The organism is Gracilinema caldarium, assembly GCF_029265695.1.
In the GTDB taxonomy this organism is placed as follows: Bacteria; Spirochaetota; Spirochaetia; order Treponematales; family Breznakiellaceae; genus Gracilinema; species Gracilinema caldarium_A.
The window spans coordinates 57,216-114,886 of sequence record NZ_JAJUHW010000002.1 but is presented as its reverse complement, the minus strand read 5'-3'; the positions used below and the strand labels follow the sequence as shown (position 1 = coordinate 114,886).

The 57,671-nt window shown below is 47.2% G+C and carries 49 protein-coding genes, 1 tRNA gene and 1 riboswitch (2 of these 51 cut by a window edge); of the genes, 12 read left to right on the top strand and 38 right to left on the bottom strand.

From position 1 onward, the window contains the following. Positions 1-182, top strand: partial view of an ATP-dependent helicase gene (locus Q7P68_RS01470; RefSeq protein WP_304221901.1) — the final stretch only. 1,822 nt of this gene lie to the left of the window's left edge; 182 of the gene's 2,004 nt are visible here — the last part of the coding sequence; its start codon lies beyond the left edge, outside the window; its stop codon occupies positions 180-182. A 71-nt stretch (positions 183-253) separates the two neighbouring features. Here Q7P68_RS01470 and Q7P68_RS01465 read toward each other — a convergent pair whose 3' ends face one another. Further along, positions 254-1,642, bottom strand: a complete 1,389-nt coding sequence (locus tag Q7P68_RS01465; protein WP_304221898.1) for a ribonuclease H-like domain-containing protein — start codon at positions 1,640-1,642, stop codon at positions 254-256. Further along, positions 1,626-3,977, bottom strand: coding sequence for a DEAD/DEAH box helicase (locus Q7P68_RS01460; RefSeq protein WP_304221895.1), 2,352 nt, complete (start codon positions 3,975-3,977; stop codon positions 1,626-1,628). Before Q7P68_RS01460 ends, Q7P68_RS01465 begins: the two co-directional genes overlap by 17 nt. 94 nt (positions 3,978-4,071) lie before the next feature. On the opposite strand from Q7P68_RS01460, the gene Q7P68_RS01455 reads away from it, so the two are divergent. Continuing rightward, positions 4,072-5,346, top strand: coding sequence for a glucose-1-phosphate adenylyltransferase (locus tag Q7P68_RS01455; RefSeq protein WP_304221892.1), 1,275 nt, complete (start codon positions 4,072-4,074; stop codon positions 5,344-5,346). A 128-nt stretch (positions 5,347-5,474) separates the two neighbouring features. Here Q7P68_RS01455 and Q7P68_RS01450 read toward each other — a convergent pair whose 3' ends face one another. The 14 genes from Q7P68_RS01450 to Q7P68_RS01385 all read right to left on the bottom strand — a co-directional run bounded on the left by Q7P68_RS01450 (position 5,475) and on the right by Q7P68_RS01385 (position 20,557). After that, a complete protein-coding gene (locus tag Q7P68_RS01450; RefSeq protein ID WP_304221890.1) occupies positions 5,475-5,960 on the bottom strand; it encodes a glutathione peroxidase in 486 nt (161 codons plus the stop codon). A 16-nt stretch (positions 5,961-5,976) separates the two neighbouring features. After that, positions 5,977-7,467 (bottom strand): aminotransferase class V-fold PLP-dependent enzyme, encoded by a 1,491-nt coding sequence (locus tag Q7P68_RS01445; RefSeq protein ID WP_304221888.1) that lies wholly within the window; start codon positions 7,465-7,467, stop codon positions 5,977-5,979. Next, positions 7,467-8,174 carry a fumarylacetoacetate hydrolase family protein gene (locus Q7P68_RS01440; protein WP_304221886.1) on the bottom strand — a complete coding sequence of 236 codons (708 nt, stop codon included), beginning with the start codon at positions 8,172-8,174 and terminating at the stop codon, positions 7,467-7,469. The genes Q7P68_RS01445 and Q7P68_RS01440 overlap by 1 nt, the downstream gene beginning before the upstream one ends. A gap of 14 nt (positions 8,175-8,188) precedes the next feature. Further along, positions 8,189-10,759, bottom strand: coding sequence for an ATP-dependent Clp protease ATP-binding subunit (locus Q7P68_RS01435; RefSeq protein WP_304221883.1), 2,571 nt, complete (start codon positions 10,757-10,759; stop codon positions 8,189-8,191). A gap of 1 nt (position 10,760) precedes the next feature. Further along, positions 10,761-11,858, bottom strand: a complete 1,098-nt coding sequence (locus tag Q7P68_RS01430) for a hypothetical protein (protein WP_304221880.1) — start codon at positions 11,856-11,858, stop codon at positions 10,761-10,763. Then, a complete protein-coding gene (locus Q7P68_RS01425; protein WP_304221878.1) occupies positions 11,851-12,384 on the bottom strand; it encodes a UvrB/UvrC motif-containing protein in 534 nt (177 codons plus the stop codon). The genes Q7P68_RS01430 and Q7P68_RS01425 overlap by 8 nt, the downstream gene beginning before the upstream one ends. 10 nt (positions 12,385-12,394) lie before the next feature. After that, complete coding sequence (locus tag Q7P68_RS01420) at positions 12,395-13,663, bottom strand: ABC transporter permease (RefSeq protein ID WP_304221875.1); 1,269 nt, start codon at positions 13,661-13,663, stop codon at positions 12,395-12,397. Further along, entirely contained in the window at positions 13,660-14,385 is a 726-nt protein-coding gene (locus tag Q7P68_RS01415) for an ABC transporter ATP-binding protein (RefSeq protein WP_304221872.1), read from the bottom strand. The genes Q7P68_RS01420 and Q7P68_RS01415 overlap by 4 nt, the downstream gene beginning before the upstream one ends. Continuing rightward, the gene (locus Q7P68_RS01410; RefSeq protein ID WP_304221870.1) at positions 14,375-15,688 is read right to left on the bottom strand and encodes an ABC transporter permease; all 1,314 of its coding nucleotides are present in this window, start codon (positions 15,686-15,688) and stop codon (positions 14,375-14,377) included. Before Q7P68_RS01410 ends, Q7P68_RS01415 begins: the two co-directional genes overlap by 11 nt. Positions 15,689-15,740: 52 nt before the next feature. Continuing rightward, positions 15,741-16,769 carry an RHS repeat domain-containing protein gene (locus tag Q7P68_RS01405; protein WP_304221867.1) on the bottom strand — a complete coding sequence of 343 codons (1,029 nt, stop codon included), beginning with the start codon at positions 16,767-16,769 and terminating at the stop codon, positions 15,741-15,743. Positions 16,770-16,776: 7 nt separating this feature from the next. After that, positions 16,777-17,667: a signal recognition particle-docking protein FtsY gene (ftsY, locus tag Q7P68_RS01400; RefSeq protein WP_304221864.1), complete on the bottom strand. Its 891-nt coding sequence runs from the start codon at positions 17,665-17,667 to the stop codon at positions 16,777-16,779. A gap of 18 nt (positions 17,668-17,685) precedes the next feature. Further along, positions 17,686-19,182, bottom strand: coding sequence for a hypothetical protein (locus tag Q7P68_RS01395; protein WP_304221861.1), 1,497 nt, complete (start codon positions 19,180-19,182; stop codon positions 17,686-17,688). Beyond that, positions 19,148-20,267 (bottom strand): peptide chain release factor 2 gene (gene prfB, locus Q7P68_RS01390; RefSeq protein ID WP_304221859.1). Its coding sequence is split into 2 segments (ribosomal slippage): positions 19,148-20,194 and positions 20,196-20,267, totalling 1,119 coding nucleotides; the frame shifts between segments, so codons are not numbered across the junction. Before prfB ends, Q7P68_RS01395 begins: the two co-directional genes overlap by 35 nt. A gap of 11 nt (positions 20,268-20,278) precedes the next feature. Then, on the bottom strand, positions 20,279-20,557 hold the full coding sequence (locus Q7P68_RS01385) for a CRISPR-associated endonuclease Cas2 (RefSeq protein ID WP_304221857.1): 279 nt from the start codon (positions 20,555-20,557) through the stop codon (positions 20,279-20,281). Between the two features lie 105 nt (positions 20,558-20,662). On the opposite strand from Q7P68_RS01385, the gene Q7P68_RS01380 reads away from it, so the two are divergent. After that, on the top strand, positions 20,663-21,907 hold the full coding sequence (locus tag Q7P68_RS01380) for a tetratricopeptide repeat protein (protein ID WP_304221854.1): 1,245 nt from the start codon (positions 20,663-20,665) through the stop codon (positions 21,905-21,907). A gap of 2 nt (positions 21,908-21,909) precedes the next feature. Here the strand turns inward: Q7P68_RS01380 and Q7P68_RS01375 are convergent, their stop codons facing one another. The 7 genes from Q7P68_RS01375 to uvrA form a co-directional block, all read right to left on the bottom strand. After that, on the bottom strand, positions 21,910-23,883 hold the full coding sequence (locus Q7P68_RS01375; protein ID WP_304221851.1) for a tetratricopeptide repeat protein: 1,974 nt from the start codon (positions 23,881-23,883) through the stop codon (positions 21,910-21,912). Continuing rightward, on the bottom strand, positions 23,880-24,662 hold the full coding sequence (locus tag Q7P68_RS01370; protein ID WP_304221849.1) for a hemolysin family protein: 783 nt from the start codon (positions 24,660-24,662) through the stop codon (positions 23,880-23,882). Before Q7P68_RS01370 ends, Q7P68_RS01375 begins: the two co-directional genes overlap by 4 nt. Then, entirely contained in the window at positions 24,659-25,117 is a 459-nt protein-coding gene (ybeY, locus tag Q7P68_RS01365) for an rRNA maturation RNase YbeY (protein ID WP_304221845.1), read from the bottom strand. Before ybeY ends, Q7P68_RS01370 begins: the two co-directional genes overlap by 4 nt. After that, a complete protein-coding gene (locus Q7P68_RS01360) occupies positions 25,104-27,305 on the bottom strand; it encodes an HD family phosphohydrolase (RefSeq protein WP_304221843.1) in 2,202 nt (733 codons plus the stop codon). The genes ybeY and Q7P68_RS01360 overlap by 14 nt, the downstream gene beginning before the upstream one ends. Then, positions 27,292-28,266, bottom strand: a complete 975-nt coding sequence (locus Q7P68_RS01355) for a PhoH family protein (RefSeq protein WP_304221841.1) — start codon at positions 28,264-28,266, stop codon at positions 27,292-27,294. Before Q7P68_RS01355 ends, Q7P68_RS01360 begins: the two co-directional genes overlap by 14 nt. A 90-nt stretch (positions 28,267-28,356) precedes the next feature. Continuing rightward, complete coding sequence (locus Q7P68_RS01350; protein ID WP_304221837.1) at positions 28,357-31,683, bottom strand: LPS-assembly protein LptD; 3,327 nt, start codon at positions 31,681-31,683, stop codon at positions 28,357-28,359. Then, a complete protein-coding gene (uvrA, locus tag Q7P68_RS01345; protein WP_304221835.1) occupies positions 31,680-34,517 on the bottom strand; it encodes an excinuclease ABC subunit UvrA in 2,838 nt (945 codons plus the stop codon). Before uvrA ends, Q7P68_RS01350 begins: the two co-directional genes overlap by 4 nt. Positions 34,518-34,627: 110 nt before the next feature. Between uvrA and Q7P68_RS01340 the strand changes: the two genes are divergently transcribed. Further along, positions 34,628-34,701, top strand: a tRNA-Val gene (locus tag Q7P68_RS01340). A 104-nt stretch (positions 34,702-34,805) separates the two neighbouring features. Then, positions 34,806-35,465 carry a hypothetical protein gene (locus Q7P68_RS01335; RefSeq protein WP_304221832.1) on the top strand — a complete coding sequence of 220 codons (660 nt, stop codon included), beginning with the start codon at positions 34,806-34,808 and terminating at the stop codon, positions 35,463-35,465. A gap of 4 nt (positions 35,466-35,469) precedes the next feature. Here the strand turns inward: Q7P68_RS01335 and Q7P68_RS01330 are convergent, their stop codons facing one another. The 5 genes from Q7P68_RS01330 to Q7P68_RS01310 all read right to left on the bottom strand — a co-directional run bounded on the left by Q7P68_RS01330 (position 35,470) and on the right by Q7P68_RS01310 (position 40,643). After that, positions 35,470-37,764, bottom strand: a complete 2,295-nt coding sequence (locus Q7P68_RS01330) for a polysaccharide deacetylase family protein (protein WP_304221829.1) — start codon at positions 37,762-37,764, stop codon at positions 35,470-35,472. Further along, positions 37,757-37,951: a hypothetical protein gene (locus Q7P68_RS01325; RefSeq protein ID WP_304221828.1), complete on the bottom strand. Its 195-nt coding sequence runs from the start codon at positions 37,949-37,951 to the stop codon at positions 37,757-37,759. The genes Q7P68_RS01330 and Q7P68_RS01325 overlap by 8 nt, the downstream gene beginning before the upstream one ends. Positions 37,952-37,967: 16 nt before the next feature. After that, on the bottom strand, positions 37,968-39,269 hold the full coding sequence (locus Q7P68_RS01320) for a PhoH family protein (RefSeq protein WP_304221825.1): 1,302 nt from the start codon (positions 39,267-39,269) through the stop codon (positions 37,968-37,970). Between the two features lie 57 nt (positions 39,270-39,326). Next, on the bottom strand, positions 39,327-39,470 hold the full coding sequence (locus tag Q7P68_RS01315; RefSeq protein WP_304221823.1) for a hypothetical protein: 144 nt from the start codon (positions 39,468-39,470) through the stop codon (positions 39,327-39,329). A gap of 72 nt (positions 39,471-39,542) precedes the next feature. Then, positions 39,543-40,643: a M23 family metallopeptidase gene (locus Q7P68_RS01310; RefSeq protein ID WP_304221821.1), complete on the bottom strand. Its 1,101-nt coding sequence runs from the start codon at positions 40,641-40,643 to the stop codon at positions 39,543-39,545. A 49-nt stretch (positions 40,644-40,692) separates the two neighbouring features. Here Q7P68_RS01310 and lepB point away from each other — a divergent pair, with 49 nt between their 5' ends. The 3 genes from lepB to Q7P68_RS01295 are packed head-to-tail and all read left to right on the top strand — an operon-like array spanning position 40,693 to position 44,812. Then, on the top strand, positions 40,693-41,097 hold the full coding sequence (gene lepB, locus Q7P68_RS01305; protein ID WP_304221818.1) for a signal peptidase I: 405 nt from the start codon (positions 40,693-40,695) through the stop codon (positions 41,095-41,097). After that, complete coding sequence (locus Q7P68_RS01300; protein ID WP_304221816.1) at positions 41,097-42,962, top strand: penicillin-binding protein; 1,866 nt, start codon at positions 41,097-41,099, stop codon at positions 42,960-42,962. The genes lepB and Q7P68_RS01300 overlap by 1 nt, the downstream gene beginning before the upstream one ends. Positions 42,963-42,964: 2 nt before the next feature. Continuing rightward, positions 42,965-44,812: a motility associated factor glycosyltransferase family protein gene (locus tag Q7P68_RS01295; protein ID WP_304221814.1), complete on the top strand. Its 1,848-nt coding sequence runs from the start codon at positions 42,965-42,967 to the stop codon at positions 44,810-44,812. A gap of 105 nt (positions 44,813-44,917) precedes the next feature. On the opposite strand, the gene Q7P68_RS01290 is transcribed toward Q7P68_RS01295, so the two are convergent. Both Q7P68_RS01290 and Q7P68_RS01285 read right to left on the bottom strand, forming a co-directional pair. Beyond that, a complete protein-coding gene (locus Q7P68_RS01290; protein WP_304221811.1) occupies positions 44,918-46,129 on the bottom strand; it encodes a pyridoxal phosphate-dependent aminotransferase in 1,212 nt (403 codons plus the stop codon). Further along, the gene (locus Q7P68_RS01285) at positions 46,122-46,961 is read right to left on the bottom strand and encodes a hypothetical protein (RefSeq protein WP_304221809.1); all 840 of its coding nucleotides are present in this window, start codon (positions 46,959-46,961) and stop codon (positions 46,122-46,124) included. Before Q7P68_RS01285 ends, Q7P68_RS01290 begins: the two co-directional genes overlap by 8 nt. A 70-nt stretch (positions 46,962-47,031) precedes the next feature. Here Q7P68_RS01285 and Q7P68_RS01280 point away from each other — a divergent pair, with 70 nt between their 5' ends. Both Q7P68_RS01280 and Q7P68_RS01275 read left to right on the top strand, forming a co-directional pair. After that, positions 47,032-48,183 (top strand): HD-GYP domain-containing protein, encoded by a 1,152-nt coding sequence (locus Q7P68_RS01280; protein ID WP_304221807.1) that lies wholly within the window; start codon positions 47,032-47,034, stop codon positions 48,181-48,183. Between the two features lies 1 nt (position 48,184). Then, on the top strand, positions 48,185-49,501 hold the full coding sequence (locus Q7P68_RS01275; RefSeq protein WP_304221804.1) for a hemolysin family protein: 1,317 nt from the start codon (positions 48,185-48,187) through the stop codon (positions 49,499-49,501). Positions 49,502-49,520: 19 nt separating this feature from the next. On the opposite strand, the gene Q7P68_RS01270 is transcribed toward Q7P68_RS01275, so the two are convergent. Both Q7P68_RS01270 and Q7P68_RS01265 read right to left on the bottom strand, forming a co-directional pair. Continuing rightward, entirely contained in the window at positions 49,521-49,934 is a 414-nt protein-coding gene (locus Q7P68_RS01270; RefSeq protein ID WP_304221801.1) for a threonine/serine exporter family protein, read from the bottom strand. Positions 49,935-49,937: 3 nt separating this feature from the next. Beyond that, entirely contained in the window at positions 49,938-50,699 is a 762-nt protein-coding gene (locus Q7P68_RS01265; RefSeq protein ID WP_304221798.1) for a threonine/serine exporter family protein, read from the bottom strand. A gap of 82 nt (positions 50,700-50,781) precedes the next feature. On the opposite strand from Q7P68_RS01265, the gene Q7P68_RS01260 reads away from it, so the two are divergent. Both Q7P68_RS01260 and dat read left to right on the top strand, forming a co-directional pair. Beyond that, positions 50,782-51,894, top strand: coding sequence for a pyridoxal-phosphate-dependent aminotransferase family protein (locus Q7P68_RS01260; RefSeq protein WP_304221795.1), 1,113 nt, complete (start codon positions 50,782-50,784; stop codon positions 51,892-51,894). 10 nt (positions 51,895-51,904) lie between these two features. After that, positions 51,905-52,792, top strand: coding sequence for a D-amino-acid transaminase (gene dat, locus Q7P68_RS01255; RefSeq protein WP_304221792.1), 888 nt, complete (start codon positions 51,905-51,907; stop codon positions 52,790-52,792). Here the strand turns inward: dat and Q7P68_RS01250 are convergent. The 6 genes from Q7P68_RS01250 to Q7P68_RS01225 form a co-directional block, all read right to left on the bottom strand. Continuing rightward, the gene (locus Q7P68_RS01250; protein ID WP_304221789.1) at positions 52,755-53,564 is read right to left on the bottom strand and encodes an ABC transporter ATP-binding protein; all 810 of its coding nucleotides are present in this window, start codon (positions 53,562-53,564) and stop codon (positions 52,755-52,757) included. The genes dat and Q7P68_RS01250 overlap by 38 nt on opposite strands. Next, the gene (locus Q7P68_RS01245) at positions 53,557-54,576 is read right to left on the bottom strand and encodes a FecCD family ABC transporter permease (protein WP_304221786.1); all 1,020 of its coding nucleotides are present in this window, start codon (positions 54,574-54,576) and stop codon (positions 53,557-53,559) included. The genes Q7P68_RS01250 and Q7P68_RS01245 overlap by 8 nt, the downstream gene beginning before the upstream one ends. A 2-nt stretch (positions 54,577-54,578) precedes the next feature. Next, positions 54,579-55,457, bottom strand: coding sequence for an ABC transporter substrate-binding protein (locus Q7P68_RS01240; RefSeq protein WP_304221783.1), 879 nt, complete (start codon positions 55,455-55,457; stop codon positions 54,579-54,581). 49 nt (positions 55,458-55,506) lie between these two features. Beyond that, positions 55,507-55,716, bottom strand: a riboswitch (cobalamin riboswitch). Between the two features lie 20 nt (positions 55,717-55,736). Beyond that, positions 55,737-56,489, bottom strand: coding sequence for a tRNA pseudouridine(38-40) synthase TruA (gene truA, locus Q7P68_RS01235; protein WP_304221970.1), 753 nt, complete (start codon positions 56,487-56,489; stop codon positions 55,737-55,739). Beyond that, positions 56,482-57,336 (bottom strand): DUF2225 domain-containing protein, encoded by an 855-nt coding sequence (locus Q7P68_RS01230; RefSeq protein ID WP_304221780.1) that lies wholly within the window; start codon positions 57,334-57,336, stop codon positions 56,482-56,484. The genes truA and Q7P68_RS01230 overlap by 8 nt, the downstream gene beginning before the upstream one ends. Continuing rightward, positions 57,329-57,671: the 3' portion of a holo-ACP synthase gene (locus Q7P68_RS01225; protein WP_304221778.1), read on the bottom strand. 62 nt of this gene lie beyond the right edge of the window; 343 of the gene's 405 nt are visible here — the last part of the coding sequence; the start codon falls outside the window, past its right edge — the gene reads right to left on this strand; its stop codon occupies positions 57,329-57,331. Before Q7P68_RS01225 ends, Q7P68_RS01230 begins: the two co-directional genes overlap by 8 nt.

Sequence of the window (57,671 nt, the reverse complement as noted above, 5' to 3'; positions counted from 1 at the left end):
AGCTCTTTATCACAAGCTGCCGCAAACGCCGCAGAATGCAAAGCTTGGCCGAGTGCAGCCCTTCGCCTTTTCTCCAGGAGATTCCCCAGCACCTGGTTGAATACCACGAAGGGGAAGCGGCCATAGAAACCGCCGACGAAGCGGCGAACTACTTTGCCCAGATAAAAAGCAAATTTGCCTGATAGACAAAACGGGCCACCATTGGATGAGCCCGCTGCGCTTCATTTAGCGGTGACTTTCAGATGTGGCTTTTCTATCCCTGTCTGCCTATTTTTTTAGGACACCCATTCTGCTGTTTTGCAAGGAGCCGGTTCAGGCGTTCTTCCAGTTTCATATTGATGAATGGAGAAGCGGCTTTGGCGCCGCTTCTGAGCCGTTCTGCGCTCAGCTCCACAAACAAGGCAGCGGCCCTGCGGGTCCGGATTATGGCAGCTTCATAGTCCCGGGCTTTCCACTCGTAATAGCTTGCGAGCTGTATGTTTGCCCGCAGCCGCCAGAGGAGTACAGCCCCTCTGGGAACCATAGCGCTTTCAGAAACAGAATCTGCAGCATCGGCGGTCTCTTCCATGAGGCTGCGGTAGCGCTCCCATTCGCCTGAACGGCGAGCAATGCGAGCAAGCTCGTAGCGGGCACGAAGGGATCCCCGCAGGGCCGCTTCCTGTAAGAGGATCCTCCGTGTTTCTTCTTCTGGCCAGAGGAGCGCAAGCCTATCCAAATGAAAGGCCCTCTCTTCGATAGCCCCCACAGGATCAGACCCAATGCGGAGTACCATACCGAAAAGAGAAGAGAGGCCTACAATATCAAGCACATTATGGTCACAGACTCCGTACAGTTTTTCCAGGGCAGACCCGTGGGGTCCTTCACGCAGGAAGTCAAACCATATTTGAGGTGCCAAGGCTCCCGGAATATCCCCTTCCCGCCTTCTGTTCAGAACCTGAGTTTCCAGTGTACCCAGAGAACAGGATGGCAGAAGACCAGACCAGAGGAGCCGGGAAATATACAAAAGATCAATATGCCTCTGGTCTCTTAATAGCCGGCCCTGCATAGCAAATCGGTTGCGGAGTATCTGGATGTCAAAGGCTTTGCCATTGTAGGAAACGAGTACCCTATCCTCCATGCCTGTTAATTCCGCATGGACATATTCTAAAAATATCGGTTCCCCCGGGTAGTCCAAAAGGAGGTATTGACGAACTTCGAGACCCTGTTCGGTCAAGATCCCAAAGGCGGCCAGAAATGCTACCGTACCTGCCCCTCCAGAAAGCCCCGTGGTTTCCAGGTCAAAGAAAAGAAGGTCCTGTAAAGTTAGATCCTCTGACGAGGACTCCCCGCCGCGAAAGAGGATGCTGAGAAAAGACGGCGACAGTTCGGAGAGACGGCCCTTTCCTTCATAACAGGAAAGGAAAGAACAAAGCACGCTGTCTTCTTCCCACCGTACTAAACGGCGTCGGAACAGTACCAGGGGATCCAGAACAGTCCAGGGCGGCGGGAAAAAAGAAGCAGGAGACCTGGAAGTATCCGATTCAGGAAGTATACGCGGAACGGGGACAGAAAAGGCGGAACTTTCACGGGAATGGCAAGGGAGCCCCGGCCCTACGCTTCCGGCCCTGATGCGCTCAAGCCGGGACTTAAGATTTCCCGCCATCGCCAAGCACCTGATGCAAAAAGTCCCGTACTGCCCCTTTATCCCCATCGGGGCCTACACAGCTGGGGCAGCCCTTTTCACAAGAACAAAGCTCTACAGCCTCTGCCACCCAACGCAGAAGATCAGGGATATGAGAAGCGAGGGCTTCTGCGAGCCCGGTTCCTCCGGGGTAATGGTCAAAAATAAAAAGGGCGGGCACCATAAAATGCGGATCCCGGACCCGTTCGGAAACACCTAAATCACGGGGATCGCAGAGAACAAAAACGGGGGCAATACGCTTAATGAGGGAGCCAACGCCCGATAGTATCCGTCCCGTCGCTTCTTCGTCCCGTCCCTCGAGGGCTTTGCCGGCCTCTGTTCCCGCTTCAAACAGCAAGGCAAGGGACCGGGTCTGCAGTTCTTCCTCAGGCAGTTCAATCGTCCCGTAACCGATATTTTCATGGGTATGGAAGCGTATTTTTTTAAATTTCGCCGCCTGGGATCGGACAAGCACATCCCCTAAAACCAGACGGCACAGATTTCCCGGCACTTCCCGCTTTTCATCTTCCATGAGAACCTTTATATCAGTTTTAACCAGCGCATCGGTATAATAATTCACATCCGCCTCTTCCACAAGGCATTTCCGGTTCTGGATATCCAGCTTTTTAACCACATATTGGCGGCTCCGGTGAATGTATACTGCATTGTCAAAAATCAATTCCTTGGCGCTAGGCCGGTCCATTTCGCCAATCACCGCATTGCGGCCCTGGGTCGTGTCGATAATAGCCACATTGTCCGCCGTAGCGGAACGGAGACTGATGCTTTCCGCCGGGTAAGACCGATCGGCCCAGTACCAACGGCCTCCAACAGAGCGGAGAATCCCCTCCTCTTCCAAATAGGTAAGTACATCTACAACAGCGGAACCAAAGGGGTCTTTTCCCGCTGCAAGATTCTCTTGGGTAAAGGGCAATTCAAAGGCAGCACATTTTACATGGTCCGTAATCACATAGGGATTATTTGGATCAATATGAGCCTCTTCAGCGGAACTTCTAAAAAACCAGTCTGGATGTTTAATAATATATTGGTCCAAAGGCGAAGAGGAGGCTATAAAAACCGCCAGGGAAGTACCGCCTCTGCGGCCAGAGCGGCCAATCTGCTGCCAAAAGGAATTGAAAGATCCGGGAAAACCTGCCACAACAGCCGCATCAAGGCCGCCAATATCAATACCAAGCTCAAGCGCATTGGTGGAAACAACACCTTGAATAGTCCCATCCCTGAGGCCCTTTTCTATTTCCCGCCGTTCATTGGGTAAGAGTCCTCCCCGGTATGGTTCCACTTTGATATGGTGATTATCCGTATAGATATTTGCCAAGTCTTCCCTGATGTACGAAGCGGCCACCTCTGTTTTAAGCCGCGAGTGGGCAAACAGTATGGTTTTAATTCCCGCCTTGAGGAGCGCTACGGTCCAGCGGCGGCTTTCGGTAACCACACTGCGCCTGATCCCTTGCACCGCATCTACCAATGGCGGATTATACAGGATTATCCTCTTTTCTCCCCGGGGAGCTCCGTTTTTATCCACCAGAGCTACCGGCATGCCGATGAGGCTTTCGGCTAATTCCCTGGGATTGCCGATAGTGGCAGAGCATAGGATCACAACCGGATGAGCACCGTAAAAAGCGGCAATCCGGAAAAGCCGCCTCAGCACATTGGCCACATGGCTGCCGAAAACACCCCGGTAGGTATGGGCCTCATCGATCACCACATAGGTGAGGCGGGAAAAAAACTTAATCCACTTGGGGTGATTTGGCAGAATACCCGCATGGAGCATATCCGGATTTGAAACGATAATCCGCCCCGTATCCCGGGCTGCGAGCCTTAATGAATCGGGGGTATCGCCGTCGTAGGTACACACCTTGATGGGGAGCTTACCCGCTTTGCCGTCTACCAGTTCGTTCAGTTCCGCCTGCTGGTCCTGGGATAGGGCCTTGGTCGGAAAGAGGTATAGTGCCCGTGCATGTTCATCCTCCAACAGGGCCTGTAAAGCAGGCAAATTATAGCAGAGGGTTTTCCCCGATGCGGTAGGAGTCACCACCACTGTATGTTCACCCTTGCGCACACAATTCCACACCTCCGCCTGGTGGGTATACAGTTCGCGGATACCCCGGCCTTCCAGTGCGGACTTCAGCCGGGGATCCACTTCTTTTGGCAGAGGCACCGTAACAGCAGGTGCGGCGGGGATCCTTTTTTCAAGAACAATATGGTCCGCAAATGCAGGATTAGTGAGCAATATATCCAAAGCGTTAGCTTGAGCGTTAGCTTGAGCGTTCGCATGATTGGGAGCGTGATCGTGATTCATAAAAGAATTATAGCAAGAAAGTATCGACAGATGGAATATCTCACCTTATACTAGGAGAAAAGGACGGTGCAAATAAAACTTCAGGAGGAGCATCATGTCTCAGGTACTTTCCATTGTACTAGGTGGAGGGAAAGGAACGCGGTTATTCCCACTCACCCAATCACGGGCAAAACCAGCCGTTCCCTTTGGCGGAAAATACAGGCTGGTGGATATTCCTATTTCTAACTGCATCAACTCGAATCTCAGGAAAATCTATATTCTGACCCAATTCAACTCAGCATCCCTCCATATGCATGTTGCCCATACCTATTCATTTGACTCCTTTTCCCGGGGTTTTGTAGAGATTCTCGCTGCTGAACAAACCTTTGAACATTCCGGCTGGTACGAAGGGACTGCCGATGCGGTCCGCAAAAACTTTATCCATTTTAGAACCCAGAATCCAAGCCATTACCTGATTCTTTCGGGGGATCAGCTGTACCGGATGGATCTGCAGGAACTCCTGAAACAGCATAAGGATTCGGGAGCTGAGGTTACCATTGCCTGTACCGCGGTTACCCGGGAAGATGCGAGCCAGCTCGGTATCCTGAAGGCTAATAAGAAAAACGAAATCACCGAATTTTTGGAAAAACCGGGACCGGTAAAAGATATTAGCGATTTTAAGATTCCTTCTGAATTGCTTCAGGACCGCAGAACAAAGGGTAAAGATTACCTGGCGTCCATGGGCATTTATGTGTTCGACGCCCAAGCTATGGAAGCAAGCCTGGATAACGATTACACCGATTTCGGTAAAGAAATCATTCCCTCCCTTATTGGGAAAAAGAAGGTTAACGCATATATTTACGACGGTTACTGGGAAGATATCGGAACCATTAAAAACTTCTACGAAGCAAACCTGGATCTTACCAGTCTAAAGCCGAAGTTCGATTTCTACGATGAAAAGGCGCCTATTTATACCCATATGCGGAATCTGCCGCCCTCCAAAATGAACTTCAGTAATATGAACCAGTCCATAGCGGCAGAAGGGTGTATCATTACCAACGCGTCGATTTCCAATTCTATCGTCGGTATCCGCACTATCATAGAATCTGGAGCCAGCCTGAATGGGGTGGTTTGTATGGGCGCCGACTTTTACGAATCAGAGGAGCAGAAGCGTCAGAATGCTGAAGCACGGCTCCCCGATGTAGGAATTGGAAAGGGCACCATCGTAAAGGGAGCCATTATAGACAAAAACGCCCGGATCGGCGAAGGGTGCCGTATCGGTATAGATGATCTTAACAGGACTGACGGAGATTACGGCCATTACCATATCGTGGATGGCATTATCGTTATTCCGAAGAACGCTGTCCTGTATCCAGGAACGGTAATTTAAGTCAGACAGAAGGCCTAAGAGATTTTTAATTGCTTTTGTCTCCGGAGGGGGCTGTCTAAAAAACTAAGACAGCCCTTATGTTTGGAAAGTTTATTAACATTTCTGGGTCGAAAGCAAAAGTTCTTCTTTCATTTTGCTAAAAAGGCTTCTATGTCCGCTTCTAGCTTTTCCGGTTCAACAATCGGAGCATAGCGTTTAACCATTTGACCATCCCGGGAAACAAGAAACTTGGTAAAATTCCACTTTATTGAATCTCCTATAACTCCATGGGCCTTACTGCGGAGCCAAACAAAAAGGGGATGAGCTCCTGCACCATTTACTTCGATTTTTTTCATAAGCGGAAAGGTGACCCCATAGTTTACTTCACAGAATTGGGCAATTTCTGCGTCGGAACCTGGTTCCTGGTGGGCAAACTGATCGCAGGGAAAACCAAGCACCATCAATCCCTTATCTCTATATTTCTCATATAAAGCCTGGAGGCCCTTGTACTGGGGTGTAAAACCGCATTTGCTTGCCGTATTCACCACAAGTAGCACTTTACCTTTGTATTGAGATAGATTTATTTCAGTACCGTCATTCCGTTCAGCGGAAAAACTAAAAATAGTTGTCTGCATAATTTCCTCCTCACCGCTAAGCCAGACTAAAGAGATCTTCCAAAGAAAAGGCTGCAAAGTCCCGGCCGTCTTTTCTAAAGAATTCCCCAGTTGCCTTATCAAAAAAATAATCTTCTGACCACCGAACTCCGTTTTCGCCAATTTCTTTTATAGCCCCAAGCACATAGGCCAGTTCATCATTGGTCATAGTCGGATGGAGTGAAAGCCTTACCCAGCCCGGCTTTTTAGAAAGGTCCCCCGATTCTACCTGGCAGGCAATCATATGGGACCATTTTTTATCAATATGGAGCAAATAGTGACCGTAAGTGCCCGCACAGGAACAGCCGCCCCTCACCTGTATCCCGTACCGTTCAGAGAGGAGCCGAACCACCAGGTTGTAATGGAGATGGTCAAAATAAAAAGAAAGGGCTCCGATACGGTTCCGCTCATGGTCTGCCATTATATGTAGTCCGGGTATATCAATAAGACTATCAAAAGCTAGATTGATAAGCTCCTGTTCCCGTTCGTGGATCGGCCCGCTTCCCATAGCTTCCTTTAGATCCATAGCCATGGCGGCTCGAATGGTACCGAGAAATGCGGGGGTTCCCCCGTCTTCCCGGGCTTCAATATCATCCACATAGTGGGCATGCTCCCAGCGGTCCGTCCACTTAACGGTGCCGCCGCCGGGATCATCCGGGGTAGTATTGTGGTAGAGCCGTTTATTAAAAACAACTATACCGGGAGAACCGGGTCCGCCTAAAAATTTATGGGGACTAAAATATATCCCGTCTAGATAGCCTTCACTGTCTCCCTCTGGGTGCATGTCTATGGGATCGTATGGCCCGGCGGCGGCAAAATCGACCAAGGCTATACCGCCGTGCTGGTGCATGATACGGGCAAGCTCCCTATAGGGAGGCCTGATGCCGGTAACGTTTGAAGCGGCGGAAAAGGCGCCGATTTTAACCGGCCGGGAAGCATACTGCTTAAGCTGTTTTTCTAATTCCTCTGGCTGAACCATAAACTGGCTGTCGGGTTCCAAAATAACCACATCAGCGAGAGACTCAAGCCAGCTTGTATGATTTGAATGGTGTTCCATGTGGGTAATAAACACCACAGGTCTATCTTTTTCCGGGACTTCGCAGTTTCCCCGGCCGCAGAGTCCCCGGGCCCGTTCGGGTATGCGGAGCCCCAGAATGCGCTGAAGCTTGTTGACCGCTCCGGTCATGCCAGAACCAGCGGTGATAAGTACATCATCAGGACCTACATGAACATGGGCCTTTATCCTGCGCCGAGCCTCATGGTAAGCCCGGGTCATGCTGGCTCCCAAGGCACTGGACTCCGAATGGGTATTTGCCACAAAGGGGTAAGCGACCTTAAGCATCTGCTCTTCTATGGGGCCGTAGAGTCGGCCTGAGGCTATCCAGTCAGCGTAAACAAGGGGGACTTGTCCGTATGGACCATTAAGGACAGCGTTTATACCTATAGTGTTTTTACGAAAAAGAGAAAAATGGGCTTCCCAATTTTGCATTATAAAATTTCCTCGATCACCGGGTTCCGCAAAATGCCGATACCTTCAATTTCTACTTCAACTTCGTCGCCGGCCTTTATGGGGCTTACGCCACTGGGGGTTCCGGTGGCAATGATGTCACCCGCTTCGAGGGTGAAATTGTGAGATATAAACGAAATAAGCTTATGAATGCTAAAAATCATATCCGCAGTGGAGGCTACTTGGGTAGTTTTACCGTTGACTCGGCAGCTAATAGCGAGTTTTTGCGGATCCGGCAACAGATGGGGTGGCACAATTACGGGGCCTATGGGGCCAAAGGTATCAAAGGATTTTCCCCGGAACCACCCGGAGGCGTCTGATTTCTGGATGTTGCGCTGGCTCACATCGTTAAAACAGGTGTAGCCAAGCACATAGTTCAGGGCATCCTGTTCTGTAACATGCTTACATTTTTTTGAAATAATAATTGCTAGTTCAGCCTCATGATCGATTCTGGGCTCATCAAAATGATATTCTTTAAGAAGGGCCGGAATCACAATAGGTTCATCGGGACCGATGAGCACATTGGGAGTTTTGGCAAACAAGACTGGTTCGCTGGGAACTTCGAGTTTTTTTAGGTCAAAAACCTTGCTTTCCTGGACATGGGCATGATAATTGAGCCCTACGGCTATTATTTTGGAAGGGGCAAGGCTTATGTACTCTTGAGTTCCTTTAACGGGCAATTGGACCATGAAAACCTCCTCGATCAGGACTTGCTCACCGGCTCAGTAGAAACCACTGGAACCGATGAAATAAGGGCTGGTTTATTTCTTTTCGGTTTAATGCTGATTTTGCCGTCCCGCCCTTCTGCGACAAACACCGTCCCTGCCGGATAGTCCTGTTCAAGAATAAGCACCGCCAGTACATCCTCCAGTTCCTTTTGAATTGCCCGGCGCATCGGGCGGGCACCATATTTTGGATCCCAGCCCTTTTCTATCAGAAGATCCTGGGCGCTTTGTTTTACCTGGATAACATAACCTTGATCATGGAGCCGACTGTTCAGCTCCTGTATTTCAAGGGCAAGAATAGCCTGGACCTGCTCACGGGACAGGGCATGGAAAACCACTATGTCATCTACCCGGTTGATAAACTCGGGGTTAAATAGCCGCTTGAGTTCTGCCAGGGCTGCAGAACGGATTTCTTCCAGGTTCATAATCCCCGTATCGGGGTTAAAACCGAGCCGGGCGTCCCGGGAAATTTCACGGGCCCCCGCATTGCTGGTCATAATGATGACCGTGTTGCGGAAACTGACCGTATGGCCCAGGTTGTCCTTTAATTCCCCCTCTTCTAATACCTGAAGGAGCAGGTTAAAGACATCGTGATGGGCTTTTTCAATCTCATCAAACAGGATGACCCGGTAGGGGTTTCGCCGAATTTTTTCAGTCAGGACCCCGCCCTCTTCGTATCCCACATAACCCGGAGGGGCTCCTACAAGACGGGATGCGTTGTGTTTTTCCATATAATCCGACATATCAATGCGGACCAGGGCTTCTTCAGTACCAAAGAGGTACTCGGCGAGCCGTTTTGCTAAGAGCGTCTTGCCAACGCCCGTGGGCCCTAAGAAAATGAAGGAGCCCTGGGGTCGTTTTAATGATGAAACACCGGCCCTGCTCCGCCGGATAGCCGCTGCAATCCGCTGGACCGCATCATCCTGGCCGATGACCGAACGGTGCAGTTCTTCTTCTATCTTTAACAGTTTTCGAGACGCGCTTTCTTCGAGCCGGGCAAGGGGTATGCCTGTGGCCTCGGCTACGACTTGCCGTATATCCGCTTCGGAGACTTCAGGCCGCTCTTCCCGGGAAAGCCGTTCCCATGCTTGCTTTACCGATTCGAGCTGGTAACGAAGAGACCGAACCTGGTCGCGGAGATCCGCGGCTTTTTCATAGTCCTGGGCTGCAACCAGGCGAACCTTTTCTTCCGTAAGGCGCTTTATCTCCGCTTCGATCTCACTGAGCTCCGCAGGTTTTATATCAGTCTCAAGTTTCCGTTTCGCCCCCGCTTCGTCCAGGAGATCGATAGCCTTGTCGGGCATAAACCGGCCTGTAATATATCGCTGGGCCAGGGTGGCCGCCGCAAGAATTGCTCCTTCACTGTAGACTACCCGATGATGTTCTTCATATTTGGATTTAATACCCCGAAGGATCTGTATGGTTTCATCGAGGGAGGGTTCTTCTATGGCCACCATTTGAAAACGTCGTTCTAGGGCCGCATCCTTTTCAAAGTGTTTTCGGTACTCAGACAGGGTTGTGGCGCCTATACATTGCACTTCGCCCCGGGAAAGGGCCGGTTTGAGCATATTAGAGGCATCAATGGTGCCTTCAGCCCCTCCGGCTCCTATTACGGTGTGTATTTCATCGATAAAGAGGATGATATTTCCAGCCTGGCTGATTTCCTTCATGATTTTTTTGAGCCGTTCCTCAAATTCGCCGCGGTACTTTGTACCCGCTACCACCGATGCGAGATCGAGGGCGAGGAGCCGCTTGTCTGCAAGGATTTCCGGAACGTTTTCTGAAGCGATAAGCTGGGCCAGGGCTTCCACCACCGCGGTTTTGCCGACCCCAGGCTCGCCTACCAGTATGGGATTATTTTTCGTTCTCCTGGCGAGGATGCGTACTACCCGGCGAACTTCCTTTTCCCGACCAATAACAGGATCCATAGCACCAAGCCGGGCCATGGAAGTGAGGTCCCGGGAAAATTCGTCTAATATAGGGGTCCTTGTTATTTTTGGACCCGAAGACGTAGCGCTGCCAAAAGCACCTGCGCCAGAACCAGCACCAGGTCCTGAACTGGAAATATGCGAATTATCCCGAGGATCTTCGGCAGGGCCATCGTCTCTGAATTGTCCTAACACGAGCTGTATGGTGGAACGAAGCATCTCAGAACTGATATGTTTTTCGGCAATATACCGGGCAGCCGGTGAATCCTCTTCCCTCACCGAGGCCAATAAAAGATGTTCCGTTCCGACATATTCGTGTCCAAAAGCGCGGGCTTCTTCGGCCGCAGCCTCAAGAAGCATCCTGGCACGACGGGACGGCGGGACATCGCCAAAAATAAAGGTTCCCGTTTTTTGCGGTATTTCCCGTTCAAGGACATGGCGAAAATCCTGCAAATCGATGGCCAGATCCTCGAGGGCTCTGCAGGCTGTACCGGATCCATCTTTAATAATCGCCACGAGTATATGTTCAGGCAGAAGCTGATCGCTGTGGAAGCGGCGAGCTTCATCCTGTGCGATAACCGTTAATATTCGTTGGGCCCGTTGGGTCAAACCTTTAAACAAATTAAATCTCCCCCTCTATATGGTACTGCGAAAGTATGTTCCGGACAAGTTTTGATCTGAGACTTTTTGATAATTTTTCCGATCTCTGATCGGCAGGATAAGCTTCCAGGGCTTGCCGTACCAGCGTTTCTGTGCCAAACCACAATCGGTCGCAGTCTTTCAGAATCCCTTGAGCACTGCTCATCGGCAAACTGCCATATACAATACCGGCTCGCAAATCTGAAATGAGGCTGCGGCACTCCGTTTTAGACAGAAGCTGTGCATGAGTTAAAAGCGCATAAGCACGCCAGGACTTGTCCTTTATTTCTTCCGAAAGCTTTTCCGCAAGCCGCTCCCTCGTGGCCCGTTCACCCTTCATAAGACCTTCAAGGGCATTTGTTATTTTTTCAAGCCCTTCCTGTTCAGAAACTCCCAGGGGTACTGTATAGGTTAGTTGAATAAAAGGGCTCCTTATCTCTTGCTGCGATAGGTCTTCTTCATCCTTTTGCTCCTTTGTATCGTATACTGAAATTGCAAAGCCCTGGGCAAGGAGTCCCTTCATAACTCGATCATACATATCACTGTCTATAATACCCGGCAAAAACAAAAGGGCTTCAAATTCCATTCCGCTGCCCGTATGAATAGGGTCTGGGTTAAGAAATCCATAGGTTTCGGTGCAGGCCCAGGAGAGGCGTTTATCAAGCTGAGTATCAATGGCTACTAGATCCTGAAACTGTTCCAAAGGCTGAGATCCTGGTCCCATGAGCGAAAAATTAATATGGGAATGAATATTTATGGTCGCAAGAAAGGCCTTTTCCCCGATAAAAACCGCTTCTCCCGCTTTCAGGGTTAACACCTCTGGAATATCAAAAACCTCCCGAGCAGATAATTGACAATCTCTAGAACTCTCAGGTCCTATTAAAATATAGGGATCAATCTCGAGGCCCTTAAGGGCTGCAAGCACATTATTAAGAACCCCTTCCTTGTCTTCCGGGGAAGCACGATGAGGAAACAGTTCATTTTTGAGGGATCGATGAAAGCCGAGACGGCTATACAGAATACAATCCTGCTGATGATTTGGGCCAAACCAAAACCAGTTTTCAAGACATGTATTATCCACGACGTGCAGCTCCCATTTCTAGAATCCGAATCCGGTCCCGGTAGATTGCGGCCTGCTCATAATCTTCCCTTTCAACTGCAGCCTGTAAAAGGTTCTTCAGTTGTTCCAGCTCCTGCTTTTGGGCAATTGCATCAGAAACTTGGATCGAAAAACGGCCCCTATGCTGTTGAGCCCCCTGTTTTTTAACATGAGGTACAACCAACAGATCTCCAAATACATTCCAGCATGTTTCACAGCCCGCAAGACCTTGTTTTTTAAGTTCCTGTAAAGAAAGTCCGCAGAAGGGACATTGTTCGGGATATTTTTTTTTCGCTTTTCCTAAGGGAGAAAGGCCCGATGCGGGCACTTTATCTAAGGGCAGTTTCTTAAGCAGATCTGAAAGCGCCTTGCCTATATCACCTTCCAAATTTTGTAAACCATGTTCGTAGGCACATTGGGAACAAAGATGCAATTCTGACTGTCCCCCCGCACCCACCTGATGAATAAATACAATTGCTTCCCGTTTTCCGCAAATATCACAAAGCATATGTCCATCCTTAATATTTCTGTAATATTTCAACCGGTAATAGTTTGCCAGCCTGACGGGCACCACCCAGGGCGGCAATCATAGAACCAAGCACGGTAATCACAAACAGTATGCCAACAACCGACCAATTAACCACAATAGGGATCCGTTCAAGATAATAGGAGGGGTTAAGAATCACAACCGGATCTCCATGGTACAAACTCGAAATTCCAGACAGGATAAATTCTAATCCATGGATGATTTCATTGATAGTATACCCAATTCCCAGTCCCAATGCGATTCCTATAGCAGAACCGATAAAGCCGGTGATTCCAGCCCCTAATGAAAAAAGCAAAGAAATATCGAAAGGAGCTGCCCCATAGGATTTAAGGATGGCTATTTCACGCCGCCGTTCCACCACCAGCATACTGGTTGCGGACGCCACATTGACCGCTGCAACTAAAACAATAATTGCCATAATAAGAAGCAGCATCTGTCTGGTAGATTCAAAAGACTGGTATTGGGTAGCCTGCAGCTCTTTCCAGTTGTACACTCCACTAGTATCGCCTAACCGTTCTTGGATTACCGCAGCGGTTGACTCAAGTCCCTTATAGGGGTTCTTAGTTTTAATAACCAAAAATGATTTAGAGGTATCCGAAGACAGTATAGAACGGCCTAAGTCATAGGGGATAAAGCACCATAAAGAATCCAGTTCACGATACCCTGAAGAAACAATGCCACTTACAGTGAGGGCCGTTATCCTCGGTATCATATTCCCCGTATTTGTATTTTTAACTGTCATAAGCCGTATGGTATCACCTGGCTTGGCACCGATAGACTCAGCCACCTTAGTCCCTATAAGACATGATCTTGGGCCAGACAGGCTCAGTTCCCCTGAAAGGAGTGAAAGATATTGGCGGGTACCAGGATACTCAATATAATTGTGCGAAACAGATCGAAGGGTAACACCGGTTTTACCATTGGGCCCGACCACTATGCCAAGACCGTCCCGTTCGGGACTTATTAGACTAACTCCTTCAATATCCTGTATATGGGGTATTAAAAGGGAGACCTCTTCCTGTGCAGGCCCATAGGCATAGACCTGCAAATGGCCAGTCCCCAGTTCTAAATAACGGTCAGTAATTCCCTGTATCATACCATCTGAAACGATGAGGGTTACCATGATGGGAATCATACTGATTGCTATTCCCAGAGCAGCCCCCCGCAAATACCTGCTACCTTCGGGAGACCTGCCTAAGAGATACCGCAGGGCAATAAAAAAACGTACCCGTTGTCTCATGGAGAAACTCCGCTATCGTCCTGGGTCATAAGGATACCTTCATTTAGTTTGAATCGGATTTCTGCCCGCCGCGCTATTCCTTCGTCATGGGTCACCACAATGAGGGTTTTTCGATATTTTTCGGCATTTGCAAAGAGAAGTTCCGCCACAGACTGACTGTTGTATCGATCCAGATTGCCCGTAGGCTCATCGGCTAAAATCACATCCGGATCATTTACCAATGAACGGGCCACGGCAACCCGTTGGCGTTCCCCGCCTGAAAGCTGGGCTGGATAATGGCCGAGCCGGTGTTCCATTCCTACATCGGCAAGCAAAAGTCGAGCCTTTTCCAAGGCATCCTTTTTGGAGGCCCCTGCCATGTAAGCAGGAAGCATTACATTCTCAAGGGCCGTAAAATCCTTAAGGAGATAATGGAATTGAAAAATAAATCCCACATGCCGTCCTCGGTATTCATTGAGCTGGCGCTCATTGAGCTGTTCTAGCAGGTATTTCCCTACCCGGACGGAGCCCGCATCGGCCCGGTCAAGACCGCCAAGGATATTAAGCAGGGTACTCTTGCCGCTGCCGCTTTCTCCAGTGATTGCCACGCTTGAACCTTCTAAAACAGAAAAGGACACGGATCGTAAAATTGCCAGGGTTTCAGTCCCGGAAAGATAGGATTTATGGACCTCCCGAATCTCAAGAGCAGGAACAGAAGTCTGCATCGTTTCATTACTGATCATAGCGAAGCACCTCCGCAGGATAAAGCTTGCTTACCGGGCCAGCAGCCCAGAGGGACGCAAGGGTGGCTGATAAAAGGCCAAATAAATAGATAATCAAAACTTCAGAAGGCACCAGCCTGCATGGAATATCCTTTAAATAAAAAACTTGGGGAGAGAAAAAGGTAATTCTTTGGTCAAATTGGATCGCATTGCCGGATATAAACGTTACTATAACATTTGCAGTTCCAATAAAACCATTCACGAGACCCTCGAGCATTATAAAAAACATTTGTATATTATTTGCAAACCAAAGAGCCGGCAGCATGCCGAGGGTTGCCCCTGAGAAACCTACCACAAACCCGTTAATCGCAAAAATTGTTTTAATCGACGGCACAGATGCTCCCATAGCCCGAAGTAATCCTATTTCTTCTCTCCGTTCCAAAACCGATTTTCGCTGCGATTGGTACATATTCAGGGCAACGACAACAAATATAAGTCCCACTAAAAGAAACATGGTCAATTTTTCTGTTCTGAGGGCTCCGAAAAAAGAACGGTTATATTCCCGCCAGGTTGTTATTCGGTTTGACCAATCTGGGTTGGTTTTTGCCAATTCTTTTTGAACCTGTTGGTCCATCCAACGATCATGGAGCTTAACGCCTAGCTGCACAGTGCCCTTTCCTTCCTGAAGAGCTATAGCACGGTCCATATTGATGAACGCCCAGGAGGAATCAAATTCATAATAATTGGAGCGAAATATGCCTGTGACAACAAAGGTATCCAGCTCTGGCCTTGTCTCTCCAAACAAATCACCGCTTATTGAAGCCAGTGAAACAGGGTCTCCAATCCGTACACCTAAGATACGGGCTAATTCTGTACCAAGTATAATGGAATCGGTTTTATCGACAGCAAAGCTACCAGCCTGTAAATGGAGAGCCTGTATCATGGCAGGATCACGCCCTGCCGCATCGGCAGGGAGGCCCCGCACAAGCGCAACCTGCTGATTTTTTCGCGTTCCCCGGATCAGGGCTTGAAATTCCGAAAAAGTGATTGCCGAGCGAATATGAGGGTTTGAAAGCCATGGTTCCGTGCTCTCCTCTAATGGCTTTTCAATACGGAGATGAAATGAAGAAATCTCAAGGATGCTTTCTATAAATCCCATTTGGAAACCATTCATGATGCCGATGACAATAATGAGTGCAAAGACACCGGTAGCGATGCCTATAATAGTGAACATCGATGAAACTGAAGCGGAAGATCTGCGTCGTTTTTTAGACCGCGACAAATATCGTAATGCAATAAAACCTATCCAGCGTCGTTTGCCCATAGATTATGTTTCTCCTGAGCAGCAGAAAAGATACACCATGATTTACTCCCTGCTATGGTTTAAGTTGTTGGCGTCTAGGCCGCTGCTCCTGTATCTTTATTCCATTAACCCATATAGTTTTAAGAACAAGCTGCCCTTTATCATATAATTCTTCGATTTCCTGGTTTCCTTGAATAATAATTTGCCGCTCCAGTTGGGTACCAGCGTAGTATTTTTCGCTTATTCGGTTTCCCTGTGCATCATAGGTATATTCAATTCTTTTTGTAGGGCCCTGCTCATCAATGGTTACCGTTACCAGCCGATCCTGTTCCCATACATTGGTCCGCTCATATAGTACACTGCCATCTTGTTTTTTATGCTGCTCCCGTATCACCCTGCCCCTTGAATCAAGATTATACAAAATTATGATATCCTGTAAGGTCTCAGTTTTTATAGTTTCTGGGATGACAACAGCCCCGGGCCCCGGCCTGTTAAGGCTCGTGAGGGATGGGACATTCTTTGAAAACCATTCAGTTTTAGCAGAAACGAGAGATTCTTTTGCTGGCACTCTTTCTATGATACGCAGTAAACCTGAGCGGTCATAGCGGTAAAAGTCAGTGAATATGAGCGAACCTTCTTCCATCGGAGGAGCTGCAAAAGTTTTAGATACGGAAATGCGATCTCCCGCAAAAACAAATACCCTTCTGAACCAGTCAGAATCTTGAACAGCCCAGTATTCTTCTATAAGCTGCTGTTTTGTGTCATAACACTCTATCCATGAATAACCTTGCGTGTCGAATTGGGATGCGTAGAGCATCTTGTTTTGCCCATCCCAAAATTTGTATCTGCTGAGCGTTACTTTTTCATTATGGTAAAGCCGCTCAGCACTCATGCGACTTGCTTTCTTTCCAATATCCTGGAGCATTTCAGGCAGTTCCGATAGAGCCGGTTCGTAAACTTCCAAAGCATATTCCTGGCGCAGAGCTGCAAGCTTACCCATTTGTTCCAGCGCAATACCTCCCGGACTGGAACGATACCAGTCCGAAGCAGAAATCGGAAACAGAACAAGGATGAACAGACAGGGGAATAGCTTTGTTTTCATAAGCGGATTAGGATATTCCTATAAATTCTTTGACAAAGGCTTCAGAATCAAACTGACGGATGTCGTTATATTGTTCTCCAGTGCATAGATAAAGCACCGGGAGCGATAAGGACTCAGCCAGAGAAAAGATAACTCCGCCCTTAGCGCTTGAATCATATTTAGTAAGGATGACACCGTCTAATTTTACTGCACTGTGGAATACCTCTGCCTGGGCAAGCGCATTGCGTCCTGTAGTGGCATCCAGTACCAATAATTTGTAATATCGCGCATCCTGCGCTTTGGATAGCACAATCCTATCGATTTTTTTTAATTCTTCCACAAGAGCAGATTTTGTGTGCATGCGGCCAGCGGTATCTCCAATCACGAGGGGAGAAGCGGATGCCTGGGCCGCTTCGATTGCATCAAAAACGACGGCCCCAGGGTCACCGCCCTGCTTATGGGCCACTACCCGCAATCCAAGCCGTTCCCCGTGTATTTTAAGCTGATCTATAGCGGCAGCCCGGAACGTATCGGCTGCTGCGAGGATGGGCCGGATCTGGTATAGGCGCTGATACTGACTGGCAAGCTTTGCGCAGGTTGTCGTTTTGCCGACTCCGTTTACACCTAAAAGAAGCATTATAGTCAGCCGATCGGGCTTTTGTAATACAGCTTGAGATTGTGGCACTTTCTGTAGCTGCTCGGTAAGCAGCTGAGATAGTATTGTTTTCACTGCTTCGACTTCGCTCGCACCCTGCTTTTTGCAATAAGCCTTTAAGGCATCTACCGTTTTATAAGCCTCTGCAGCGCCAAAATCACCTTCTACAAGCAAATCAGTTAAATCATCAAAGAGTTCATCAGAAAGTCTCCCTTCAAGTCCCAGAAGACGCTTTAACTTATCCGCAAATGTGCCGCTTGCCACAAATACCATCCTTTCATTTTATTGTTTTGGTTCAATTACCGTACTAGCTCCATTTGATGCACTATACACATAGAAGCCTAAACGGAACAGGGACTCAATTAAAAAAATACCCGTGACTACCCAGGCTCCCTGGGATGAATAATAAAAAGTTGTCGCAGGATTAATCAAATCCCTGTTACCGCTTAGGTTGTAAGCGTTAATATACGTATCTGTTATGCCGCTGAGAAGAAAGGCCGCCGGCAAGGCCAGCCAAAAACGGCCGAATGCTCCATAGAACCCCTTTCGTGCCTGCTCTACCGTTTTCTTTCCTCTTGACTGCACATCGTTTTCTGATAGGGATACAAGACCGTCTTTCGATTTTAAAACGAGCAGCTTCGATTGAATCTCTGTTTCACCTTCATTTTTTATAATCTGGAGGACATAGTTTCCTGCTGGAAGAGTTATATCTGAAGGCGTATTTCCTCTGTAAAGACCATTAACATAGAGCGAGAAATTTTCTTTATTTTGAATCTCCAGACGGAGTGCATACTGCGCCATGGGAGTGAGAGCGATGCTCGCTGTGCTGAGCTCATTCGATCGGCGTTCAATCGTAAATTCAGCAGGGAAATACGCAGGATGAGTTACCTGTACAAAAAGTACTTCAGGAGGCCCCTCTATAACAGATGTATTACCCTTCCCCATCATTTTTTCATTTACAATTATTTCAGAATTCTCAGGCTTTGCCATAATTTGTATGGCCCCCGCAGGTTCTCCGGATAGGGTCTCATAAAGGGATGTAGCAAACAGGGGCAGTATCGATTCCAGTTCTTCCGGGGAAAAAGCCAATGTGTCTGTATACATCACCGTATCATCGACCGCACGATACAGGCTGTATGTCAGTATCCAGCGGCCATAGAGTTCACGAAGGGAACTTACCACAAGAAAATCCACACCCTGTTCGGTGCAAAACTTTTTCCGTCCATCCAAAGAGGGAGCATTCTTAAAATTTCCACTAGCCATATCCTTATGTAAGGATAGCGTTACTATTTCCGCTATGTTGGGGGGATTGGTTTGGACAGCGGCATAGTTATTTTCTAAATCTCGAATTGAAGCCTCGATTTTAATCAGTTCTTTTTTATAGGTGTTTTCAGAATAGCCCTTAAAAAAAAGAGTATCCCGGCTATTGCGGGCCTCTGTCAGCGATTTTGCAGCCCGAGCCTTCCATTCTTTCCAGAGTGAATCCCGGTATAGAAGTATTTCTTCGGATCTTCTTTTACGCCTTTGAATCTGGCCTAAAATATGCAGAAACTCATTGCGGAGGCGTCGGCCAGCAATTTTCTGTTCAGAAGGGAGTTGAGATACATCAATATCGCATACATAAATCACTGCATTCTGTTTTTCTGCCTGCGGTTCCGGTTTTGTCTGTTCTGCAGTGCCAAGACCAGAAACAGAATGCAGCGGGAACAGCAGCATTCCCCATAAAATGACAACAAAGGATAATTTATGAAGACTGCTGCTGTGAATTATGCCATGCAAAACGGAGATACTCCTCAATAAACACATCTATGTCGCCATCCATCACGGCCTGAATGTTCCCCACTTCTATTTTAGTACGGGAATCCTTAACCAACGTATATGGCTGAAACACATAGGACCTAATCTGGTTACCCCAAGAAATGTCTTTTTTCTCCTGGGCAAAGCGCTCGTTTTCTTTTTCTTTTTCAGCCCGGTAATATTCGTAAAGCCGGGCCTTAAGCATGCTCATTGCTGTCGCTTTGTTTTTAATCTGACTTCGCTCGTTTTGGCAGGCTACCACAATACCGGTAGGAAGATGGGTGAGACGTACCGCACTGTCAGTCTTGTTAACATGCTGTCCGCCCGCACCTCCAGAACGGTATGTATCGATACGAAGATCTTCAGGTCTAATTTCCACCTCTATAGAATCATCGAGAACGGGGAAGACATACACCGATGCAAATGATGTATGCCGCCGTGCGTTGGCATCGAAGGGCGAAATGCGTACCAGCCGATGTACCCCGGATTCACCCTTAAGGTACCCATAGGCATAATCACCATCAATTTTTACTGTTGCCGACTTAATGCCGCCCTCGGCTTCGAGCATATCGACTTCTTCTATAGAATATCCTTTCCGCTCCGCCCATCGTACATACATTCGGTACAGCATCTGAGCCCAATCGCAGGCCTCGGTTCCTCCAGCACCTGCATGTACCGTTAAGAAGCAGCTGCTTTGATCTACTTCTCCGGACATGAGTTCTACAAGATTTTGTTTTTCAAACCGTTTCTGTAGTTCTTTTAAGGTTGTTTCTATTTCCCCCGCATGGGATTCGTCATTTTCAGCACTGGCGAGCTGGTAGAGAACTTCCACATCATCAATCTCTGCCACCAGACTTTTCCACGGTTCATACCGAGCCTTAAGGGCCTTTATTTCGTTCATTACTTTTTCAGCTCTGGCTGAATCGTTCCAAAAATCACTTGCTTGGGTTTTTTCTTCAAGATTTTTTATTTTTTCTTCAAAACCTGCGGCTTCAAAGACGCCTCCAGGTGTCATAAATTTGTGCTTTGAGGTCCTGGATAGGACCACCTAATTCGGAAAGCAGCATATTAAGTCTCCTTATGTTGAAGGGCGGACAATAAGACGCCGCCATTTTTTGTCTTTCAGCGAGGAAATAACCAAGGTGCCTTCAACAGGATATTGAAAAATACGAATCCGGTCAAAGGCATCGGTAATACGGTCTATATCGCGCTTTAACCGATCAAGGCTGGAAGGATGAAAAAGACCAGATTCCCACAAACCGCGCTGAATTTTTTCAAATCCATACTGGGCAAGTAAATCTGCCAATTCTCGAGCCCGTTCTTCCGACCCGGGATCCAAGGCTACCGATACAAACATACCAGTAGCTTACGGAAAAGGGACCGTTCTGTCAAACCCGTATTCTAAGAGCTGTTTACTTGTAAAAAAATAGCCGAAAATTAAACAATGGAGTATACTGTTTCTATGAAACATCCGGAAAAGGTTTTCCTGCTTATTTTAATAGCGCTAAGTAAATTATATCCGATCCTTGCAGAAGATACGACATCTGCGCTTCCCTTTGTTCGGCAGCTTACCGCTGCCGTTCAGGACAATGTAGTCCGTCTTCAATGGATTGATGCTCCCGACAGTACCGGACCCGTCACCATTATCCGCAAAATTATTCCCGCCGGTTCCAGTACCCCAAAGGACCTGGATAGCATACAGGTTCCCCATGGCGTTCAGTCCTATATTGAACCTATTGAATCCGATGGGCTTAGGTCATATCTGGTGCTTGCGAGCGGATCTGATGGAAATCCATACATGGTTAGGATTCCCAATACGAACTATGTAGAGTTGGATGTAAAGAAAACAAATCTTGTGCTTTCTCAATCCGATTCAAAGTACCAGAATATATCCTCACTCAAAACAGAAGTACAAAAGGATAGTATCCTGCTTTCTTTTTCATTAAACGGTTCCGAAACCACATCAAGCCGGCCGCTTGTTTTATATCGGAGTACCCAGCCCATACGGCATATACAGGATCTTCTTCAGGCAGTCATCGTTCAAGGGGGTATTACATCGAGTCCCTTTGTTGACTATCCAGTCCCAGATATTTCTTATTACTACGCATTGGTTTTCGAGGACGATATTAAACAGGGGAAATTAAATCTTGAAGCGGGAAAAAATACAACCCTGGTACCCGCTGAGGTTCCCGCTGGTTCGTTCCGTATCGGTCTTCCGGGGCCCCAGCAGAACATTCGCTCTATTCCGCTTCCCACACTTTCTATCTCAGCCGCTGTCCCCAGTGCAGATAATACGATTATTTTGCCACCTCTCGCTCTCCCGCTTAGCCCGGAGACTCAAAAGGCTGTCGCCTCTTTGCCATTCCCAGAACCGCAAAAAATGGTTCTTAAAAAACCTCGGGCCTTTTCTCAGGATCTTAATGCCTCCGGAGGCGGAGAAGAATTTACCCTTCGCTCCATCGTACAGGGGCCTTTTGCAAGCAGAGATTGGAATGAGGTCATTGACCAGCTGGTACGTTTTTTATCTTTGCCAAGATCGTCTATTATAGAAGCCCGAGGCAGGTTCTATCTTGGTCAAGCATATTATATGACGGAGAAGTACCGCGAAGCCCTCTTTGAATTTTTACTTATGCAAAACACCTATCCTGCAGAGGCACGCGAATGGATCCAATCCATATTGCCCCTGCTGCAATCAAAGGGTATGTGATACTAGCGGAGTGTCCTCAGAAGGTACCTCAGCTCAGGATCTATGGATACATCCTGGGGTACAGATTGGCTTGGCCCTTTTTCAGGGATGGCGATTACCTCATCGCCCTTGGTGATCTCATCATAAAAGCCTGCTCTGGTGGCTGTCCCTTGAGAGACTAGTTCATCAACTTCATCGATAACCAGGGTTCCAATGACATCCTTTGGAGAGTATACAAGACCAACCCCTTCGTTCCGTACCACAGAGCTGCCCTTTCGAATAATTTGATAGGTATTCGATTTGGCAACACCATCGGCTTTTCCTTTATCAATCAATACAAGGTTTGCCTTTCTCTGCAGAATAAGGGCTCTAAAGGGCAAAGCAGCCTGCAATTGGGACACAATTTGGCGGCTCCCATTACGCAGCCGGTCCTGTCCGACCTTATATACCGAGAAGGATGCGGCTGAAGATCCTGTTCTCCCGACATACATATCCGCTTGAATGGATAAGTCCCGATCCTGTTCCTTTACTGAAAGTATAAGAAAATAATCCGCTCCAGCCTCTCGGGCAGTTCTGAATGCAGATGAAAAACTGGGCTGCCGTATTTCTAAAGACATAACCGCAATATTGCCGTCATGGCTAAGCAAATCCTGAAAATAAGCCGCCGCTACCGCACCGGCATCCACATGTTTCATTCCTGATTGAGAACCTACCGAGAAGACCGCAACTTTCCAATGACGGTTTTGCAAGGTATAGGGGTTAACCTGCCAGATCCGAGGAAGAGTATCATAAAGCAAAGAGTTATAGGCTTCCACAGTGTCATTGATGACTCGATTGGACCTGCCGATGTCTTGCAGAAACTTGAGTTCTTCGAGCTGGCGGCCAGGGTATCCCTGAATCCGAAGCAATTCAGCATATTCCTGACGTTCTGGAGCATAGGGATGTATCCGCAGTCCCCTGCGGTATTCAAAAAGAGCTTCCTGTAAAAGGTTATTGCTCTGGAAAGATCGAGCCCTGTTAAAATGCCAGGATGCCCACACAGACCGTTCAGAAGACTCAAGGGCAGTTGATTTAAGGACCGTATCTTCCAGGGCGGCTCGTATAAACTCATCTTCGCTGTCTATCGAAAGAGCCACGGAAAGGATCTGACGGGCTTCCGCAAAGCGTCCAAGCCGGATAAAGGACATCCCTTTAATATACCAGGCGCTTACATCATTACGATTCGCCGCTATAATCTGATCCGCAATCCGTGCAGCTTCATCGAATCTGTTTGCCCGATAGCGAACACTGGCAAGCAAGGAATGGGCAGCCAGGAAATTGGGTTTAAGCGTGAGGGCGATATCAAGGGACGCGGCGGCGCTTTCTAATTTACCCGCTAATGCATCAAGATAAGCAGCATAATAATGGACTCGATAATCGTCTGAATGGAGAGATACGGCCCTGGTAATATTTAACCGGGCTGCGTCATAGTCTCCAAGGGATCCCTGGACTAAGGCAAGTGATACCAGGGCCCTCCGATCGTCGGGATATCGGGCAACCGCCTCGCGGTATTTTTTGACCGCTTCACCAACCTTGCCACGGGCTAGTTCTAATTCTGCAGCAGCAAAGAGGGCGTCCCTGTTATAGGGTTCCCGGGCCAGAATCTCCGACAGAACAGACGATGCGGTTTCGAGCTGTCCCATAGCAATAAGTATAAGGGCTTCCAGATTAGCCAGATTCATCGAACCCCTATTCAGGGTTCTTGCCTTCCGAACCCAGGAAAGGGCTTGGTCATATTCCCGTAATTGGTAATAGCATTCAGCGAGGGCCGCGACACTTTCTGCATGGGACTGGTTGATTTTTAATGCTTCCAGAAATGCTTCCGCAGCGCTATACCAATCTTCCTGCACCATTGCGGTCTGCCCTTTTTGAAACCACGTATTAAGGCTTTGCTGGGCTGAAAGCAGTGCGGGAAAGAGCAGCAAGCTGATAAAGAAGGAGAGCGCATTCCGTTTCATTCCGTCGGGCTCCGTTTTAACACTATTTTAACGGTGTTGATTTTGTGGCCCTCCATGTCCTGAATAATGAAATCATGACCACCATAGCTGACTTTTTCGTATTTTACCGGTATTTTTCCGAAAAGATCAAATACAAAACCCCCAAGGGTGTCAAAATCGTTTACCGGTAAATCTAATTTTAGTTCTTCCGCCAGATCCTCCAGATTAAGCCGAGCATCGCAGAGATACACCCCATCTCCGATCTGAAGTATGTCTTCCCGTTCATTGTCAAATTCGTCCTGTATATCTCCAACGATTTCTTCGATAATATCTTCCATGCAGACGATACCGGAAACGCCGCCATATTCGTCCACGGCTACGGCAATATGGACCCGTTTGCGGCGCATATCCCGCAGAAGATCATCAATACGCTTAGATTCGGGAACAAAAAATGGCTTTCGCAGTATGGTTTGCATCTGAATCGATTCATGCTTAACGAGAGTGCGGAGCAAATCTTTAACATACAAAATACCGATAACATTATCGATCGTATCTTTATAAACTGGGAATCGTGAATGTCCGCTCTCAGCGATTTTTTCCAGCATTTCATCCTGGTTCATTTCAACAGAAAGAAAAATCGTATCAATTCGAGGAACCATGACTTCCTTAACCATGGTATCAGAAAGTTCAACCACGCCGCGGATCATGTCCTTTTGATCCGATTCCAGCTTTTCAAATTCCTTTATTTCCTCTTGGGTGGCTGCACTAAAAAAACGATTCCAGATTTCTTTGATATTCATAAAAGAATATGCTCCTCTTTTGTTTGCTCAAGAAGAAGTTCCTGAAACTGCAGCATCGGTTCTGAAGCATCATTAGTTTGATGATCCATGCCGCTCAAGTGCAGAATACCATGGATTACAAGACGACGAAACTCCTCATCGGGCTCTACGCTGAAATAATGAGCATTCTCATACAGGGTTTGCAGGGAGATGACAATATCGCCCGCGAGATATCGCTTTTCTCCATCCTCTTCCACTGTCTCTCCCAGATCAAAGGATAAAACATCGGTAGGTTCATTTTTATTCCGGTATTCCGCATTAAGCTGGCGAATAGTTTCATCATCACAAAGAAGAATAGAAATATCCCAATTGTTTTTTTTAAGTTTTTCTAGAATGAGCAAGGCAAAAGCTTCGAGTTTGTGCATCCAAGGTAAGGGTTCTAGACTTTCGGCGGATGAAATTTCAACCCTGTTCAAAGGGAACCTCCCGGCTTATTTTTGGATATTCAATTCTCGAATGATAGTGTCCAGCTAAGACGCGGACGAAGGCGCTTTTAATCAATTCCAAATCCTTAAATGTTAATTCTGATTGATCAAGTTGTCCCTGTTCAAATTTACCAATAATCAGTTCATGAACAAATTTTTCAATTTTGGTAATTGTGGGCTTTTTGAGGGTGCGCATGGCAGCTTCTACCGTATCGGCCAGCATGACTACCGCCGATTCTTTGCTGCGCGGAGGATTGCCAGGATAAGAAAAATCATCGGCCTTGACCTGATCCTCCCGCTTTAGAGCCTCATTGTAAAACCAGGCTATAACCGAATTTCCATGATGTTCTGATATAATATCAATGACCGCTTGCGGAAGACCAAGGGCCCGAGCTTTTTCAATACCGAGCTTTACATGGCTTCTTATAATAGTCGCAGAGAGCCGCGGAGCAAGTTCATCATGCTTGTTATAGGCAGCCTGATTTTCGATAAAATAATCGGGCTGATCCATTTTTCCAATGTCATGATAATAGGCTCCAACCCGGGCAAGAAGCGCATTAGCCCCAATATCTCTGCAGGCAGACTCAGCTAAGTTGGCCACCGTAACCGAATGACTATAGGTTCCGGGCGCTACGGTAAGAAGCCGCTTTAAGACCGGAGAATTGAGATCTGCCAGTTCCATAAGCCTAAATGTCGTCGTTGCATTGAGCCACTGTTCGAGCAGGGGCAAAAAGGCGAGCACCAGCATACCGCAAATAAGTCCATTAAAAGCTGACCAGAATATCACCATGGGAAATACAGAAAGGGGACTCTGATCAAAGAGAAGCAGGACCAGTGAAAAGAGAGCCTGCATCGCAGCCACAAACAATCCGGCTTTAATAAGGTCTATACGCCGCTCCGCCGCCCGCATAGAGAAAACTCCCGTTATGCCCGCAGCGAGGGCAAACAGGAAGGCCTGCTCATCATAGGCCCCAAGGGCAAAGGCGATGACGGGCATTGATATGGCTATAGCGGTGGCGGTTCTTCCGCCAGTAATAACGGCGGGGAGCATAACAAAAAGAGCAGTAGGCACAAAAACAGCCAGTGAGAGGTACTCTATTCCTATCATTCTGGAAAGAACAATAGCGCTGATACCGTATAGTCCCCCTAAAATAGTGAGAAAGTAAATCTCCTTTGCTTCAAGCTTTCTCCCCACCATTGCAGGGCTTGTCATAAATAGAAGCAGCCCAAATGAAAAGAGCAGCATCCCTACAAGGCCCATTATATAAATTGGATTCTGCCGATCCTTGCCTTGATTCAGCGCTTTAATCCGAGCTAAATCGTCTTTTGAAACTATGGACCCTTTTTTAATAATCCGTTCACCCCGCTCAATTTGCCTAATCACCGGTTCTAACCGAGCCCTGGTCTCTTCGAGACGAAGATTAGTATCCTCCTGCGAAAAAAACACATTTTCGACCACAAAGGGTGTCAGGATATAGGGAGCTATGGACGTAAAACTTGAGGGATAGGAACCTGAACTTGCAATTTCTGCGATTCGCTCTTTAGCGGTGATTAAAGTAACCATACGGTTAATAGGAATCCGTTCTCGCTCAGTACGGATTGCCCCTTTGCGAATCACTTCTACCTGGTCCGGATTGTATAGATCCAGATTCAGTTTACCCGTGGCAAAAATTCCTTCCTCTAAGAGAATTTTTAAAACCGATTCGGCATATTCTAAAAACCGTTCCCGTGAGGGGCTTCGATACAGGGTCTCGAGTACTTGCTGGGGAAACATTCCAGGGTATTCTGCCTGTATTCCCAATCTGAAGGCGTCAGCAGATACCCGGTTTGTAAAAAGGGAACGTACCATGGACTTAAAACGGCCAAACATGGCAAGGGCATCTCTTGTTGCATCGGTAGAATAGCGAAAAACCGCGGGTACCAAGTGCTCCTGGGCTTTTTTGCGGAGCTGTGTAGCTTCATCGTCCACATAAGATATTGATTTATCCGCAATAAAATCCCGTTCAGCAACCTTGCCGACTTCAAATTCACGGAGTATTGGACTATTCGCAGCGGAACTGCCTATATTGCCCAGGGTAACAAAAAGAATCATGGCAAAGGTTGCACTTATAGCCAGAGCAGGCCAAAAGCGGATCTTATGGGGCCATAGGGAGCTTAAAAAAGAATTATTTTGATTCATGGTCATAGGCTTGGATGATCTTTTTAATAAGGGGGTTTCGTACCACATCAGCGGTATTGAGATACGAAAAATAGAGCCCCTCCACATTATGAAGCAACGAAATAGCATGGAGCAACCCCGAGTCACTGCGGCGGGGCAAATCTATCTGCGTCGTATCACCGGTCACAATGGCTTGAGATCCCTCTCCTATACGGGTAAGAAACATTTTCATCTGTTCCTTTGTGGTGTTTTGGGCTTCATCAAGGATTATAATACAGTCGTTCAAACTTCGGCCCCGCATATAAGCCAGGGGGGCTATTTCTATAGCCCGATTATCTTCCATTCTGCGAATGGTTTCGTAGGGCACCAAGGCTTCCATGGCATCGTACAGCGGGCGCAGATAAGGATTGATTTTCTGAGCCAGATCTCCTGGCAAGAAACCCAGACTTTCACCGGCTTCCACAACCGGACGGGTAAGTACGAGTTTACGGCGTTTTTTAGATAATACCTGCCTGAGTGCTTCCGCAACTGCAAGAAAGGTTTTCCCCGTACCCGCAGGACCGACACAGAACACTATTTCATGGGTGCGAATCCCTTGGATATAGGCTGCTTGGTTGAGTGTCCGCGGGTATACCCTGCCAAAACCATTTGGTATTTGAATAACCCCTTCTCGCAGCGGATCCAGAACTTTAGCGGCCTCGCCCTGCTCCAGAGGACCCGACTCGAGGGTAACAGTCAAGGACCGCACATATTCAGGAGACGGGTGTTCACCCTTTCGGACCGCATCGATAAGATGATCGATGATAAGCTTTATGCGGTTTTGCAGTGCCTCATCATAGCCCTCCAGCCGCAATACATTTCCTTTAGTGGCAATATGTCCACCCAAGGATTTTTCTATCACCCGCAGGTTACTGTCATTAGCGCCGCAGACACCGCTTGCAATATCTTGACTATCCAAAATAATGGTTACATTACTGTCCAAAGGAACCCCTAACATGTAGTTGAAACATAAACCATTTCAATTGCATGTTAGGGGAAAGTTTATAGAGGCCTGGGGGTCACGTCAAGGGCATTACTTGAATATGAATCCATTCTTTGTATCGCTAAAGGTTTCAGTTTTGAATTCTGGAATGGGAATCCATTGAACAAGGAAGGAAACAGAAGTATTAAATTGGTAGCGTTTAGGGACTATTGCGTTATTCAAATAGGGATTTAAATCTATTCCTAATGTGGCATTCCAGTCTCCGAGATAGTGGACCGCCTTAAAACTGAGGGATTTAAGCTTAAAACCGGACTTTTTTCGCAGTTCTTCATTATCGAATCTGAAGGAATTAAGCAGATCCACCAAAAGATTCTGTTCCCCTGGCATAAAATCGGGGGTTTTCCATATCGGCCAGTTCTGCATATACCGGAATACAACAGAATTTTGAGATTTAGTGCTGAAACTGAGGTCGAGAAACTGGGCAATCTTGACCGTAGTCCCCATCGTAAAGGTAAACACCGAGTTGGTATAGCGCTGGAGATCCATATTCAGACTACTGTTGATATCCAAGGTATAGGCAATCCTGTTTTTCCATAGTGTATTGTAGTTAAATACATTGATGTATCCAAGAGAAAATGCCACCGGTTCTAATGTTCCGGAACCTTGATTTCTTGCAGCCCGATAGTTTAGCGAAGCTGGCCCTAAAACAGCCCCGGTGTTCCAAGATGTAAGAGCCTTCAGTTCCGGATCATAGATGAGATCCTGTTTAATACTGAGTTTTTCCCTCAATTTTATCTCTTCCGAAGCGGTAAGGGGCTTAAAAACCGGCTCTCCAAAGGGATCTGCAATCGAGAAAGAAAGGCTCGAACGGCTAATCCCGTATGATACATTCACAGTGCTTTTTAAAGAGCTATCCCTGGGCGGTAATTCCAGGGAAAATGAGCTATTCTGGGAAAGCGAACTTGTACTGGCCGCTAAATTCAGCTGTATTTGATGGCTTGAAACATATTCTTTTGTCCATTCTCCCATGTTAGTTAGCCATTCCCCGGTAGCCGCATCGCCCACAAATGCCGTTTTTACCAGGGTACCTCGCAGCACATACTGAAAACTTGTAGTTTTCCAGATTTCGTCCTGCACAAAAGGAGCAATTTTAAAGCTTAATTCCGGTATTACATTGTTATAGGTTCCTGCATAGCTGCGAAGCAGCGCCGTTTCCCGCTCGGTTTGGGTATCATATTCTTCGGCCTCCTGGTTCATATAGTTGTATATTTGCAGTGCGCTTTGATTCGTTAATTTCCATGAGGCAGAAAGCATATTAGAAGGATCTGCAACAGATAATCCAATGTTTGCATCGCCTCGGAAATTGGTAAAAATGGAAGCGAAGTCATCCCAACGAACTGCATCTTTGGTCGGCCAATGGGAGGCGTTGGAGCGGAAGAAAAGCTCAGTCGAAATAGCTGGATTAAAGCTGTAATCCATTTGCATTTTATAGGGGCTTTGGGCGCTTGTTACGGTAAAAGTCTGCTGGAGAGCCGGGGGCTGCAAAGTCTCCAGGGGATCAGAAATCTCTGCAAGTACGGAACGATCTTGAACGGAATCCCTTGTCTTTTCGGCAGCCCAAGGGGACCAGACATCCGGGACCTTCAAGTCAGCGGGAACAGTAACAGCGCTGGTACCTTGCTGTGTACTGGATGACGAGGAAGCAAGCTGGCTCGTAGAAGGAGTAACGAGGGATCCCCGAAGCGAAAAATTTGTTGAGTACAGGGTAAACCGCTCTGGATAAAAAAAGAGTGCATCCAAAGGAGAAGCTGGATTGCTGACTGACCGGGTATTAAAATAAAGAGATGAAGATAAGGAATTGACTGACAAGGTGACAATAGAAGGCTTAATTTCAAAAACAGGGCCAGGAAAGGCTACATTGAATCTCCACTGGTATGAGCCCAGGGTCGATACTTGATTGGCAGTACTTGTTTGGGTCTGACTGCTCCCTTCCTTAATCATCTGGAGCCAATCCATTGATTCTGTCCTATTCAGAAAGTCCCGATCCACATAGGGATCTGAATATAACGGAAACTCCCAATTAAACGAAAAAAAGGGACTTTGCAAAGTACCTGTAGTTTTAAAACGATACCGAAAAGGTATTGGATACCCAAAAATATCCGATGTGTTCCAGTTGCTTATACCATCATTATTTTTAAACGGTGTATAATAATTGGGTAGGACTTGATATACATCCCTGGTAAGTCCAAGCCCAATTGACAAATCTGTTTTACCTAAAATCCCACCTTTCGGAAAGCTTGCATTGAGTCCTGCATAGGCACCCAAATTAGTATAAATATCAAAAAGAATACTCAGGCTTGGGCCATCCTGGTTAACTATTCGCTGGCCTGTGCTTCGCAAAAACAGGCCTTCCTGCTTCCGTTCCGTATCAGAAGCAGAGCCGAGTATTTTTGTTATAGAATTTTCCGAAGCGCTTGTCGCCTTCGGCCTCCCAAGCAGGTAGGTTGTGGTTTGGACAAAGGACCCTTCACGAGATCGGTATCCTAAAACAGGATGAAAAACCACTTCGTCCCCGGGGAGATAAATAAACGGAATATATAAAAGGGGAATTTCCCCAACCTTTAAAACCGCATGAGCCATGGCCCAATCGGAGCTCGGAAGGAGCCACAATTTTGCCGCCCCTATAGACCAATAGGGGTCGTCCCTGGATGCACTGGTAATAGTTGCATTCTGTAAAACAGTTACCTCTTCCTCGTCCCGGGAAATTACTTCCCCCGCAAAACGATAAGCTGTCGTTTTATCCTGTAAGGATCGCTCGGAAGCTCCGCCCAGGAATAGACCTTCCCAGGTATCCACATTGATAGAAATAGAGTCGCCCTTAAAAACCTCTTTTACACCGCCCCCTTCCTTGACATACTCAACAGCTCCAGTGGCGGTTATACTGTTACGGCTTCGGTTAAAAAGAACCTCGTCTGCCTTGAGCCGGTGGGCAAAATCTCCGTCTTTTACCGTTATAATGACCGCACCCTTAAGCCGAGCATAGGATTCATTTACACTTTCAAGGGTAAAATATTCAGAACTGCGGGCAGATTCTATGGTAATGGTCCGCCCTTCTTTCGTTTCAGCAGCAGGAGCTGCAATCCCGTAAAAGGTCCGCAGCCTTCCGGCGAGTTCTTCCCAGGTCCCCGCATCGGAAAGCCCCAGCCTGCGGCACCAGTCTGCCAGTTCTTCAAGCCGAGATGTACGGATATCCATCTCGATATAATTGGGCTCTTGAAATGCAGCGTCTTCAGAATCGGCTGAAACCTGAGGCCCAGATGGGGAATTGGAAATGGGACTGGCGCCTTCAGTTTGGGCACCTAAAAGTCCTGCCATGAAAACCATCGCAGAAATCGAAATTGCAGCGAATTTTCTCATCGATTGGACAGGCTCCGTTCAAGCTGCTCTTTTATATAATACCCTGTATAGGACTTTTCACAGGCAGCTACCTCTTCCGGTGTTCCGGTCACCACTACAGAACCTCCCCGGTCTCCCCCTTCAGGGCCAAGATCTATGATATAATCGGCCTGCAGTATTACATCCAGATTGTGCTCTATCATAACCACCGTATTTCCTCCGTCCACAAGCCTCTGAATCACTTCCATAAGCTGTTTTACGTCGGCAAAATGGAGCCCCGTGGTAGGTTCATCCAGAATATAGAGGGTTTTTCCTGTAGAACGTTTAGAAAGCTCCAAAGCAAGCTTAACCCGCTGGGCCTCTCCACCCGAAAGGGTTAAGGCAGACTGGCCTAGTTTGATGTACCCAAGACCGACAGAAAGTAAAGTTTCCAGTTTGCGAGCCACATGGGGGATAAACGCAAAAAACTCTGCAGCTTCCTCTATGGTCATATCAAGAACATCGGCAATATTTTTGCCCTTATAGCGTACTTCCAGAGTTTCCTTATTAAAACGCCTTCCATGACAGACATCACAGGTAATATAAACATCGGGGAGAAAGTTCATTTCTATCTTAATCGTTCCGTCTCCCTGACAGTTTTCACACCTTCCGCCCTTAACGTTAAAGGAAAAACGGCCAGGCTTGTAACCCCTGGTTTTAGCCTCGGGAAGGGCCGCAAAAAGATCCCGGATGCCAGAAAAAACGCCCACATAGGTTGCAGGGTTTGACCGGGGAGTTCGGCCGATGGGGCTCTGATCAATATTTATAACCTTGTCGATGTATTCGACTCCTTCTATGCTTTCGTATGCACCCTCTGTATAACTAGTCCCACTTACCCTGTTAGATATTGCAGGATAGAGTACATCAGAGAGAAGTGTTGATTTTCCAGAACCGGAGACACCGGTAATACAGGTAAAGGCTCCGAGGGGAATAGACACATCTATCCCCTTGAGATTATGTTCTGAGGCATTTTTAAGCTTTATAAAGCGCCCGTTTCCCCTCCGCCGCTCCTTTGGCAGTTCCATAAAAAGGGTTCCCGCAAGGTATTGACCGGTAAGGCTATCCTTTACCTTCATTACCTCTTCCGGTGTCCCCTGGGCAATCACCTTACCGCCGTGAACACCAGCTCCGGGCCCCAAATCAACAATATAATCTGCGGTCCGGAGGGTCTGCTCATCATGTTCTACCACGATGAGGGTATTGCCGATATTCCGCAAATAGATGAGAGTATCGATAAGCCGCTGGTTGTCCCGCTGATGGAGACCGATTGAAGGTTCATCGAGAATATAGAGCACACCCACAAGGCTTGAACCAATCTGGGTAGCAAGCCGGATCCGCTGGGCCTCTCCGCCTGAAAGGGTCGCAGCTTTTCTTTCCAAAGTGAGATAGTCGAGACCCACATTTTTCATAAAGCCCAGGCGGGATACAATTTCTTTTAGGATCTGCTTTGCAATAGTCCGTTCCGTGTCGGTAAAGCGAATAGAATCAAAAAATGCAAGTGAATCGGCTACCGAAAGGCTGCTCAATTCATGAATATTTTTGCCCCCGACCGTAACCGAGAGGGCCTCTGGTTTGAGTCTCCGTCCGCCGCAGACTTCACAGGGTTTCTGGCTCATAAACTTTTCAAGCCAATCCCGAACCCCCTGACTTTGGCTCTCCCGATACCGGCGTTTCAGATCCTCCAAAATACCGGGGAACCGAGACTTATATTCAAACTTGCCTGTTTTCTCCCTATTCTCGTACACTACATCGATTGCATCGTCAGTACCATATAAAATGGCATCGAGAACCTTTTTCGGAAGTTCATTAAAAGGAGTATCCAGGCTGAAATGTAGATGCCGGGCGAGACTTTCAAAACGGCTCCTGTTCCAAGCGGAATCGGGATTATAGGGAATACAGCCCCCTTCATTAAAGGAAAGACTTTTGTCGGGAATAATGAGATCCGGATCAAATTCCATTTTAATTCCCAGTCCAGTACAGGCAGGACAGGCTCCAAAAGGATTGTTAAAGGAAAATAGCCGGGGCTGCAACTCAGGAATCGATATACCGCATTCGGGACAGGCACTCTGTCGGCTGAAAAAAAGCTCCTCATCACCATCAGCGGTGGAACGAATGACTTGCATAATGCCATCCGCCGAATCAAGGGCAGTCTCAACCGATTCGGCAAGACGGGAGCGAATATCGGAGCTTATAACGAGCCGGTCTACCACAATTTCTATCGTATGCTTTTTCTGTTTGTCCAGCTTGATATCATCTTCCAGGTTAACCATGAGACCGTCAATGCGAGCCCTGACAAAACCTGCTTTCCGTGCATCCTCAAGGATTTTCTGGTGTTCACCCTTTTTTCCCCGGATGACGGGAGCTAAAAGCTGCACCCGGGTCCCCTCTTGAAATGATAGAATAGTATCCACCATCTGGTCCACCGATTGCTCCTTAATTTCCCTTCCGCAGGATGGACAATGGGGAATTCCGATACGGGCATACAAAAGCCGGTAATAGTCGTATATTTCCGTGACCGTACCTACGGTCGAGCGTGGATTCCGATGGGTTGTTTTTTGCTCGATCGATATGGCAGGGGAAAGACCTTCGATATAATCCAGATCGGGTTTATCCATACGGCCAAGGAACTGGCGCGCATAGGCGGAAAGGCTCTCTACATAGCGGCGCTGGCCCTCTGCAAAGATAGTATCGAAAGCAAGGGAGCTTTTTCCTGATCCGGAAAGTCCCGAAATAACAATGAGTTTGTCCCGGGGTAGTTCAAGATCGATATTTTTAAGATTATGTTCCCGGGCACCTTTAATAATTAATTTATCCATACTTGGGTAAGCATACATGGACTTGGAAAGCCTAACAAGCCCCAGAAAAACGAGAAATATCGCCGAGAGGCTTGACTTTACGTCCTACTTTATGATAGTTTCTCCCCATCGGGCGCTTAGCTCAGTTGGCTAGAGCGCCTCGCTTACACCGAGGATGTCGGGAGTTCGAGTCTCTCAGCGCCCAAACACATGGGGGTGTTCAATAATTTGTTGAACACCCCTCTTTTTTTCTAAAAAGTCCAATTTTTTAAATTGGCTAGATTGCTTATTTTAGAGTACAATACGGGCATGAACACGATAGAACTTGATGAACTTACACGACAGGGCCTCAAGAAAATGCCTGTCGATTTCTTTGACAATGTATACTTGGGCAACACCATTGAAAAAGCCTTAATACTGTGTATCGATATCCGTAATTTTAGCGATTTTTTACGCAGCAACGATGATAGGATCGTCTTTCCGCTCATACAAAGCTTTACAACAAACCTGCTTTCCTGTGTCAATCAATATGGATATAACTGTTCCTATTACAAGCTCATGGGAGACGGAGCGCTGCTGATTTGGGACGCTTCGAATCAAGAAACAATAGATTCGGCCCTTACCGTTTTTAATTCCTATACAGATTTTCTTAACGATTATCTTTTTCATCCCTATCCGAGCCTTGGGCTTGCCGGCGCTCTCGTTCAGGGAAAGGCCTATAAATACGAAATATCTGCAGAAGCATCACAGCTTAAGTACCGGGATTATATCGGTTATGGAGTAAACCTCGCCTGCAGGCTGCAGGGGATAGCCCCTAAGGATTCACTGATTGTCAACCAAGAGCTTGGGTTGACCGGTCTTGTGCCGGTAAAACCCTTTGTATGGAGCGATACGGCTCAGCAAACAGCATCGCTCAAGGGCTTACGGGATGAGGATCGAGACCAATTTATGCTTTACGATCGGCAGTAAACGTTTATTTTGCCTGCTCCATCAGGGTACTAATCGGCACAATCTGATAGCCTGCGCGCAGTAAGGCGTCTAGTAAAACATCAAGCTGATTAAAAAGATAATCGCCCCTCACATTTTCGTTTGCCCCAATCCGGATAGGTATGATAGACCCCGGTTTTTTTGTCTGTATAATATGATCAATCATTTCAGAAGCCGTACGATAAGGTACAAAACTTCTGCGCACATCGGTCTTACCGAGCCAGTCAAGAGGATCAATATCTCGACCCACTGTTTTATAACCCGCAGCAGCGGCTGTGGCTAAAAGTTCAGGCGAAAGCACATAATAGGGTGCATGCCAAAGGGCAGAAAGCTCCTTGCCAGTTGTTCCATAATACTCATCTTCATTTCTAGCCAGTCCTCGCTTGATAAACTGAGCATCCACACGGTATCGTGTATCTGATAAATCGATGGGAGCATAAAACAGTGAGCCAATCTCATGGCCAGAATTGCTCAGGAGGCGGGTTAAGTCGGCATAACGACGGATAAACTCGCCGTTTACAAAAAAAGTAGCCCGGATCCCGTAACGCTTTAAACAATCGAGTACGGTGGTAAGACCCTCCGGGGCATCAATGACGTCAAAGGTAAGAGAGATCGTGCGGGATCCATACCTTTTCCCATTATTAAAAACACCGTCTCTTGAAGTCCCTTCATCTTTGAGCGGAATATTACTGATAGTCTCGTATTGTAATCCGTCAATATTTATCAAAGGTCTAGTAGTTATATCATCCATGGCTCTAATCATAGGCAAATTCCGGTATGGACCGCCGCCTTGAATTTCTAGGTATACGCGAAATCTGTCTGAACTAACAGAGAGGGGACGCAGCTCCACTTTACCAGTACGGGGCGACCAGGCAAGACTTCCATCAGTGCTAAACCAGGTGTTGTCGGTCTTTGCAAGAATAGTTCCCGACTTATCTTCAAAACCATATGCATCTACTTGGGAGAGCCCAAGTATCTTACGATTGTTTGGCAGCTTGAAAAAATAAATGAATTGTATATCACCAACAACCAGTTCATCGTTATTAAGCCAGCCTGCACTGAGGGTCTTAGTTTTAGTAATAGTCTGGGAAAGCTTCCAGTCCCGATAGCTATATACAAAAGTTCCAGCATCCCCCCAGAGCACAGCTTTTGAACCATCGGGAGAAAGCAGTGCATCAGAAATTGATGGTAAAGTCACCGGAACAAAACTATAAGGCCCCTGATCTTTAGAGACATCCAGGCGGTATGCAAAGGCAATATCGTTATTGTCCGAACGAAGTCCCCAAATCGTTACAATACCATCGGCAGACCATAGGAGCTTAATATCCGAACAAAGGGATGGCAGAACTAAATAGGGATAAATAGAGCTCTGCCCTGTTTGAGAGGAAACAGCATTGGTTCCATCAATTAAAGGAAAATAAAAAATACTCTGCCCTGACTTTGATACGATAATTGCCTTTGAAGAAGGGTGTATCCAAAATAAGTCGAATGAAGGATCAAACGTAAAAGGCAGTATTCCAGCAACCTGGCCGATATCTAAAAAACTTGTGTAAAGGGACCGGGCAAACAGTTCGGTACTTCGTACCCTATAGATAGTCCTGCCATTAACATAAAAGAAGTCTCCCTGGGGTCCCCAATAGACCGAATTGATCTGTCCGTTTCCGATTACTCTAAATTGTTCGTCCACTGAGACTGAGCTGAGTGTAGCTATAGAAAAGTAGTATAACTTGCAATCTTTCGAATAAATAAAAACCCGGGAATCTCTGCTCCACTGGGCAGGAAAATTGCGTCCAGGCCGTTCAATACGAGATGAAACAGAAAATCTTCTACCGGTACTGACATCTATTAAAACTAAATTACCATATCCAGCGCTTACTGGTTCAATATAAAGAATCCACTTTCCATCTGGCGAGGCAGCCATGGCTTCCACCTGCCCAAATTGGATTGGAGCGCCATCGGTAAAGCCAGGAAATCCTGTAACCGACAGGGGGAGCCCGCCTGATATCGGAAAACGGTAGGCTCCAAAACTGTTTCGTATCTGGATTATTTTTCCATTATCTAGGAGATCAAGTTTTTCTGGAAATGCGGTAAGCATACTGCTTTTATTTTTTTCTAGATCCGCAATAAATAGTCCTTTCTGAGCACTTACACCAGGATTGGAAACTTGACCCGAATAGAGGAGACGCCCATCAGAATAAAGGTCAAGCCCTTCGAAAACTATGTCCGCATTGAGGCTGGTCAAGGATATAAAAAACAAAACAATTGTAACTACTCTATTCATTGCTGCTTCCTCTATTTAGATTATCTATTGTAATTTGGGAGCTTTCGATAATTGCGTCCAGTTCTTCCTCTAATTTCTGAAGGGCCCGCTCACAGGCTCTTATATGCCGCAATTTTTGCTGAGCTTCCAATACCTCCAGACTCTGAAAAGAATTGTCTACGATTTGCTGGAAACTTATTTTCACCATATTTAATCCTATTGTTTTATAATAACCGTGCCGCAAGCTCAGCCAGCTCACTCCGCTCGGTTTTCTGGAGAGTAATGTGGCCAAATAGCTGCTCACCCTTAAAAGCTTCTACCAGATAGGACAACCCATTGGAATTAGCGTCCAGATACATATTGTCTATCTGCTCTGGATCACCGGTAAGCACCACCTTTGAATTGGCACCGGCCCGCGAAACAATAGTCTTTATTTCATGGGGAGTAAGGTTTTGAGCCTCGTCTATCACAATAAACTGGGATGGAAGTGAACGGCCCCGAATATAGGTGACCGCTTCTACTTCCATATACCGTTCTTTGAATATCTGGTCCACATTTTTCATATTAGGACGTTTATTTATAGAAATTAGATACTCCAGGTTGTCAAAAATAGGTTCCATCCAGGTGGCTAATTTAGCGGCCTTTTCACCAGGAAGGTAGCCTATGTCTTTACCCAGAGGAACTATGGGACGGGAAACAAGGATGCGGTCATATTTTTTTTCTTCAACCACAAGATGTAAGCCTGCAGCCACAGCTAATAGGGTTTTTCCGGTGCCTGCCCTGCCGATTAAAGTTACGCAGGGAATATCAGGATTCAGCAATAGGTCAAGGGCTGCCCATTGTCGTTCATTCCTGGCTTGAATACCAAAACAGTGTTTTCGCTCATGGGGAACTATGTGCAGCGTATTGGCTTTCTTATCCCAACGGCCTAGAAAACATTGTTCTGGATCCGAAGCATGGGCATAGACATATTCGTTTGCCAGTAGTTTATCGTTAAATTGGTTAGAAACTGCCGAAGAAAAGGCTTCTGGAGAGGAACAGACTACATCTAAATCTCTGATACCGCCATAGAGTTCCGCCGCATTGACCTTCTGTTTTTCATAATCAACGGCCTTAAGACCCAGAACCGCGGCTTTAACCCTGGCATTAATATCCTTGGAAACAAAAAATACTGGCCTTCCACTCTGTAAAAGAGCAGCAGCCTGTAAAATAATTACATTATCGTTGCGATCCAGGGGCAGATCCGCAGGGGGCTCGCCGATTCCGCCAAAAATGACCCGCAGCACAGAGCCGTTTTCAAGTTTTACACCACTGCGGACATCACCGCCTTTGATCAGGGTATTGAAAAAACGGATAGCTTCCCGGGCATTCTTTCCCCGTTGATCCTGGTAGGTTTTGAGCTTATCAAGTTCTTCGAGAACAACCAGGGGAATGGCTATTTCCGAATCGCGGAAAGAAAGGACCGCTTCAGGGTTATGGATAAATACATTTGTATCAATGACAAACAGTTTATTGGATTTGAGCATACATCCAAAAGTTTACTACCGACTATGGATGCATGCAAGTGTTAGACTTAAGGAAATTTAGTTATTTGCGGTTATATTTTGGACCGTTATCTTTCCTTGAAGAGCCTGGTTCCCGGATACATCCGCGGAAGGTACATCATAGGCACGGATAAACGTCACCACCGCAAGCAAAGCGATTAAGACAAATACAAGCTGCCGCATGGAACCTCCTGTTCCCGCCTGCAGTATACCATCGGCGGGGTAATTTATGCAACAATAATCTATACCATTGGGTTATTTTCCCAAAACTTCTAAAGGATTCATAGTTCTTCCATTCTTAAAAAGCGCAAAATGCAGGTGAGGTCCAGTACTATAACCAGTGTTTCCCACCGTACCAATAGCTTGTTTTTGTTGGATCCGATCGCCTTTTTTTACCCTAATGGTATCTAAATGAGCATACATGGTCTGATATCCGCCATCATGATTGATGATGACATAGTTGCCATATACGGGATTAAAGCCAGTGGCTGATACTCGGCCATCCATGGCAGCACCAACCGGCACACCGAGATTCTGTGCGATATCTATGGCAGCATGGAAACGGCGTACCCCGGTGAATGGATCGTTCCGCCAGCCATAGGGACTGCTGATAGAACCGCTGATGGGAAAAACAAACAAGTTACCTAAGACGCGTTTTATCTCAAGAGCGCTTAACCGTGCACCGGGAAGAAACAGCTTTGTACCTGGACTTATGACATCGCTGCTTAAATCATTGGCGTCAAGGATAGCTTCAAGCGGTATGCCCCAGGCCTTGGATATTTTAGAAAGGCTGTCTCCCTTTTTTACCGTATAGGGAATCCCGTCCATATTGGGGATTTTTAGTATCATTCCACTGCGAAGGGAACGGGCACTGGTTATGTTATTAAGGGCAACTATTGCATCGATTGATAGATTAAAAGACTTGGCAATACCCAAAAGCGTATCTCCGCTGCGAACCCGGTAGGTCTGCCAGGCAAACTGTTCTGTCAGCGCAAGGGGAATCGTGTCCATATTGCTGCTTTCAGTTGTTTCTGCCTCGGTTTGAGCAATATAGGATTTTAAATAAGAAGAAACAGAAAGATCCGCGGGTAAAGAAAATGCTTCTCTGCCTGCAGCGCTCGGAGTCGTGAGGTATGCTGCTGCCATAGAAAGTACAAGACATGCAGCGGTGACGGCAAGGATCAATGGTATACTGCGGGATTGAGAAACTACCAGAGTTTCGGCGGGCTTAATGGAAACGGATCTGGAACGTATACCAGAATTGACCGGCTCTATGCGAAATCTGGGAACCGTAAGAGGAAGCGGAGTAAAACGCTTCCGCTGATGTATATGCTGTTTCCTAATTATTTCATTCATCATAGTAGTTTATCGACAGAGCTGGTTCAGTTCATTATACTGAGTTCTCATGAATATACCCCAAAGGGATAAACAGCTCGGCATTACAATAGTCGGGGCATTGTTCGTAGCGGTACTTATAAAGTTCTTCTGTTTCGATTTTATGATTGCAGAAGGGAATTCTATGGTCCCCACAATTCCTTCCGGGCAGGTGCTGTTCATCAACCGACTGGCCTATGGCTTTCGTTTTCCCTGGGCCAAGGTATATACACTCCGTTGGAGCTATCCACGAGTGGGAGACATCATTGTATTTTTGTCCCCCCAGGGTACAATCGCCGTAAAACGCTGCGTGCAATTACTGGATCAACAGTATATAATTGTTCATGGCGAAAACAGCGAAGTGTCCTATGATTCGAGGAATTACGGACCTATATCTGCTGAGTATGTACTAGGAAGGGTCGAAGGAATTAAATAATGGAAACAATTCCGCCGAATAAGGGACGATTCATCTTTTTTGTAAGCCTCTTCGCCCTGTTCATGCTTATTGTCTATATTCGTTATGCCCAGCTCATGCTCTTTCCCGATTCAGTAAGCCAAGGCATAGAAAAACCTAATCTTATTGAACGGGGCCCGATTTTGGATAGGAATGGTTCCATTTTAGCGATGCAGACCAGACTGGGTAACATTACGGTCTGGAAACCAGAAGCCTTAAACAACTTGGAACAAAGCGCTGCATTGCTCTCGCCTATTCTAGGAATGGATGAATCCCTTATTATCGACAAGGTAAGGCAATCAACCAGTTCATTTGTGTATCTAAAAAAACGGCTCGATCAATCGGTTTTGGGAAGCATTGAGCAATTAATAACTGAAGGGAAACTTCCTGGCATTGCGATAGAACCTGTCATGGGCCGGATATACCCAGAGAAAAATCTAGCCAGCACGCTTATTGGCTTTGTTGGGGATGAAAACCAGGGACTCGGGGGTATTGAATACGCCTTTGAATCGGAACTAGCCCCGCAGAACGGTGTATCCTTTGGAAACCAGCTTATTTTAACCATAGATACCAAAGTGCAGCAGAGTCTAGAAAGCATCGCAAAAAAGACATTGGAGGAAAACAAGGCAGAAGCGGTCATGATGATTGCCATGACCCCCCAGACGGGGGATATTCTTGGCTATGTTTCGCTTCCTAATTTTAATCCTAATGATATTACGGGCTCGACGGAACAGGAACGGATGGATCGGCCTGCAATCTGGGCTTATGAGCCAGGATCGGTTTTTAAAATATTTTCGCTTGCATCCATTATGGACACCGGGGCTGTCACTCCAAACAGCACTTTTATCTGTGATGGCCAATACGAACAAACAAGCTTAGGGGGAGAAAAGATAACCATTAAGTGTCTTGGAGCCCATGGAACAGTACGGCCCCAGGAGATAATTACCTATTCTTGTAACGCCGGGGCAGCCTATGCATCGGACCGTATAGATTCCCAAACCTTTTATCAAATGCTGCAGAATTTTGGTTTTGGTACAAAAACCGGTATTGGCGTTTCCGGAGAAACCAGCGGTTTTTTGCGGCCCGTTAACCGATGGTCCGCCAGATCGAAACCGACCATAGCTATAGGGCAGGAAATATCAGTGTCGGCGCTTCAGATGGTACAGGCTGCGACAGCTATTGCCAACGATGGAGTGCTTGTGCCCGCTCGGATAGTATCTCGAATCCTGAACCATGAAGGGAAACTGGTCCGCGAAATACAGACCGGCGTTCCCCGGCAGGTTATAAAACCAGAAACCGCCCGGGAACTGCGTAAATATATGATCGCTGCGGCCTCTGAGGCAGGAACGGGTAGACGGGCAAAAATCGACGACATATCAATCGGTGTAAAAACAGGTACAGCACAGATCATCGACCCTAAAACGGGGACCTATTCAAAAACAGACTACATTGCCAGCATTCTCGCCTTAGTTCCGGCAGAGCAACCATCGCTTATCCTCTACCTTGCAATAGTTCGTCCCAAGGGGGATTCCTACCTGGGAGGACGCATCGCCGCCCCACCGGTAAGAGAAGCCGCAGAAGAACTGGCTAATTATCTTGGGATTCCCCGGGGCAAAAGTCCCCAGGTAGATCACAGCGGAACAGTCAAAATTGCCTTTCCTCCGGATCTGGTTATAGGGGACGCAATGCCCGATTTACGGGGATTTTCTAAAAAGCAACTATTACCCCTTCTATTAAGGGATGACATAACTGTGGAAATAGAAGGTGACGGCTGGGTATTTAAACAAAATCCAGATCCGGGAACACCAATTACTAAAAACATGGTGATCCGTCTGGAGCTTCAATAATCATGCTTGCGCAAAACAGAATAGTACTGGAGCGGGTCTTCCCCGATCTTTATAAGGCTTTACAGCAAGAATGGGAAGGCTTTTCAGCACCTGGGTCAGAAATTGAGCTTGTTCCGACTCTTTCTGGGGATCTTAGTGTAAAATATCGAGGGATTTGGCTGCACTCAAGCCGAAACCCCCGGGAAGAATCACGACGCATACTGGCAGGAGCACTGCCGGCAACCGCTGAAGGGTCTAAACAACCCTTTATTTTATGTGGTTTCGGTTTAGGCTATCTGGCAGAAGAGATCCGGTATAAGTTTCCCGCCAACCCTTTAATCATTATAGAACCAAATACCTCTATTTTGCTTTCCGCCCTCGCACACCGAGATGTGAGCCAATTGCTCGGATCTCCGGGACTTATTTTTATTCTAGACCGAACTTTGGATGCCCTGCATGAAATTCTTTTACTATTTTCTGGCTCACCTCTCCTTATAATTTCGCGGCCTTACCGTGAAATTGAACCGGAATTATCTGAAACCCTGGCACGAATCGTAACGCTTTGGGAAACAAAACAGCAGGTTAACTCTGCAACGGTACATAAATTTGGCAAGCGGTGGGTCCGCAATATAATTGAAAACCGCTTTTCCATATTTGAACTACCGGGCATTAAAGATTTGGCTAATGCTTTATCCGGCACACCCGCCCTCATTCTTGCCGCAGGACCTTCCCTCGATGAGGTGCTTCCCTATCTCTCTGCAATCCATGAGCGCTGCCTTATCATTGCCGTAGATACCGCCCTCAGAGCGGCGCTTCGGATGGGGGTAGAACCAGACTTCGTTGTTGTGGTGGATCCCCAATACTGGAATGCCCGCCATCTTGATTTTTGCTCTGCCGACTCTAGCTGCCTGGTAACGGAGGTGGCCGTTTATCCTAGCGTTTTTCATCATCCCTTTAGGCAAACCCTGCTTTGTTCTTCCCTTTATCCTTTGGGTATGTATTTTGAACGAGCGGTAGATATAAAGGGGCGCCTCGGAGCAGGAGGTTCAGTGGCAACCACAGCCCTGGACTTTGCCCTGCACCTTGGCACAGGACCCATCTGGATAGGCGGGCTCGATTTAGCCTATCCGGATTACAAAACCCATTTTACGGGGGCCCTGTTCGAAGAACGGGCATTTACTCGATCAAACCGGTTACTGCCTGCAGAAACCCAATCGTTCCGCTCTCTTTTAGATGGACACCCCTTTTACGCTCCCTCTGCTTCGGGCGGAAAAGTACTGACCGATACAAGATTATCCCTGTATACAGCCTGGTTCGAAGCCCGGCTTCGCCAGCTCGCTCCCGGAAGCTGTAAAAGTCTTGCTCCTCAGGGCATTAAAATTAACGGACTTGAACTAGGAACTATCGAAGAAATTCTATCCCTGCCCATAATAAGAACCCATATACGCCAATACCTTTCGGACAAGCTTGAAAACCTAAAAACGCAGTATGCAAGCTACGAAGCGCAAGAAAAACGGCAGCTTCAATGGAAACGGATAGAGAGTGAACTCGTACATCACCTCACCTCTTTATGCCAGGAACTACAGAGGGGTTTACAGCTTCTCCAAAATCTAACAGAAGCAATACAAGAAGGATCCTGCAAAGATATTCAGCAACAGTTAGATGAGTTTGATAGGATTAACAATATGATCGCCGAGAGCCCTGTAAAAGACATTGCAGGTTTTTTATTTACCGATAACTTTCAAACAAAAAGCGAAGATTCTCCTCAAGACGAATGCAGGCAGATGGAGTTGTATCTTGCTTCGTTACAATCATTCTACTCAAGCTTATTGGAATCTCTCGATTTCCACAAAAAACTTTTTACATTGTAGTAAAGACCTGGAGCACAGTTACCGATAATAGGAATATCAACGGGGTATATTCCTCTGATAAGTGAGGCGGTGCGCACAACGACGTCCAGGCGCATCGCCTTTTTTTTATATTTGCTTGTAGGTGGCTAAGAACGTCCTGAGCCGGTTCATGGCATCGGCTATGGTTTCCTTATCGGGCAGAAAAACAATCCTGAAATGATCCGGTTCCTTCCAGTTAAAGCCAGTCCCCTGTACGAGCAGAATTCGCTGAGAGCGCAGAAGATCCATTACAAACTGTTCGTCATCAGTAATATTAAACTTTTTAATATCAATTTTTGGGAAACAGTACAGGGCTCCCTTAGGATTGGTAACAGAAAGACCTGGAATAGAGTTAACCAAAGAAACGCAGGTATCCCGCTGTTCCTTGAGTCGTCCCCCGGGAAGCACTAAATCCTTGATACTTTGATATCCCCCAAGGGCGGTTTGAATACCATATTGGGCTGGCACATTAGCACAGAGCCTCATATTAGAAAGCATTTCAAGGCCTTCCCGGTAGCCAGATATGATCCGTTTGTTACCTGAAATAACCATCCATCCAGAACGAAAACCCGCTGCCCGATATGCCTTTGAGAGACCATTAAAGGAAATGGTACAAATCTCTGGATTAATGCTGGCCATGGGGATATGAACCGCGCCGTCATAGAGGATTTTATCGTAAATCTCGTCGGCAAATACCAAGAGTTCAAATTCGGCTGCAATGGATGCAATACCTTCCAAAATGCTCCGGTCGTAGACCGCACCGGTCGGATTATTAGGATTGATGACTACAATTGCCTTGGTTCGGCTATTAACCTTGGATTTTATGTCCGCCAGATCCGGATTCCAGTCGGAATTTTCATCACACAGATAATGAACCGCCTTTCCCCCCGCCAGGGTGACTGCGGCGGTCCACAGGGGATAATCCGGCGAAGGGACCAGAACCTCATCACCCTCATCCAAAAGTCCCTGCATAGCAATCATAATGAGTTCGCTTACACCGTTTCCGATAAATATATCTTCCACGGTTACGTCCATTATTCCCTTGGACTGGAATTCCTGCATGATCGCTTTGCGGGCCACAAAAATTCCCTGTGAATCCGAATAGCCCTGGGCATTCTGCAGGTTAATAATAATATCATGAAGTATTTCATCGGGAGCATTAAACCCAAAGGCAGCAGGGTTCCCTATGTTGAGCTTGAGAACCCGGAATCCCTCCGCTTCGATTCTTTTGGCTTCCTTCATGACCGGTCCGCGAATATCATAACAGACATTATCCAGCTTGTGTGATTTATTAAACATGCGCATGCTCACTAGTCTCCTCATAGATAAACCTGGCTGCGTCCTCTAGAGACTTGCCAAGGATGATGACATGAATATCACTTTGAGCTTTTTTAAGCTCCTTGTTCCATGCATTCCGGTCAGGCAGTGTTTTTCTTATCCTCGTTTTGGCAAGTTCTGCCGATTCCCGAGCAGATGCAGCCTTATCGGGCAGGGCTCGCTGTATGGTGTCCCACAAAAAAAGAGCAGACAGGGCACACACCAGGGAATCCTGACCATCACGAGCCAAAACTACAAGCCGATCTGAGGCCTCAGCAAATTGTTTTTGAAGAAGCAAGGCAAAACAGAGGTACCATCGTTCCCATTCATTTTTAAGCCCCTTGGTCCGCTCCTGTTCTATAAAAAGCTCTTTTGCCCCCTCATGATCTCCCTTCAGAATATGTGACAAGCCAAAAAGGAGCCTGTTTCCTGAAAGCAGAGAGGGCTTTTCTTTTTTCAGAACCGATTCCAGATTTATGACACCCTGGGGATCCGACATAACCAGGTAGCTATGAATAAGCAGTTTTACTAATCTTTGGGAATAACGGCGCTGTTTTATAACCCGATTCTCAAGGTACTGCACTAAAGCAGGCCAATCTTCCCGTTCAAGCAGTTCAAAAAGTTTACTATTGGACAAGAAAAAGCCGTCCAAAACTGCTAAAATTACCAGTAACAATAAACCCAGAGGCCAGCTTGTCTTCCAGAAATTAAGAGCAAATTCGGCGCCAAGGGCAAAAAAAGGCATGAGAAAAACAAAACAAAAGGAGAGAATGATGACCACGTTAAAAAGAATAAAAATTGATTTGAATTTCAATGCTATTCTCCTTTATAATTGTCGAAAATGATAGAGGAAAGTATGGTACGGGTCAACAGGGGTTCACTAAATGCAATCATATCCTATTAAAGATATTCCGGAAGATAGTTATTTTGACAAACCGGTTTTTTTGGATGGACGGTTTATTTTAACTGCACCGGAAATGCCCTTTACACATTCCCTGAGGAAAGCTCTTTTGCAATGGGAATTCAGAGAAGTGCAATCCGACGGAATACCAAAAGCTGAATATTCAGATATTTTAAATAGTACTGACGGAACCGCGAATGAAGAGAAAGAGATTGAAATAAAAAGCCAGAATGATAGTGAACAACTTCAGCAAGCCACCGATTTTTACCAGAAGTTTTTGCTTTATGTAGAAAACCTCTTTACCCGATATGCAACAAAAAACGATCTTAATTTTAAGGAAATCGCGGATAGGGTTAAGGAACTCTGCGAAGTAATACGGGAAGACCGGCGTTTCCTGCTCCGGGTGGAAATTCATCAATCTAAGACCCAAAATTTTCTTGCAAACCACACCGTAAAATCGACCATCATTGCGGTCGTTATTGGTTCATACCTTAAATTGCCAAGCCATCGGCTTATTGAGTTAGGAGTTGCCGCGCTGCTCCATGAAATCGGTATGTTAAAACTACCTCCCCAGCTTTATATGTCAGGCCGGCCCTTGAGCCCCCAGGAACGGAAGGCAATCCTTACCCATCCTATTTTAAGCTACAATATCCTTAAAAGTTTAGACTTTCCCCTTTCTATCTGTGTTGGTGCCCTGGAACACCACGAACGCCAAAACGGCGAAGGATACCCTCAAAAGCTCAAAGGGGACCGGATCAGTCTTTATGCAAAGATAATTGCCGTAGCCTGCTCGTATGAGGCCCTCACCGCTCAGCGCCCCTACAAGGACGCAAAGGATGGCTATACCGGCATGATCGATCTACTCAAAAATGTGGGGCAGCAGTATGATGATACCATAGTCCGAGCCCTGGTTTATTCCCTGTCAATTTATCCCATCGGCTTATACGTGCTTCTATCTAACAATAAAAAAGGTCAGGTAGTAGATGTAAATCCCGAAAACCCGCGGTATCCTATTGTTCAGGTATTCGGTGAAAAAACTCCGGATGGTAAAAACAAACTTATAGAAACTAGTCAAGCGGGGATACACATAATCCGGCCCCTTATTAAAGAAGAAGTGGAAACAATCCAAGAATAATATGGAATCTTCACCCTTAAGAGATATTCTCGTCATTTTTATATTGATTCTTGTAAACGGCTTTTTTTCATTGTCCGAAATGGCCCTGGTTTCATCCCAGAAATCACGTCTTCAGGCTAAGGCAAACAGTGGTAAAAAATCTTACAAAAGAGCCCTTGCTGCCAAGGAACAGCCAGGGCGATTTTTATCTACCATTCAGATAGGAATTACCCTCATCGGAATCCTGGCAGGAGCATTCGGCGGTTCTACCCTCACCGAGCCGCTTCGCCGCATCTTAGCCAAAATTCCCTATTTCGCCCCCTATGCCGAAGGTGTTGCGGTCACTATTGTGGTTATAAGTATTACCTATTTTTCGATAGTTTTAGGAGAGCTGGTTCCAAAACAGGTCGCACTTTCAAAACCGGAGACTATTGCATCCATTGTTGTTCCTATTTTGGAGAGAATAGCCCTCGTATTTAAACCCCTCGTTGGATTTCTTTCATTCTCTTCTTTCATATTACTGAAAGTCTTGCGTATCAAGGAAGCTCCCACCCATACCATGACCGAAGAAGAACTCCACATTGCACTGCAGGAGGGTCAGCAATCGGGAATAGTCTTAGAAAAAGAACGATCTATGGTGGAAGGTATTTTTTATCTCGGAGATAGGCCGGTAGAAACCTTTATGACCTATCGTTCTGAGGTAGAATGGCTTAATAGTGACACCTTGCTGTCATCCTTAAAGCATCGGATTCTTAATCCCAATAGTCCTAAATACTATCCCGTGTGCCATGAGACGCCTGATCAGGTTGCTGGTATCGTATCGAGGGAAGATCTCCTGGTTCATATACTTACGGACAGCGAAAAAAGTCTTAAACATATTATGAAAAAACCTATTTTTGTACCCGAAACGATGTCGTCCCTCAAAGCATTTGAGGTTTTTAGACGGGAGCAGGTTGATTATATTCTCGTTATGGATGAATACGGCGGGTTTTCAGGAACCCTGTCCTTACAAGACCTGATGGAAGAAATTGTTGGAGAACTTTCCAGGCCTGACAACGATGCGGAAGAGATTATTCTGCGTGAAGACGGCTCCTATCTCATGGGAGGAGCGGTCAATATAGATGAGGCAGCGGAGTTACTCGGTTTTGCATCGGTTCTTAAAGAACATTTTGAATTTCATACCCTGGCGGGCTTTATTTTAGAAATTGCGGGAGAAATTCCACGAACCGGGGCAAGCTATCATTGGAATGGATATATATTCGAAATTGTCGATATGGACGGCAATCGAATTGACAAGGTAATCGTAAAAAAGCCTGTGCCCCAGTCTGAAGAACAATAGATGCAATTTGAAATGATTCTCAGAGCCGTTTACTAAGCCGTGCAGCCGCTGAACCAATCGCTACCCCTGCAGCGATGGCCCCGGCAATGGTGAGGGTTTCAAAGCCGGTAGCGAGAGTTCCCGGCAAGTCTCCGGCAAGAGAACTCGCCAGGGTGTAATACATACCGCCCCCAGGAACAAGCGGAATTAGCGCGCATACTAAATAGGTTGTAGCAGGACGCCGTAAAAGACCTGCGAGCAGCTCGGCGTACAGCGCGATACAAATAGAAGCTAAAAAATAAGATACCCCCGAAACGGTTGCTGCGGCCGAAAAAAAGGAATACACGGCCCAACCTAAAGCTCCTCCAAGGGCTGCAAAAGGAACATGACGACCCCGAACATTAAATACAACCGCAAATGCGCCGGATGAAAGAAAGGCCCACAATATATCCATAGTTTACCTAATAAGAGAAAAGACAGCCCCTGCACCGATCGCCAAGGCTGCGGCGGTAATAACCGCATCAGTGAGTCGGGCAATACCGGCCACAAGGTCTCCCGCGATGGTATCCCTAATAGCATTTACCGTTGCAAGTCCTGGTACAAGCAGCATTATGGAGCCAATTATAGTCTTATCCAAATGCTCGGTTATACCTATCTGGACGGTTATTATCGACAGCAAGGCAGCAATGGCCCCGCCAATTATGGTGGTAATAAAATCTGGAAAATGCCAGCGCTGAAGGAGATAGGCAAAGGTTTTAATTCCCAGGCCTACAAAAAAGGCCCCGAGGGCGTCGAAAAGACTACCATGAAAAAGGAGGGTAAAAAAGAAGGCACTCATGGCCGCGGCAAAGAGTATAAAAACCGTACGATAGGGTTTTTCTTCATCAATTTCTAATAGCCGCTGTCGTACTTCCTTACAATCAAGATGTTTTTCTTCCGTAAGACGTACCAGGGTATCCAACCGGCTAATCCGATGGAGATCCACCACACGGCGGGTAATACGGCGCACCACGGCTCTGCTCATATTGTCCCGATCAACCAGGGATGCCATAATACCCGTAGGGGTCGCAAAGGCTTCTGCGTCTCCGTAACCCCAGGCATGACAGAGCCGTACAATAACATCCTCAGCCCGGTAGGTTTCTCCGCCCGCTTCCAGAATACGGCGGCCCGTTTCAGCGGCAACAATAAGCGGATCGAGAGGCTCTTCTGAGTTTTCCATAGATTTCTGGTGTACCCCGCCTTGGCGGATTAGGTCAAGCATGGTACCATATGTATTAAGCAAAATAACAAGGAGGCTTCCTATGAACGCATTACAAAGTGTTTCAAAAACAATTTTGATGGGCCCGGGACCATCCTGTGTTCATCCTCGAGTGTATGAAGCCTTGGCTTTACCCACTATTGGCCATTTAGATCCCCGGTTTATCAATATTATGGACGAAATAAAGGTAATGCTTCGTCAGATCATGGGTACAAAGAATGAAATTACCCTCCCCATGTCGGGCACCGGTTCGGCAGGCATGGAGGCGGCTTTTGTCAATCTGGTTGAACGGGGAGATAAGGTCCTTGTCCTCGTAAACGGAGTCTTTGGAAAACGCATGGTCGAAGTGGCCCGCAGACTAGGGGCTGATGTAGAGGAACTGGAGTTCACCTGGGGCACTCCAGTAGATCCCGATGTGGTAGCAAAAAAAATAAAAGAAAAGAACTGGCAAATCGTTGCGGTTGTGCATGCAGAAACTTCCACCGGGGTACGCAATCCGGTAGAACAGTTGGGGAAACTCGTACATGAAGCGGGGGCCCTGTATATTGTGGACGCGGTCACGAGCCTCGGAGGCATACCGGTGGAGGTGGACGCGATCGAAGCGGACCTATGTTACTCCGGTACCCAGAAATGTTTATCCTGTCCGCCGGGACTTGCCCCCCTTACCATTGGAGAGCGGGCTATCAGCAAGCTTAAAAACCGTGCAACCAAGGTTCCTAACTGGTATCTTGATATATCAATGATTATGGATTACTGGCAGGGAGCAAAACGGGCATATCACCATACGGCGCCCATCAATATGATCTATGGACTCCATGCAGCCCTGTCGGTAGTATTGGAAGAAGGGCTTCCCCAGGCTTATGCGCGGCATCAGGAAATGCATGAACGGCTTGTACAGGGCTTGGAGAGTATTGGACTCACCCTGCCCGTGGATCCCCAGTTCCGTCTCCCCATGCTGAACGCCGTAACCGTGCCCGATGGTGTAGATGAGGCTGCGATTCGCAGAGCCCTCCTGGATACTTATAACATAGAAATTGGGGCAGGCCTTGGCCCCCTGGCGGGTAAAATTTGGCGCATCGGGCTCATGGGATACACGGCTCAAAAAGAAAATGTAGACCTGGTAGTAAGTGCTTTAAAAAACATTCTCAAACACTAGGGGTTTTTGTATGACTGGACATTGGGCGCTCTATCAAGACACACTCCTTCCCCGGCAGGATGCTAAAACAGACATAGAGGATCGGGGCTATCAATTCGGAGATGGGGTTTATGAGGTCATTCGAGTATACAGCGGTGAGTTGTTTCTTGCGGAGGCCCATGCAAAGCGGATGGAAAAGAGTCTTCGGGAACTGTCGATATCTTTTCCTGATTGCTCAGAGCGGGTAATAAAGGGAGCCCAGCTGCTTGTTGAAGCGGAAGGAATTGATGATGGCATTGTATATTTGCAAATTACCCGGGGTGCGGCGCCCCGGGTGCATCAATTCCCCAGTAAAGATACGGTACCTGTTTTTACGGGGACCGCAGGCCCCCTCCCCCGCTCGCTTGAATTAATGGGTCAGGGAATTACTGTTCTTTTGCTGCCCGATATTCGCTGGCTTAGAAATGATATTAAAAGCCTTAATCTGCTCGGTGCGGTCTTAAGCAAGCAAAGGGCAAAAGAAAAGGGTTGTTATGAAGCCATACTTGAGCGGAATGGCATAATGACCGAGGGAAGTTCATCAAACCTCTTTATCGTAAAAGATGGAACCCTGATTACCCACCCTGCAAATAATCTTATTCTCAATGGCATAACCCGGCAGGAAATTATAAAACTTGCAACGACAAGAAATATTCCCGTCCAAGAAGTACCCTTTACGATAGAAGAATTCTTCAGATCGGATGAGGCTTTTATCTGCGGAACCACCACCGAAATCATGCCGATAACACAGATCAAAACCTTAGACTCTCCGGATGCCGTTCGGTCTTCTGCACTGGCCTCAGGAACCCCTGGGCCCATAACGAGGAAATTGCAGGATCTCTTTAGCGATCTTGTAACTCGTTGCGGCGGGGGCTCTTAAAATAAATCATTGGTAAAAGCGGATTTTGCGGATGCTTCCCAACTTCCAGTTCTATGTTGTAGGCTTTCTGAAGCAGTTCACCTGTAAATACTTCGGGGACCTTGCCACAGCGAACCATGGATCCCTGAGCTATGAGTCCTACGGTATGTGCATAGAGGCTCGCCAGATTAAGATCGTGAAGACTGATAAGCGCTGAAATGCCCCGGGCTACCAAAGACTGTATTAATTCCATGACACCGACCTGGTAGCGGATATCCAGGTGGGACACCGGTTCGTCCAACACAAGCAATTCCGGTTTTTGAGCCAGTGCGCGGGCAATGAGCACCCGCTGCAGTTCTCCCCCGGATAATTCTGTCACCAGGCGTTCTTTGAATGAAACGAGGTCTGTAATTTCCAATGCTTCTTCTATGGCAAGTCTATCTTCAACGCTTTCGTTGCCAAACCATTTTCTGCTGGGAAAACGTCCCTGGGAAACGAGTTCCCTGACGGTAAAGGGCCAGGTAATGCCGCTGCCCTGGGCGACATAGGCAATTTTGGAGGCCCGTTCATAGGAGGAATAATCCGCGAGCAGCCTTGTATCCAGCCTGATGGTTCCTGAGAGGGGTTTTTCAAGACCTACAATAGCTTTGAGCAGCGTAGTTTTTCCTGCACCATTGGGGCCAACCAGGGCAAAAAGTTCTCCTTTGGAGACGGAAAAAGTAATTCCTGAGAGTACCGGCGATCCATGGTAGCCAACTATAACATCATAAACCGAAAGCATTTTTTCAGGCACCAAGATGACGCCCCCGTTTAAACAAAAGAAAAATAAAAAAAGGTGCACCTATCACCGAGGTGATGATCCCAATGGGCAGCTCAAGGGGGACAGCAATGGTCCGCGCGATAATATCCGCAGTAAGTACCAAGAGGGCGCCCCCGAGGGCAGATGCGGGAAGCAGCCGCCGATGGCTTGGTCCAACTATAATTCTCATAGCGTGGGGGGCGATGAGTCCAACAAAACCAATAATACCGGCACTGGCCACGGCGGCTGCGGCGGCAAGGGAGGCCCCTGCGGCAACAAGGACGCGGAGACGGCCTACATCGAGACCCAAAGACTGGGCCACATCGTCACCCTGGATAAGCAAATCGAGGGGCCGGGAAGCAAGATACACGATACCAGCCCCTGCAGCCATAATAGGAAACACAGTGAATAGCTCAGGCCATGAGGTCATCCCAAGCCCGCCCAAGAGCCAGTAATATACTCGGTGCATGTCCCGGTCTTTTAATACAAGAACCAACGAAAGCAGGGCAGAAAAAAAAGCACTCAGGGCAGTCCCCGCAAGAAGCAGGGCTACCGCTGGAGGCGGGTCGCCGGCAAAACGTGATATTGAAAAGGCAAGAAAGGTGGTAAAAAGGGCGCCTAAAAAAGCGCAGAGCGAAACGGAAGACAGAAAACCCAGATTCGGCAGTGCTAGCACAATGGCCAATGCAGCCCCCAGAGCGGCACCAGAAGAGGCTCCGATCACATAGGGGTCGGCCAGGGGATTCCTGAAAAAACCCTGAAACCCCGCTCCGGCAATTGAAAGAGAGACTCCAACAGCCATGGCCAGCAAGACCCGGGGAAGCCGCAGGCTGAACAATATGGTGTAGCTCGTATCTTCCTTAACCGGAGCAAAGAAACCCATTATGGCAGTAAAGACATCAGAAACCGGGATTGCCACCGAGCCGGCGGCAATCCCATAGAGGGCGGTAAAGATCAAAAGGATGAGCAATAAAAAGATGATGGAAAGATACCGCCTGCGGGGCATAACTATTTCAGTATTTTAGCCAGGGCTTCTACCGCATCGGCAAGACGGGGGCCGCCCCGATACACAATATCAGAATCCACGGTGGCAATTTTTTTGTTCTTAACCGCTGCAACATTGGACCAGCCGGGGCGCTTTACAATTTCATCCAGTTTCATCTGGTCTCCATGATCGGTTCCTGAAAGAATCCAATCGGGCTTTCTGACCAGCAATTCCTCAAAGCTCACCTGGGGCCACTGTTCCTTAAGGTCTCCAAAAATATTAACACCCCCGGCCAGTGTAATAGCCTCAGTAATAAAGGTAGGTCCTCCGGCGGTCATGAGTGGATCATGCCAGAGTTCCCAGAAAACCTTTGGCTTAACCTTAGGTGATGGCAGCTTTTGCACCGCTGCAATGCGGTTCTTCATTGTGGTGACCACCACAGCAGCTTCCTTGTCATGGCCGGTAAGAGCCCCAAGGGTTTGAATATCCCGGTACACATCGGCAAATGAAGCAGGTTCCACTGCAAAAGATGTAATACGAACCTGGTCCAAAAGGGGGATCAGTTTGGCATGCATGGTTGCAGAAAGGACCACCAGGTCCGGCTTAAGAGCCACAATCTGTTCAACGCTGATGGTAGCGCCTGAAAAACCGCCCACCTTTGTTTTCGTTGCCGCGGCTGCAGGATAGTTGCAGAACTCGGTGACCCCAACGATCTCCTTGTCTGCACCAATGGCAAACAGGGTTTCAGTAACAGCGGGGCTTAAACTGATCACCCGAGCAGCACTTTTTTGCAGAGTAACACTGCGGCCTGCGGCATCCGTAAAAGTTTGCTGTGCAAACACCGAGGAGGCAACGGCAAAGGCCATTACCAAAGACAGAAGAGCGGCGAGGAATTTTTTCATGGTACTCACTCGTCCTACGCCCAGAGGACTGGGAAAAATCTCAGGACCATACAGTCCCAGGAGAGTGGCAGGTATCCTGGCTTAAGACTGCAAACGTTCAACACGCCCTTCCAGGGGCTATCCCCCGTGGTGATGGTTCAAATCTTGAACCCCGTGTTGTCCTTGTCTTCTACAGTGCCTGGGGGCGCGCCGGCTTGTACCGGCTTCCCTCTTACGGCTCGAGGCGGAAGCCTTGAGCACCACTATCGAGGCAATCATACTCCAGATTTTAAGCCTTCGTCAAGTTCGGTAATAATCGATCTTCCATAAGAAGAGGCCTTCAGGAGGCGCGGTAGGACCGGCAGCCCGGTGATTTTTGGCATCTAATAATCGTTGCACCGCTTCTACCGAAAAGCCCCGTTCTTCAAAATACAAAAGACTCCCTACTATGCTCCGTACCATTTTCCATAAAAATGCATTGGCGGTTATTTCAAATATAAGGGTACGGCCTTCTACCATAAAGCGGGCATGGGAAATGTATCTGCTCCGACTGAGCGATGGATCCCGGGGGCTAGCAAACAGAGAACAGTCTGTTTCACCTAAAAGAAGTCTCGCATAGGCATTGAGAACCCTTATATCCGGCTGTCTCCAGATTTGCCATGCATAACGCAGTTCATGGGGCAATGCGGGCCTCCCGCAAATTATATGATATCGATATGTCCGGGACTTTGCATCGAAGCGGGCATGAAAATCAGGGGAAGCTTCTTCTGCGTGGATAATTCTCACATCCCGCTCCAATATACTATTGAGTGCCGGCACAAAACGTATCGCCGGTATATGGGCTATACTGGTTTTAAAATTGGCAACCTGTCCTGCAGCGTGGACTCCCGCATCGGTTCTTCCGGAACCAATGAGGGTAACCGGGTGTTTATGCATCTTTGCAAGAGCAGCCTCTATATCGCCCTGGACAGACCGATCTGGCCCTTGACGCTGCCATCCGGAAAAATTGGTCCCATCATATGCAATAACAAGACGGATGTTTCGTTCAGTCATCGGTTTCATGCAATTCCGCATTAATCGCATCATATAAATCCCGGGCTTTTTCAAGCAAGGGGCCCGGTTTTGCCTTGGAAGACTTTCCTAAACCGAAAATTTTAGCAATGGTCCGTTTGGCGTTTCCCAGGGCTTCAATGCGGTTCGATTCTGGCTCCCGGGGACCATATTTTAATTCCAGGAGGGCAGTTAAGTACAGGGCACCCTCGTAGGCATAATTTTTATCCGTGTCGGGGCCAAAATTTTTTATACCCGAAAGAGGTTCTTTGCCGCTCTGTTCTAAGAGTATTGCCTGACGGTAAAAAAAACGGGCTTTTTTCTTGAAAAGCAGAGCGAGCCAGTCATAATGCTGCCCTGCATACTTATCATTAAGCTCGTCAAAAAGCCATCCGCAGCGGAGGGCCAGAATCGCCTGTTTCATAGTTGGAGAAAACTCTTTAGGGTAAAGGTCATAGCATCGAAGAGCCAAATAGGTTGCGGCGGTGCCTGAAAAAAGGTCCCGGGGGCTGGTAAAGTCCACATGGGGAAATAGACGCTGCACATCGGCAATCCGGTTGTCCCGGTCTATCATCGCCCGCTCTTTACCTGTGTTCGGAATAAGTGAGAAATCTGATTCGGTAGATGCAAACCAACAGGCAGGACAGACGGTCGGCTGGTAGATAAGCGGATACACTTCGCCATATTTAGCAGAGGGTTCATATTTCCGGTGCAGCTCATCGGTCAGTCTTCCTGCGATAAGCCGCCCACCGCCGGATAAAAGTTCCTCTCTCCTAAAACTGGCATCACAGACAGGACAATGAATAGTTTCTTTAGCGTAAAATGTAAGTTTTAATTCTTTATCAATCATGGCAACATCCTGCCTGTTTTTCATCAACCTGTTCTAAGACTATCATGGCAATTGCATTATCATGCTCATGGGTCAGCGAAAGATGTATTTTGTTGGCTCCGTTTTGTTTTAGGGCCGCCAAGGCGGTTCCGAAAACCTGTATCTCAGGCTGCCCGTTATGCCGATTAACCACCATGATATCCTTAAGGACTATGTTTTTTAGCCCCGTCCCCAACGCCTTGCCAAAGGCTTCCTTTGCAGCGAAACGGGCCGCCAGGGAGACTGCCATGCCATGACCGCGGGATCGGGCTGTTTCAAGCTCATGGGGATGGAAAAAACGTTCCAAAAGTCCCGGA

Coding starts and splice junctions, on each gene's coding strand:
- Q7P68_RS01465 (WP_304221898.1), bottom strand. CDS start 1,642: ATGGCGGGAAATCTTAAGTCCCGGCTTGAGCGCATCAGGGCCGGAAGC.
- Q7P68_RS01460 (WP_304221895.1), bottom strand. CDS start 3,977: ATGAATCACGATCACGCTCCCAATCATGCGAACGCTCAAGCTAACGCT.
- Q7P68_RS01455 (WP_304221892.1), top strand. CDS start 4,072: ATGTCTCAGGTACTTTCCATTGTACTAGGTGGAGGGAAAGGAACGCGG.
- Q7P68_RS01450 (WP_304221890.1), bottom strand. CDS start 5,960: ATGCAGACAACTATTTTTAGTTTTTCCGCTGAACGGAATGACGGTACT.
- Q7P68_RS01445 (WP_304221888.1), bottom strand. CDS start 7,467: ATGCAAAATTGGGAAGCCCATTTTTCTCTTTTTCGTAAAAACACTATA.
- Q7P68_RS01440 (WP_304221886.1), bottom strand. CDS start 8,174: ATGGTCCAATTGCCCGTTAAAGGAACTCAAGAGTACATAAGCCTTGCC.
- Q7P68_RS01425 (WP_304221878.1), bottom strand. CDS start 12,384: ATGCTTTGTGATATTTGCGGAAAACGGGAAGCAATTGTATTTATTCAT.
- Q7P68_RS01420 (WP_304221875.1), bottom strand. CDS start 13,663: ATGAGACAACGGGTACGTTTTTTTATTGCCCTGCGGTATCTCTTAGGC.
- Q7P68_RS01415 (WP_304221872.1), bottom strand. CDS start 14,385: ATGATCAGTAATGAAACGATGCAGACTTCTGTTCCTGCTCTTGAGATT.
- Q7P68_RS01410 (WP_304221870.1), bottom strand. CDS start 15,688: ATGGGCAAACGACGCTGGATAGGTTTTATTGCATTACGATATTTGTCG.
- Q7P68_RS01405 (WP_304221867.1), bottom strand. CDS start 16,769: ATGAAAACAAAGCTATTCCCCTGTCTGTTCATCCTTGTTCTGTTTCCG.
- Q7P68_RS01385 (WP_304221857.1), bottom strand. CDS start 20,557: ATGTTTGTATCGGTAGCCTTGGATCCCGGGTCGGAAGAACGGGCTCGA.
- Q7P68_RS01380 (WP_304221854.1), top strand. CDS start 20,663: ATGAAACATCCGGAAAAGGTTTTCCTGCTTATTTTAATAGCGCTAAGT.
- Q7P68_RS01375 (WP_304221851.1), bottom strand. CDS start 23,883: ATGAAACGGAATGCGCTCTCCTTCTTTATCAGCTTGCTGCTCTTTCCC.
- Q7P68_RS01370 (WP_304221849.1), bottom strand. CDS start 24,662: ATGAATATCAAAGAAATCTGGAATCGTTTTTTTAGTGCAGCCACCCAA.
- Q7P68_RS01360 (WP_304221843.1), bottom strand. CDS start 27,305: ATGAATCAAAATAATTCTTTTTTAAGCTCCCTATGGCCCCATAAGATC.
- Q7P68_RS01350 (WP_304221837.1), bottom strand. CDS start 31,683: ATGAGAAAATTCGCTGCAATTTCGATTTCTGCGATGGTTTTCATGGCA.
- uvrA (WP_304221835.1), bottom strand. CDS start 34,517: ATGGATAAATTAATTATTAAAGGTGCCCGGGAACATAATCTTAAAAAT.
- Q7P68_RS01335 (WP_304221832.1), top strand. CDS start 34,806: ATGAACACGATAGAACTTGATGAACTTACACGACAGGGCCTCAAGAAA.
- Q7P68_RS01330 (WP_304221829.1), bottom strand. CDS start 37,764: ATGAATAGAGTAGTTACAATTGTTTTGTTTTTTATATCCTTGACCAGC.
- Q7P68_RS01325 (WP_304221828.1), bottom strand. CDS start 37,951: ATGGTGAAAATAAGTTTCCAGCAAATCGTAGACAATTCTTTTCAGAGT.
- Q7P68_RS01320 (WP_304221825.1), bottom strand. CDS start 39,269: ATGCTCAAATCCAATAAACTGTTTGTCATTGATACAAATGTATTTATC.
- Q7P68_RS01315 (WP_304221823.1), bottom strand. CDS start 39,470: ATGCGGCAGCTTGTATTTGTCTTAATCGCTTTGCTTGCGGTGGTGACG.
- Q7P68_RS01310 (WP_304221821.1), bottom strand. CDS start 40,643: ATGAATGAAATAATTAGGAAACAGCATATACATCAGCGGAAGCGTTTT.
- lepB (WP_304221818.1), top strand. CDS start 40,693: ATGAATATACCCCAAAGGGATAAACAGCTCGGCATTACAATAGTCGGG.
- Q7P68_RS01300 (WP_304221816.1), top strand. CDS start 41,097: ATGGAAACAATTCCGCCGAATAAGGGACGATTCATCTTTTTTGTAAGC.
- Q7P68_RS01295 (WP_304221814.1), top strand. CDS start 42,965: ATGCTTGCGCAAAACAGAATAGTACTGGAGCGGGTCTTCCCCGATCTT.
- Q7P68_RS01290 (WP_304221811.1), bottom strand. CDS start 46,129: ATGTTTAATAAATCACACAAGCTGGATAATGTCTGTTATGATATTCGC.
- Q7P68_RS01280 (WP_304221807.1), top strand. CDS start 47,032: ATGCAATCATATCCTATTAAAGATATTCCGGAAGATAGTTATTTTGAC.
- Q7P68_RS01275 (WP_304221804.1), top strand. CDS start 48,185: ATGGAATCTTCACCCTTAAGAGATATTCTCGTCATTTTTATATTGATT.
- Q7P68_RS01270 (WP_304221801.1), bottom strand. CDS start 49,934: ATGGATATATTGTGGGCCTTTCTTTCATCCGGCGCATTTGCGGTTGTA.
- Q7P68_RS01265 (WP_304221798.1), bottom strand. CDS start 50,699: ATGGAAAACTCAGAAGAGCCTCTCGATCCGCTTATTGTTGCCGCTGAA.
- Q7P68_RS01260 (WP_304221795.1), top strand. CDS start 50,782: ATGAACGCATTACAAAGTGTTTCAAAAACAATTTTGATGGGCCCGGGA.
- dat (WP_304221792.1), top strand. CDS start 51,905: ATGACTGGACATTGGGCGCTCTATCAAGACACACTCCTTCCCCGGCAG.
- Q7P68_RS01245 (WP_304221786.1), bottom strand. CDS start 54,576: ATGCCCCGCAGGCGGTATCTTTCCATCATCTTTTTATTGCTCATCCTT.
- Q7P68_RS01240 (WP_304221783.1), bottom strand. CDS start 55,457: ATGAAAAAATTCCTCGCCGCTCTTCTGTCTTTGGTAATGGCCTTTGCC.
- truA (WP_304221970.1), bottom strand. CDS start 56,489: ATGACTGAACGAAACATCCGTCTTGTTATTGCATATGATGGGACCAAT.
- Q7P68_RS01230 (WP_304221780.1), bottom strand. CDS start 57,336: ATGATTGATAAAGAATTAAAACTTACATTTTACGCTAAAGAAACTATT.